Origin of the sequence: Bacillus sp. FSL K6-0042, assembly GCF_038006685.1 — a bacterium.
Taxonomy (GTDB): Bacteria; Bacillota; Bacilli; order Bacillales; family Bacillaceae_G; genus Bacillus_A; species Bacillus_A pseudomycoides.
Window position 1 is genome coordinate 1 of record NZ_JBBOVS010000006.1, and the last position, 49149, is coordinate 49149.

Genomic DNA, 49149 nt, shown 5'->3' on the forward strand with positions numbered 1-49149 from the left:
CTGGATACTTATCGACTGTCACGACACGAGGCTCAGAAATATGAAAAGACTGCAAAGCTTTCTTGAAGAAACGCTTTGCAGCCTTGTGGTTTCTTGCTTTGCTTAGGTAAAAATCGATGGTATTTCCTTTCGAATCGACAGCACGATACAGGTACATCCATTGATTTTTTACTTTGATATATGTTTCATCGACTCTCCAAGAGTCATTGGTTTGCTTGAGATGACGACGGATTCTTTTGTCTAATTCAGGACCATACTGATGAACCCAACGCATAATCGTTGTATGAGCAACGGATAAGCCCCGTTCCGCCATCATTTCCACCAAATCACGAAAGCTCAAGTTGTACCGTAGGTACCATCTTACTGTTTGCAAAATAATATCATGATGATAATGCTTCCACTTGAATAAATTTCGCTTTTCCATACTGATCACGCACCTTTTTTAGAGTAATAGTATCAGTATGTCCAAGATTTAGAGATTACTTGCAATTATCTTGAAGTTTTCGCACCAGAACCGTTTTATATTTATAATTACATAAGAAGCTTCTCTCGTTTGAACCAAGCTACATCCAAAAGTCATTTTCATTTATATTTTTTCCTAGTTTTTTCAGTCCTTTTGTAATTTGAGTGATTGTAGAAAACTTAGGTATGTATGTTTTATCATTACATACTTTAGAAATTGTTCCCCTACTAAGCTTAGCTGCCTTCTCCAAATCACCTTGTGTTATTCCTTGTTTGTCTAACCAACTACCGAATTTACTACGTTTTTTTCCTAGTCCAAACACTTTAACCACCTCAGACATAGCTTGCCCTTTTCGTCATTTTTATAAACGCACGAAAAAAAATGACATAATGGCCAAACAGTCTAAAATACCTTTTACCATACCAAACAAATTACGAATCTCACCTCTACTTAATCAGCCACTTCATACTTCGTTTCATATATTCCGAATAAAATTCGCTAACAGAATAATGCTTTAGACATTGGAAGATTTCTATTTTCAACGATTCATGGCTATTTTTATCTCTTCTAATCTTCAGGGACTATTCTTGCAGAATACCAAAAGAAGGATGGTGTGAGTTTGTGATATTTGAGCTAGTAAGTTCAGCTGCAGTTGGCGGAGTAATTTTTCTATCAAAAATGCATCAAAAAGGAGCAACAAACGATGCCTCCAAGATACAAAGGATTTGCGCTAATTGCGGTTTAAAAGTGAAGGAAGGAAAAGATACCAGAACTATACAGCTGCTTCGCAAGACGAGAAATGATTGGGGAGTTGAGTATGCGTATAGGATCCCTCTTGGTCTTAGTTTTTCTGATTTTGAACAAAAAATGCAGCATTTAGAAGACGGATTGAATCACAAGAGCAAAGTTTACGATTTCAAGCTATCGGACTTCAAATCTCTTCGTCTGCGGAAAAACATTTTAAAACAAATACAAAATATCGTAAACAAGAAAAAACTCGTTAGAAAGGAAATAGAGCTGTCTTACGATGGTTTGCTAAAAATAAGAGTTTACGAGAAAGGTATTCCTGATTTTGTGAAGTTTGAAGAAGACATGATGAAGCAATGTAGGGGATGGGAAGTACCTATTGGTTATACGAGGGATGGATTGGTAAAACACGACTTTGATCAGCTATCACACATGATCTCGGCTGGTATGACGGATATGGGTAAATCAAATGTATTAAAGCTCATTATTACGGCCCTGGTACGTAACCAATCGGAAAATATAAAGCTATTCCTTATAGATTTGAAGGGTGGTCTATCTTTTAACCGGTACCGATTCCTAAATCAAGTCGAATCAATTGCGAAGAATCCTGGGGAAGCCCTTGAGACTCTAAGGGAATTGCAAACTAAACTGAATGATAGAAACGAATACTTACTAGAAAAAGGATACGAAGATATAAAAGAAGCCGGGGATCCAACAAGGTACTTTGTAATCGTAGATGAGGCAGCCGACATGACGCCATATCAGGAGTGCAAAGACATCATTGTAGATATAGGTCGTCGCGGCAGGGCAGCTGGATTCCGCTTAGTATATGCGACTCAATATCCTACTAACGAAGCTTTACCATCGCAGTTACGGCAGAACATTGGTGCTCGTATTTGCTTCAGATTACAAACAGAAGCAGGGAGCCGCGCTGTACTCGATGAGGGCGGCGCAGAGAGTCTTCCCAACATAAAAGGAAGAGCTATATACCAAACGAACGAGAAGAAGGTTTTACAGACTGTTTATATCGATAACAAAAAGATTGACAACATCATAATGCCACATATCAACATTAGAGCGAGAAAGGAGCATGAAGATGCAAAAGTTAGCTATAAAGGAAGCAAGAACCGAGTCCATACTCTTGAGCTTGAAGAAGTTGGGGTTCTTAAGTAGGAAACAAATCCAGGTACTTCATGATCTTGGCGGTGATAGAAATGCTTCTCGTGTAATGAAGGATCTTGAAGAATATGTATCTAGCTTTAGAGATTCAGAAAAGGTGTATTATCTCAATAAAGAAGGTCGTGAGCGTATTGGAAGTAATAAGGTACTAAAACGTTCTAACCAATTTCGTCACTACATTATGAGGAATGACATCTATATCGCTTACGAATGCCCGAAAACGTGGAAGCAGGAAGTCAAAATGAATGTTAAAGGTATCGTTTCCATAATTACGGATGCACTATTCACGGATAATGGCCGTTATCACATTGTAGAGGTAGATCATGAGCAAAAGATGAGCGCAAACCGTTTCAAAATGCAGAAGTACAGAAAGTTAATGGAATGTAATGTGTTTGAGAAGGCGCCTAAATTTATTTGGTACACAACAACAGAATACCGAAGAAAGCAAATACAGAAGCTTTGCGAGGGATTGGATTGCAACATATTTACGGTTACTGATTTCCATTAAAATTAAGGAGATGGTCTATATGGCAACTGAGACAATGAGCATCAAGGATTTTATGGATGGTAACTATGGAGCGAAGAAAAAGTGGAGCTTGTTCAAAAAGAAAACAAAAAAATATGCACCTGTGGCGGTGCGAGTTGGTAGTGCAATCGGTAGTGCAATCGGTAGTGCTATTATATTCAGCAACATTATAGATATTCCACATGTATTCGCATCAGGAGCAGAAGCAGATGCGCCAAATGTAAATGAAGTATTCAAGGATGTGCAATCAAACGATGGCAACTTTAAAAATTATATAGATGGCCAACTGTACAACAGGATCGTAAATGCATTTGAGCCAGTTATCTTTCTAATTAAAGCAGTATCTTATCCAATCGCATCCGTTGTAGCGCTATGCGGTGGATTATTTATTATGGTTGGTAGCCAAGAACGAGGTTTCTCGTTAATCTCCCGTGCTGGGATTGGATATATCGTAGTACAAATGATACCGTTGTTTATGAGATTATTGGTTGAAATAGCAAAGGCGATTTAATCCCTACATTAGTGGGGCTTTTTTCTTTGCAGGAATTTAAAAATCGTTAGGGAATATTTTTTCTAGGAGGTGTTGTGACGCTATGACGGACGAGATTGTTTATTCTGCTAGTGAAGTATACAAAAGGCTAGGAATATCCGATAGTACGCTCAGAAAGTATATGGAAGTGTTGCAACGAGAGGGATTTACAGTAAAGAAAGATAAGCGTGGCAGACGTGAATACACAGATGGTGACATCCTGGTTATTGAGAGATTAATTGAGATTAGTAAGCATGACGGTATGACGTTGGAAAAGGCAGCAAAGATGATTGCACAACAAATAGAAAAAGTTAATCCGGATTTGATTAAAGAAGAACCTGAGGACACGAACTTAATTCCATTTCACATTCAAGAACAGCTACAGCAACAATACAGCGTTATGGCGCAGGAAATGAATCAAAGTATATTAGCGATGGAAGAACGGTTAAGTGAGCAGGCAAAGCAAAGCAACGAGGAAATTAAAGCGAGTATAGATCAACATAATGAACGAGTGGAAAAACGATTGGAAGCACGAGATGAGACGCTTATGAAAACATTACGTGAGATACAAGAGGCGAAGAAATTAATGCAGGAATATCGTGAAGAAGTCGCTGCTGCAAAAGAGAAGAAAAGGCCGTGGTGGAAGTTTTGGTGAGGACTTTATATAAACTACGTAAAAGTAGAAAAGTATACATTTCTACTTTTCTACTTTGATGAAGGATATATAATAAAAAAAGAAGTATCCCCAATTAGAAACAGGGATACTTCTTTTTTTATTTCGGTCAGTAATTTGAATTTCATTTTCTGCTCAGTAGTCAATTCATTTTCTACATAATGATTTATAAGTAAATCAATTATTTCGTGAGCAAATTTCGTGTTGGTAATTTTCATTAGCGTTTCAAGTTCTTCTTTGGATTGACTAGAAGTTTTAATGCTATCCTGTTGATTTTTAAATTTCTTTTTCTCTGGTGTTTACATTTTCTTTTCTGTGTTCGTATTTAAATCCGAACTGTCAGTAATAGGCGTAACTGTTACTACAAATGAATTATTCTTATTTTTCACAGGCACCACTCCTATTTAAAACTATATTGCTTGTTATTTCTTTTCCAACATTTCGTAAAGGTGTTTGTACATCCCTTTATAACCTTCAGATTGTCGCGTTGTTAGCTTAGTATTTACATAGCTTTCAAGAAGCATGTCAATGATACTGTTAATTGATGCCTTATCCATGCTTTCTTGTTCTTTTATAAATGGTTTAAGAGTATTTAGCTTTAGCAAAACAGCAGGTGAAATTTTAGCTGTTTTAGATGGAACTAAACGCTGATCTTGTTTCTCAGGAACAGGTATTTTCCCTTTATTAATGATAGGAGTCATAACCTTTTTCTTAACAGGCTCATTATTACGGCCGAAATCGTTTGTTCCTTTTATCTGTACACCTTTGTCATTTAAAGTATTTCCGGGTTTTGTGACTATAGGTTGAAATGGTGCTTTAGACATTATGAGCCTCCTCCTTAAGCATTAATAGTAGCAAAATAGTTTTCATGTTCATTAAGTTCGCTAAGAACATCGATGAATAGTTGATGAGCTTTTTCATCCCACATATCAATATTGCCACTAACGTTAACATTTTTATGAATTCCTTCAATATCGTACACTTTTAGACGCTCTTGATATCTCACAATTGTATCTAGAACATTTCCGCCATACATTTCCTGAGCTTGTTGTAATACTTTATTATCCACTCGTTTTCCTTGATGTAACATCATTGGAATAATACCTAAAACTTGTAGGTCTGCATCATATGTTTCTGCTAAGAACTGCATATAAGCGATATATGTTTGAGCGCCTTCTAAAGATAATTCTTGTGTTTGTAGAACGATGATACAATAATCGGCTGCTATCATAGCGTTATCTGAGTAGTCACTGATTGTTGGTGGTACATCAATGTAAATACGATCATATTTATCTTTTAATGGTTCTAGTAATTTTTTTAAATATGTAATTTGTGCAAGTTCATCCTCTGGGAACATATCAAAGAGGATTTTTGATAGTTTTCTAAATGAAGTATTAGATGGAACAATGTCCAAATTCTCAATTACTGGAATAATCTCATTCTCTAAATTTTGATTTAGAAATGCATCCGTAATAGACTTATCAATTTCTTCAATGTCACCTGTTTTAGCAAGGACTCTTGTAGCGTTCCCCTGAGGATCCATATCCACTAAAAGACATTTTTCATTAAATACTGTAGCAACTTCATAAGCCAACATTGTAGCTGTTTTTGTTTTTCCAACTCCACCTTTAAAGTTACCGATTACGTATGTAGTTGCTTGTCTAGTCATTTTCGACATTCCTCCATAAAACTCCGAATAAGTATACCTTTGAGTAAAATGTAACATCTACATTCAATATTCGCAACAGTATACCGTAGAAAAGTTTAAGTTTTTTAAACGGATTTATCGAAAGAGTAGAAAAGTATACTTAAGCGTAAGGTTTTTTAGTATACTTTTCTACTTTTCTACTTAAACGTAGTTTATAGAATGGATGTTTTTACAGATAGAAAAGTATACATTTCTACCTATGCGTAGTTTTAAAGTTTTTTCTTTATACACTGGTATTTAAGGGTTAATTACAATTTTTCAGGAGATTAAGTTTGTAAATACGTGAACAAAAGTATACATTTCTACTTTTGCGTAAGTTAGAGAAGGTATACCAACTTTCAATTACAGGTAGAAAAGTATACATTTCTACTTTTGCGTAGTTCTACATTTCTACTTTTGCGTAGTTTTAAATTGTCATTTCTGTATTTACAAACAAAAAAACTTGCTGTAACGTAAGAAACAACAAGTTTTTCAACAAAAAAAGATTTAATTTGATATTGTACATAAAGAGCTCTTTAGAGCATATTCGATAAATAATTTACAAAAACAAATAAAAAAGAACGGCTGTCTAATAGAGATTTGGTAGATCTCAATCTGACAGAAAAAGTAGAGTTACTGACAATAACTTTACTCCCCGGTGAATACAAGTTGCTGACAACAACTTGTATTCCATTTACACACTGCACCATCAGTCTGTAAATTCTCCGTCCGTTCTAGTTAACTATGTTATTAGAGATATAAAAATATCTGTATTTAGTATAGTTAATTAGTGATGGATTGTAAAGATAGATATCCTTATTTAAGTACGGAAAAATTACGTTTAAATATGGAGAAATTCTGTTTTTATATACTTTTCAGGGAATTTTCAAGGTGAGCAGTGTAATAACTGCTCACCTTTTTTTATTGTCAAAAATCTAGTAGAAAGGAGATCTAACATGGATAAAGCGCAGCAAGCAATTGAATCGATTTTACATAGTGGATTACGCAAATATAAATACAAGAATTCTAGAGCTAGCATCGCCATGTTAGACTCACAGGATACTAGTACGATGAATGACCGATTTGTATTCATTACGCGTACAAAAGAAGATTTAATGCATCCCTATGGAGCTAAAGGAGTTGTATTAACTTCTCAAGAAGCAGTTCTGGATCATATCGGACAAGCTACGCATTGGACACCGAATGTATTCAGAGTAGGTACATATTTGGACAGAAGCAGAAGAATCATTAAAGGTCATGAAGAACGTAATTTAAAACAAATCAACTGTTTCACTGTAGATATCGATACAAAGGACATTACTCCTGGAGAAATCGTACTTGCAGCAATGGACAAGCAATTAGGCATGCCTACAGTTATCTTGGAAAGTGTGAAGGGATACCAGGCTTATTTCGTGCTAGATAACCCATTGTTCATTTCAAATAAGAATGATTTCCGTGGATTACGTAGCGCAAAGAGAATAAGCGAGAACATCAGGAAAGCTTTAAGTGATTTATTACCTGGTGTTGATTTGACATGCAATGATTTCGGATTTTTCCGTATGCCAAACGAGGAGAATGTTGTATGGATGGATGCAGAAAGTACGTGTAATCTAGCTCATTTAATTGAATGGTCTAAAGATCAAGATATCGGCCATCGTAGAAACTTATTTACAGTTCTTTCGAACAAGCCAATGCATACAACTCAAATCACTGAAGGATGGGTGCAAAAGGTACTAGTATGTACACATATTCATGGTCAGAAAGGTCTAATCGGGCGTGACAACGCCGTATTTACGCTTGCTTTAGCATGCTATAGTTCGGGAATGTCTGAAGAGGATACATACGACTTACTAGATCAATTTAATACAAACTTAAACAGCCATTTGAAAAACGCGAGTATTCAAAAGGCTATTCGTAGTGCCTTCTCAGGTAAATACAAAGGAGCAAACAAAGAGTACATTAATCAAATTTTAGAAATCTGGTCAGATGGGGGAGCGACATTTTCAGGTCCAGTGCCATCTCAATATTGGTATAAGCATAAAAAAGCACGTAAAGATCGTGTGCGTAGCCATTGGCATGAGTGGGAACAAGATATCATTGGTTTCTTAAACACGCAGAAAAACACAGAAAAAGGATTTGTATATGTTACTCAAAAGGAATTGTGTGAGGCTCTACAAATCCCGAGAAGCACGTTAAACAGTGTATTAAAGAAATCCCAACAAATCTATATCCATGTAATCGGCAAAGGCAGCCAACGACAAACAGGGCTGTCTACTTTAGCGTTGCTTTTTAACCATGCTATTGGTCGAAATAAAGAGCAGAAAGAACTATACCTTGAATTTATACAGTCGTTTATTCCAAGTGCAGCAGAGCGTTTATATGAGTTGACACAAGAGCAAACCAATGACTTAATCACACTAAATACAGGTTAGTTTGGAGCTTTGTCCATTCTGCCAATACATATTTCTATTATATCTTCTTAGGTGGTTACTTTTCCGAGATTATAACTTATTTTTGGATTAGGTGTTCTCACTTATATATGGTATGTGAAATTATGATGTTTTTGCCCATCTCCGGAAAAGTAGCTTATCCATCCTATTTTAAGATTAAACTATGGAGTATACTCCATGTAAAAAATAATTTTGTACATGGAGAAAAAATGTACGATTTAACAAAAGGACTGAGATATAACATACCATTAGACTTGAAGGTACACTATAGATATGATTTTGTGGGGATTGATTACGGGAATAATTTTATTAATAAACACATTTTTGTATTTCGAACAATTAAAGAAGGCAAAGGAAAAGGTAATATACTAATTGATTTAATTCACAGCTCTAATATTGATGCTATTAGAGCTCATATGCATGGTGATTGTCATTTTCATATATTTGAAGACAGCTTTTCTATAGGGAACGAACCTATTAAGATTACAGAAAATGTTTTTTTAGGGAAAATAGAAAATACATCAAATAACGAATACTATGTATCTTTAAAAGAACAACAATATAGATTGATTAACGGAGTCGGTCCAAAGCACAAACACTTCCCAGTTGTTAAATATCTATTATTTACTGAATATCATGCACCACTTGCGAATTTAAATGCTCTTGAATTAGCTCCAATATTTAAGTTGCAAAAAGAGCATATCTGGCATAACGAAAGGAGCTGGAATTGTAGGAATATTTCTTGGTTAGATATAGATGATTCCTCTGCAATGCGGGAACAAGTTAAAGAAATTATTGAAAAAGGACGAGGAGATTGGAGAGAAGAGGAACGAAAAAAATGGCATCAACTATCAGAACGGAAACGATTACAAGAATATTTTCCGATTGGTTTATAAAGCGAATTAAGCGAACGGAAATAATTTAAAAAATTACCTGCCTGATCTTGAAATTTTTTTTGATTTAGGGGGGGGATTTTACTACATGGGGTAGCGTCCCGAAAATGCGGATTTACAACGTTAAGCTGTTTGCTGAGTTAAAAACGAAAGATTTAACGACGATAAGACTTTTGAGACAAGTCATACGAGACACTAAAAAGCTTTATTTGACGTGAAATCAATTAAGTCTCAATAGATTATATTGAGACAAGGATTTTTACCTTAACGTTGTAAATCCGCAAAATCCTGATGCTACCCCGCTTATAAGTAATATAAAAGTTATCTTAAAATGATAGTTAATAAGTTAAAATAAAGATCTTCAATTTAAAATTAAGTGGTTTAAAACCATAGTCATGTTATAACATTAAAGGGACTCATTGTTTGAATAACACGTTTAACGAAAATTGGTATGCTATTGCCGGCTTTTTGTTTATTCAACTAAAGAACAGTTTAATTAAAGAAAGCGGATCTATAATGTGGGAGGAAAGCCAATACATTTATTGAAAATAAAGGAGTTGTTGAAATTGGACACTCTTCAATTAATTGAAGATTTCATATTACCTTACTATGCTCAAAAAGATATAATGCACAATGTTGAACATATAAAACGTATTTTAAATTTATCTCTAGAAATGGCTACAATATATAAAAATAAAGTAGATGAGGATTTACTTAAATATGGCGCATATTTTCACGGAGTAATATATGAAGAAGAGATAAGAATAAGTATTGAAAAATTTCTTAAGGGTATTGGGTTTAGCGGAGAAAAAATAAAACGAATTCTAGAAGTAGCAGACGGTTCTCAAAAGGATGGAAAACCAGAAAGCCTAGAAGCTAAAATTCTCCACGATGCACATTTACTTGAGGGTGGAGAGACATTTTTAATTGTTAAATCTTTAATCACTGGATCACTTAGGGGACAATCCTTACTAGAAACGATTGAATATCTGGAAACAAATATACTTAATAAACATCATTGTTACTTACCCGAAAATATTGAGAAATACAAAGAAAAGGAAAAGTTCGCTTTTGACTTTCTATACAAACTCAAAACACATATATAATTTTCAATTTGTGAAATTTTGTACTTAAATTATATGAGGGGTTTTATGGAATATTTGGACTCAAAATAAAAATTTTTCATGTTCCTTTTGTTATAAGTCTCAAAAACGGAGGTATTTAAGAGAAACAAAATTCACCTAAAAATGTCGTAAAAATAGCTTTAAATCTATCTCAAAACTTATCTCTAAATCAAAATCTCAAATAGAATTAGTAACAATGAGTTTTGAGAATCCCTTAGCGTATAAAAATGTTAAAATGTGCGTGCTGCCTCTAATACTGCGATTTTTCTTTCAACCACATTTTTTAATGTTTTTTTGATTACATTTGCTTGTGCTGCGGAAAAGAAGAAAGAATAATCCTCTTTACCATTTCTCACAACAGAAAAATCTACACCTAATTTTTTTAATTCCTTTTGATAATCCTTTAATTGTTCCTTAGTTAAGTTTTCATCTAAAGCAATAACACCACCAGTGTTACTATGTTCTTTAATAAGCTCATTGATTTTTTGTTTACCATCTTTTGTGTTTCCATCAAGGATATAATCTTTTGGATCTTGTTCTTTATTTTCAAGTAACTTTGTCAATGCTTCTAAAATCCGTAATAAAGCTTGTTCCGATAATTTAAAGGTTTGTGCTATGACTTCGAGTGCAACCTGTGTATGTTCATCTACATTCGCCATTCAGATACCAACTCCCCTGTAAATTATTTAACATATTACACCATATAATGGGTATAAATGGTATAATTTTAAGGATAAAATATTGAGATTTTAGTAGAGGGCAAGCTACGGGATTACCATGGTAATCCCCAAAAACGTTGTTTTTGACTTGGTAGGAGATTCCTACGACCTTTACAAATATAAATAAGCGATTTTTTACAAAATCACTTATTTATTTGTTGTCGCTGCGCTCGATTAATTTAAAAAATTGGTGGTGAAATTATGGGGTTTATTCATAAAACATATTTACAAATAACTTTAGATGAAAAAGATAAAGAAATGATAAAAAATAAAGCTGTAGAATTGGGATATAAGTCAACTTCAGCGTTTGTTATTGATTCAGCAAAAACACATTTTAAACTTGAAGTTGATATGAAAGCTTATAGGGATTTAACTAAAGAAATAAATTATATTGGTAAGAATATAAATAGCTTAATCAGAAGGATCAATACAGACGGAATTTACACTGATAGCGATATTGATTTTCTTAGAGTTAATCAGAAAAAAATTGTAAATTTAATCAATACCGAATATGACCGATTAATTGATTTGAAAACCAAGTTTAATAGCGATAGCTTGAGTAAAAAACAAAAGGAAAAATTAATACAATCGTTAACTGAAAATCAAATACAGATACCAAAAAAATTAGTATTAGAAGAAGTGTACGAAAAGATAAAAGAGGATTTTGTTTATATCATAGAATGTATAGATAACTCGCCAGAACAGGATAAGGAAGTAACAGAATATGTTTGGCAATATTTATATGGAGATACGCTATATAAGTTAGATGATAATCAATTAATAAAATTGGCCGATAGCATTTTTATTTTTGCGCAGAAACTGAAGTTTAAGTTATCCAAACTCGATAATGTTTTTGAAGATGATGATTGGTTTGAACTGAAAGATATATTAGATGAATATGAAATTTATTAGGTAGGGATTGATTACAATGTCTATTGTAAAAATACAAAAAGTTAATAATTTAAAAGATGTCATTAATTACAGTATGCAACCTCATAAAACAAACGAGGAATTAGTCACATCTTATGAATGTAATATTGAAACGATAGATAGAGATTTTAAAAGTGTTTTAGTTGATTACAACGAAAAAAATAACAGTAATAAAAACATGAGTGCAAGAATGATAATTCAATCGTTTGATAGTGACGATAATTTAACGCCAGAACAAGTTCATCAGTATGGAATAGAATTTGCTGATAATTATCTAAAAGACAATCATCAATATACAGTCATTACACATACAGATACGGATAATTTACACAATCATATTATTTTCAATGATATTGATTTTAATAAACTAAAAATGTTTGATTCAAAGCGTGTAAATACTTTGGATAGATTACGTGAAGAAAATGATAAAATCTCTGAAAAGTATGGTTTGTCGATAATCGAAGAAGGAAGAAAGGGAAGGAAAAAATATTTAGCTTTTAACGAATATGTAGCTAGATCAAAGAAGAAATCCTTCAAAGGAAATTTAGAAGAAACAATTGATAAAAACATATCAAAATCAAATTCGTTTGATGAATTTTTAGGCTTAATGCGAAAAGAAGGATATGAGCATAAACAAGGAAAATATCTATCGTTTATGAATCCGAAGTCAGGAAAGTTTATGCGTACTAAAACAATTGGATTTAATTACCTTGAATCCTCTATTAAGTTTAGAATAGAAAACAAAGGTTATTCACCAATTAAAACAAGTATAATTAACAGACAATGGATAGATAAATCACAAGAGAAATTTAAAAATAATAAGGAACTTCAAAGGTGGGCTACTAAACAAAATATTAATTACTTAAATGAATTAAGCTCTAAGCTATATAAACTAAATGTTTCACTTACGGAACTTGATGAAATTGAAGCAAATAAGGAAGCGTTAATTGACAGCTTTGAAAAGCAACTTTTAGGTATTGATAATGAAATTTTTAGATTCCAGAAAATGAAGGGTTGTTTCCAAAGGTATAAAAAGAGTCATCCTTTAATCGTGGCTTATAAAAAAGCTGAAGATAAAAAAGCATTTAAGCAAGAGCATTATCATGAATTTAAAGAGTATGATGTTGCAAAACGTGATATGAACTATCTCAAAAAGAATTACGGTATTACTGATGAATCTGAATTACATTATAAGTTGTCATTGATGACAAAAGAGCGAAATTTACTTTATGGAAGTTTAGGAAAAGAAAAAGAAGTGGAAGTAAATAGACAAGAACAACAAAGACAGCAGCAACAGCAACAACAGCGTAAAAAAGAAAATGAAAGATAAAAAGTTATAGCGCCTTAAAAAAGTGATGTTGTATAGTTCTTTATGAATGGAATAAATAAATTCAAACGCTGGGAGGTGGAACGTTTTTGTCATACATATGGAATGAGCTCTTAACGGCTCGTGAGGGTTCTGGTGCAAAATTTTAATTTGAAAAGAATTCATCTCTAAAACTTGGACATACTGATACTATTACTCTAGAAAAGGTGTGATCGGTATGGCAAAGGAACATGTATTCAAGTGGAAACATTATCAGCCTGATGTTATCTTATTAACGGTAAGATGGTACCTACGGTACAATCTCAGTTTTCGTGATTTGGTTGAAATGATGGAAGAACGAGGACTTTCCATTTCTCATACAACAATCATGCGCTGGGTTCATCAATATGGACCTGAATTAGATAAGCGAGTTCGGCGTCATCTTAAGCCAATTAATGATTCTTGGAGAGTGGAAGAGACATATGTAAAAGTAAAAGGTCAATGGATGTATCTGTATCGTGCCGTTGATTCAGAAGGAAATACCATTGATTTTTATCTAAGTAAAACAAGAGATCATAGAGCGCAAAGCAATTTTTCAAGAAAGCTTTGCGGTCTTTTCATGTTTCCAATCCCCGTGTTATCACAGTAGACAAAAACCCATCCTATCCTATGGCGATTGAAGAGTTAAAGAACGAAAAAAAGATGCCTGTAGGCATCCAAATAAGGCAAGTCAAATATCTCAATAACATAGTGGAACAAGATCATCGTTTTATTAAAAAGCGAGTTCGTTCAATGTTAGGATTGAAATCCTTTCACACAGCCTCTTGGATGATAAGTGGTATCGAAGCCATGCATATGATGAAAAAGGGACAAGTTCACCAAGGGGTGAAGTCTGCCCAAAATGAAGTTGAGTTCATCCATAAATTGTTTGGATTAGCATCATAATTCATGGATGAAAAGGATATTGAGGTTCTATGTTTCTAATAAATCATATTTGCACCAGAACCTAAATTATAGTGTTTGTACTTGGTTTTGTTGGGGAAAATACCTACTGAGAAAAGGTAGGTGAACTTATTGAAGAAAAAATTATGCATTATTTTCAGCATCTTATTTTTTATCACTACTTCTAATGTTTCCGCAAAACAAGAAACACCCAACCAAGAATTTATTAATAAGTATTATTTCGATGTTGATTTAAAAGGGGTTAAAGATATATATTTCTTTAGAGAATTTCCTTTCTATAATGATAAAGGACAAATTTCACCTTTAGGTAAGGCAGCCTTATCTGTCTTACAGGGTGATATATGGACATGGATTAGGGAACCAAGGATTTATGTTAAAGAAAACATCGCTTATATACATGCAGTCAAGTTAGATGGATTAAACCTGTTATATACGCTAAAAAAAGAAGATAATGCCTGGAAAGTCATTAAAACTGAGAAAAAGAAACTTCCTACGGTCGGTAGTGAAGTTATACTCGAACAGGCATTTCTGAGGGCAATCGGAATAGAGATACTTCAAGCAACAAAAACGTATTATGGTGAATCAAGGCTTTTTGATTCAAAAAGAATTATTGATATTGTTCGAGATGAATTTAATGATAAATACAAAATAACCGTTCAAATTGTAACTTTTGAGGGTGCACATAATCCACCATATGGTTTTGATACAATCACTTTAGAAATTCCTGGCTTTAAAGTGATTAAATATGAACATGTGGATGTTTCCGACATTGGAAAAATACCATTAGAAACACATTGAAGTATTTAAGCTAATGCGGAACTTTAGTTTAAAGAGAAATAAGAGGTAAGCACATATTAGACATGACTAATATGTGCTTACCTCTTATTTTTTGAGGATTTTTAACGTATAGGTCTTGATAACGTACAATTTTCTTTTTTTGATATGGTGACCCCAATCCCGCAGTTTCGGATGGAGATAGCCTTTGCATCTAGTCTAGTAGCGGAAGCTACACTGTGAGAATGCGACTTCTTGTCGCACCATAATGATCGTTATCAGAAGTTATAAATGAAATTTCTAATATCGATTAATCTTTTTTCTTGTAAATATACTTGTAACCTAAAAATCAGATATAAAGATTATACTCTTATCCCTTTTATCACCACATCAACAATCGATTTTGCAAGGTTGTCGTCCAAAGGTGCATGTCCTGTAAGAAGTCGATATATCATAGGCCCATAAATTAAATCAATGATAATTTTAGAGTCTATATCGTTTCGAATCTCGTTGCGATCAAATCCCCGCTGCAACATAACTTGCACAGCATTTTGTCGATTGACAAGGAACCGTTCGCAAAATATGGTAGCTATATGAGGATCGTATTGACTTTCAGCAATGAGTTGAGTAAACACCTTACCCATAGGACTTTTATAAAATCGCATAACTGAAAGTAACTGCTGTAAAAAATCTTCACGTACAGATCCAGTATCAGGTATTTTAACCTCTGCTTCCATTTTCAATAGAAAAGCATCTATTGAAACTACATTCTTGTTTGGCCACCACTTATAAATAGTTGCTTTACTAACCTCAGCACGGGCAGAAATCTCATCAACAGTTGTTTTCCGAAGTCCTTCTTCAAACAAAAGTTCGATAGTAGCTTTCAGAATACGCTCACTTACTTTATTGCTGCGGGGTCTCCCTCGCTTATGCTCAGAATTTGACTGTTTTACCTCGTAATTAACCAATTTGTTCATCCTCTATATTTGTGCTTAATGTGACAGTTTGCCAATTATTTAAATCTGTTTTGACTTGTTCAAGTTTTGTTTTTATTCGCTTTAAGGAATCAGGCCCCAAAACAAGTCTTAGTGGTGGATCATCAGCTGCAACAACCTTCAAGATAGCTGAAGCTGCCTTTTTAGGATCACCAGGCTGATTACCGTTACTTTTATTAGCCGTTTCTCGTGTTTGTCCTGAAGTATTTGTATAATCTTTAATAACTGTATTAACAGAACGCATAGAACTTGCAAGAAAATCAGTACGAAACATTCCTGGTTCGACAATGGTAACGTGAATACCTAAAGGTTTCACTTCTAACGATAACGCTTCCGATAATCCTTCCACTGCAAATTTAGTGGAGTTATAGATTCCCCATCCTATAGAACCTGAAAATCCACCAACTGAAGAGATATTGATAATATGACCGGACCTTTGGGATCGAAGATGAGGTAAGACAGCTTGTGTTACAGCATGCAAACCAAAAACATTAGTAGAAAATACTTGTTTTACTTCCTCCAGTTTCGCTTCTTCCACTGCGCCTAACAGTCCATACCCGGCATTATTGACTAAAATATCGATATGCCCAAATTTTCCAATGGCTTTTTCGACTGATTCTTGGATTTGATAAGAATTCGTTACGTCTAAAGGCAGGATTAATAAATGATTATTATCTTGAAAAGATTGTGCTAAAATTTCTGGTTTACGTGCTGTAGCTACTACCATATCACCCTGTTCAAGTGCTGCCTCAACTAATGCACGTCCAAATCCTTTTGAAGCTCCAGTAATGAACCAGACCCTACTATGTACAATGTTTTCCTTTTCCAATGTACTTACCTCCATTTTTTAGGGATTTTTACTGATAATTATATGGTAAACTAAACGTTTAGTATTGTATACTGTATTTATCAAAAATGCCAGATAAAGGTTTTCACACACCCGTTCTTACGTTGTGGATGAAAACGGAATTCAAATAATTGGTTCTGGTGCAAAAAGATAATAAAAGATAATAAAGCGCATAGATTCCTAACGGAATCGTATCTTATGCTGTAAGTCCAAACAATTGATGGATGAATTCTTTCTGATTTTGGACAGACTGGTCCCGTAAATCAACCTGTTCCTTTTTAATCATATGTATGGCTTCTGCTCCAGAAAGAATGAATGTAGCTGTGGCAAAACATTTGAACCCTAGCATAGAACGAATTCGCTTCTTTATAAAGCGATGATCTTGTTCTACTATGTTATTCAAGTACTTTTGTTGTCTAAGTCGCATACCACCAGGTATACTTTTTTCTTTTTTCAACTGTTCAATTTCTATAGGATAAGTTGGATTTTTATCGACTGTTATAACACGAGGTTTTGAAACATGAAAAGACTGCAAGGCCTTCTTGAAAAAGCGTTTTGCAGCCTTCTGGTCTCTTGTTTTGCTTAGGTAAAAATCAATTGTATTTCCTTTCGAATCAACAGCACGATACAGGTACATCCATTGGCCTTTTACTTTGATATATGTTTCATCGACTCTCCAGGAGTCATTTGTTTGTTTAAGGTGACGTCGGATTCGTTTGTCCAATTCAGACCGTACTGATGAACCCAACGCATAATCGCTGTATGGGAAATGGATAAGCCCCGTTCCTCCATCATTTCCACTAAATCACGAAAACTGAGGCTGTATCGTAGGTACCATCTTACCGTTAACAAAATAATATCAGGCTGATAATGCTTCCATTTGAATACATTTTCCTTTTCCATACCAATCACGCACCTTCTTTAGATTAGTAGTATCAGTATGTCCAAGATTTGTAGATTTATTGCAATTGTCCTGAAATTTTTGCACTAAAACCAAGTTTTTGCACCAGAACCAGAAAATGTATCAGTTAAATTGAATTAACCGATAAATCCTATTTAAAAGGATTATCGGCTTTTTTGTTTTTTATAATATCTAAACTTTTATTTAACCAACAAATGTAATTTTCTTCGCGTGAAATGGCTTTTGTCAGAACAAAGTAGTGACCTAATTCTTCAGTATCTAAATATAGAGGATTCTTCTCCACTCCAAAATGAAAAGAGAACTGTTCTTTTAGAAAAAATAATTTTTCGGTTCTGAGTTTTAATTGGTTATTAAATAACACTGGAATTTCTTCCGTAGGGATATCTTTTAAAAAATATAACCGTAATGCGAAGATATCCTTTTCGGTTTCCACATTTTCATCTAGTTCCAGCAACCAATTCTGAAGTTCTTCTTTTCCTTTTGTTGTAAGTCTGTACATTTTTTTCTCAAGTTTGACTCCTGCCATTTCTATATATTGAGAAATCGAATCTTCGTCTAATAATTTTTTTAACTCAACATAGATTTGGCTATGCTTTGCACTCCAGAACTGTCCAATCGCTTTTTTAAATTCGGATGTAATATCATATCCACTCATATCTTCTTTACTTAATAACCCTAAAATTGCATATTTTAGTATTCTACGGCTCACACCATAACCTCCGTTTATAATATCTTGACATAATTATACCACAGGCGTATATTAAACCTTGTAATATTAAACATGTAATTAATTACATGTTTAATATTGAATAATTTTTAAGGAGTGAACTATTATGAAAGAACTTAACCAATTTTTAGGAAGCCATTTCATTTATACTTATGAAAATGGTTGGGAATATGAATTTTATATAAAAAATGAGGATACTGTTGACTATCGTATTCATAGTGGGATGGTTGGAGGTCGCTGGGTTCGTGACCAAAAAGCTGATATTGTAAAAATCGCTGATGGAGTCTATAAAGTTTCATGGACTGAGCCTACTGGCACTGACGTTTCCCTAAATTTCATGCCAAATGACAAAAGGATACATGGAGTCATCTTCTTCCCTAAATGGGTACATGAACATCCAGAAATTACAGTTTGTTACCAAAATGACTTTATTAATGTAATGGAAGAATCCCGTTTAAAATATGAGACTTATCCTAAATATGTTGTCCCTGAGTTCGCTGATATCACTTTTTTCAAAAATGAAGGAATCAATAATGAAAAAGTTATATCTCAAGATCCTTATGAAGGTATGACTAATGATATCCGTTCAGGAAAATTAACTTTTTAATTTGATATGGTATTTTTGGAAGTCAATCAACTAAAAATTAACCAGAAGACAGTCCTTATAAGGACTGCTTCTGGTTTAATGAATAGATTGATTATTTAAAAAATGCAAGAATATGAAGGAATACACTTAACTAACATATTTCGAAGAAAACTTACATCATTAGATTACAGGTTATGTAAATTATTAAATGTTAATTTATTGACTGTTCAACTCAATCTTAATAAAAAGAGTACTTCAAGGAATTATTGATAATTTAAGTATTTGTATATTGAGGTTTATAAAAATAATTAAATAACAAAGAATTGGGGGTTCATACATTGAGAAAGTTGATTGTTCTTTTAATTAGTCTGACTGTGGTTTGTATGCTAGCAGGATTTGTACCGGTAAATAAACAACAGGAACACATCAGAGAGATAGCTGACACCATTTTTATAAATGGGAAGGTCTATACGGTAGAAACAAACCAACCGTGGGCAGAAGTAGTTGCGATTGCGAAGGGAAAAATCATATATGTTGGTGATACACACGGTGTGAAGAAATATGAGGGAAAGAACACAAAAGTTATTGATTTAAAAGGGAAAATGTTACTTCCAGGTTTTGTCGATAGCCATCTTCATGCTTCGGAAACAGTTAATTCTCTTTATTCTGTTAACTTAATAAGTGGTAGAACAATTGAAGAATATATCCAAATGGTAGAAAAATATGCAAAAGAACATAGTGGCGTAAGCGTTATACATGGTGCTGGCTGGAGTAATACTCTTTTTCCAACAACAGGCCCAACAAAAGAATCTTTAGATGCTGTTGTAAAGGATATTCCTGTTGCTTTAATTTCAGAGGATTATCATTCGATTTGGGTAAATTCTAAAGCACTTGAAATAGCAGGGATTACAAAAGATACGCCAAACCCGGAGGGAGGAGTAATTGAACGTGATGAAAAGGGTGAGCCGTCTGGTACGCTTCGTGATACAGCAACGAATCTTGTATTAGACAAATTACCAAAGTTTAATACTGAACAATATAAAGAAGCTTTAGCAGTTTTCCAGGAGTTGGCGGCAAGTAATGGATACACACAAGTGAATGATGTTGTTGTCCCGCAACAGGATACTGTTATTGAGGCTTTAACAATGCTTGAAAAGGAACAAGCATTATCTGTTCGACATAACCTTTCATTAGCTGTTCAGCCAAGTGAAGGTGAAAGTCGTATTCCGTATTTAAAGGAACAGCGTGCAAAGTTACAAGGTCCACTGGTGAAAATGAATACTGTTAAATTATTTATGGATGGTGTGCTTGAAGGAGGGACAGCCTTTTTGCATGAACCATACAACAATAAAACAAATTATTATGGTGTTCCTGTGTGGGAGAAGAAATCATATGCACATCTGATTCAGACTTTAGATCAAGAAAAGTTTCAAATTCACGTTCATTCTGTAGGGGATGCCGCAACAACAGAAACATTAGATGCCTTTGCATCTGCTCAACAGCAGAACGGAAAACGTGATAGTCGTCATAAGATTACACACTTACAATTAGTTGAAGAAAGTGATTTCAAACGTTTTAAAGACTTGGGAATCATTGGAGTACCGCAACCAACATGGTTTCTCAAGAATGGAGCATACTTTTCACAAGCTGTTGATTTGTTAGGAGAAGAGCGTGCAAATAAACAATATCCTATGCAAAGCTTTATAAAAGAAGGCATAGCGATGGCGTCTGCCAGTGATTACCCAATTACACATGGAAAATATTTTTCCCCATTAGCTGGCATTCAAATGGGAATAACTCGTACAGATTTACAAGATACAAATCCAGAACATACAAATCCAGAACATGTTCTAAATCCAAAAGAAAAAGTAAGCTTAGAGGATATGATTAAGAGTTATACAATAAATGGAGCATATGCAAACTTTTTAGAAAAAGAAACCGGATCTATTAAAGTTGGAAAGAAAGCAGACTTTGTTGTACTAGATAAAAATTTATTTGAAATTCCAGAACAAGATATTCATAAAACAAAACTTTTACTTACTCTTTTGGAAGGGAAAGAAACGTATCGTCATCCAGATTTCCAATAAATCTAAGAGAGAAGTAATTGGGGTATAAATAATAAAAACCTAGGCCACGATTACTTGTTTTTTCAAGAAATAGGTAGCTTAGGTTTTTATTTTAGGGGGTATTTTTTTTTATTAGGTTGATAGCGATGTGGATTCTCCCCTAAACTAATGACCTTTTCTCCTTTTCCATAGTTTCGAATTAGGTCGGGATCTCTAAAAATCGTGTACGTTCCAAACAATCTCACCGCGCTCGTCCCACGTACTGTGATGTCGATTAAATCCTATTTTTTCCAGAACTCGAAGGGACGCAACATTCCAAGCGCCCACAGTCGACCAAAGTCTGTGACGCCCGGTAGCAATCGCAGCGTCCAGCACAACGGATGCTGCCTCGGTCGCATATCCTTTACCATGAACACTGCGGAACAACTCGTATGCGATCTCAGGCTCTTCAAGGGTGGAACGGCCGATAATCAAGCCACAGTATCCGATGAAATCGCCTTCGTCTCGCCTACGGATAGTGAGAAGAGAAATGCCATTTTCAGCCGCTTTCTTGCGCATCTCAATAAGATAGCTACGAACGGAGTCAAGGGTTGGCATGTCCACACCACGTTCGCCAATTAATTTTCTCAACCAGGCTGAATCGGATTCCTCCCACATACTCAGGTCAAGTCGTTCAGTTTTCAGATGGAACGCCATAGGTTTAAATAAAGCTGTCATAGTGGAAACCTCCTAATTATGTCACTGCACTCATAATAGCTTCGCAGCTCATCACCACATCAGGTTGGAAACCTGGTTGATTCGCGAATCTATTTTCCAAATCTCGAGAGAGTTTATAGCTACTGTATACAAAAAATTAGCTTTATTTTATGCATAAGCAATTTCCCTACAAAATAGACCTTTTTATCAAACTCTTTTACTAATTATCAATCTTTATTATAAATTATCAAACTTTATTTTAAATCTACATTGCCGTCAAGTTAAGCTCATGCAACATCGATTATAGGAAAGGGTATTTCTTTTTTATAACGCCCCCTAACAAAAAAAATTATACAGTTCACCTCGGGAGGTCAATTCTCTCGTTTTGGGGTATTTGCTTTTCTTAGCTTGATGGTGATGGGGTAGCACCACACATCCATCAACTTAAGGATTTAGACTATTCTTGAAGTTAAAAGCACGTTACTATTCTCTTATGTTAATGAGAAAGGGTGACATGCTTTTTATGAATATGCATCAAAAACAAGAGTTGTCTTTATTTGCCGAAGAGTTATATCGCTATATGTCTCCTGCTACACTTAATCAATTAGCTATAGAAGCAGGCGGAATGAAACGAAAACGTAAGTGCCATGGGCACCATTTTTTATCTTTGTGTGTATGGTTAAATCAACAAATCGCTACTACCTCTCTTACTCAACTTTGTAGTCAATTAGAAACTTCAACAGGAATTTTATTAAGTCCTGAGGGACTTAATCGGCGATTTAACTCGGCTTCTGTAGCCTTCTTTCGAACTGTATTTACTACACTTCTACAAGCTAAAATTGGGGGATTATCTAAGATTTCTCATGCTCTTTCTACTTACTTTGAGCGTATTCTTATCCTTGATTCTACAACATTTCAAGTGCCGGATCGATTTGCATCTACTTATCCTGGTGCCGGAGGATGTAGTCATAAAGCTGGTGTAAAAATTCAACTGGAGTATGACTTGTTGAGTGGAGAATTTTCTGATGTGAAAATTGAACCAGGAAAACGAAGTGATCAAGCGTATGGTGCGACTCGAACAGGTATGGCACAAAAGAATGAACTATATATTCGTGACTTAGGATATTTTCGTTTACAAGACTTTAAGTCTATTCAAGATAAGCAAGGATATTATTTATCACGTCTTAAGTTACCAACTAAGATATATAGAAAGGAATTCGAAACAGTCATATTTAAAACAAAACCCGCTCAACTGAGGCCGGTATATATACAAATTCATTTGGAAGACATTATGAACCAATTACAACCTGGCCAAGTGTATGAATTACATGATGTATATGTAGGGAGCAAAGACAAACTACCTACTCGCATTGTGGTTTATAAATGTACGGAGGAGCAAAAACAAAAACGCCTACGTGATCGAGCTATTCGTGAAAAGAAAAAAGGAATTACATATACAGAGCGTACGAAACTTTTACAAGGAATTACGGTATATATGACAAACATTCCTACGGAATGGGTACCAAAAGAGAAAATCTATGATTTATATTCACTACGTTGGCAAATTGAACTGTTATTTAAAATATGGAAATCCTGGTTTCAAATTCATCGTTGTAAATCTATTAAACAAGAGCGATTAGAATGTCATCTTTATGGACAACTCATTAGTATCCTATTATGTTCTTCTACAATGTTTAAGATGAGAGAACTCCTATTACGTAAGAAACAGAAAGAGCTAAGTGAATATAAAGCGATGTACATAATTAAAGATTATTTTTCACTTTTTCACCAAGCATTACACAAAAACACCCAAGAGCTATCAAAGGTTCTCCTTCGTCTGTTTAACCTCCTACAGCGCAACGGACGAAAATCTCATCGATACGAGAAAAAGACAGTCTTTGACATTTTGGGTGTTGTGTATGAGTATACCACTTCTACTCATCAGGTAGCATAGTAAAAAAATTCAAACCCGTCAGGGTTTATTTGATATGCCTACTTTTATAACATCTATAAACGATAATAAAATATTACGTGAAAAGACCCCATTTTGTATAAAAATATACCTTAAGTTGATGGATGTGGGGTAGCACCACATCACCATCAAGCTAAGATTTTGAAGTACCTCCTAAACGAAAATTTTGTGTCTTTTATAGCAACGAAGTTCATTTTTTTCGTTTTGGGGGTAACCTGTTCTGTTAAGTTGATGGATGTGTGGCGGTACCCCTTCATGAAGTTATAAAATTAGGACCGTACATATTAGACATATCTAAAATGTACGGTCCTTTTGTTTACTAGTGGTTCACTTATCTAACCTAAAGATAAGTATGTGGTCCTTTTACAATTTGAATTTCTTTTTAAGCTTCTTATATTTTCTATATGAACGTCTAACAATGTTTAACATGAAATACGGTATTTTAACAGGGAAAGGCAATTTATAAATGAAAGGCAAGTAAAATGTAAAATATGCCTTTTCTAGGTCTCTCCACTTACTATCTTCTTTTGTTTTTAAGAAATCAGATACATCGACTACATATCCCCTTCCGTTTTCCATCATCACATTTTTCCCGTGAACATCACAAGGAGTTAATCCTTGTTCCCTTGCATACTCTAAAGCTTCATTGATATCAAGGATTACCTGCTTAGGAATTTTAATCCCCTTATGAATAGCATCGTATAAGGTAATTTCTTTTAAACGTTTCAATACTATGAAATTTTCTCCTTTATATATAAGCTTCGAATAAGAAGGATGATTTCCGATTCTTCGGTATACTTCTGACTCTTTTTCAATTCCTTCTCCTTCTCGCGCGTAAACTTTCACTACCCAATCTTTGTATTCTTTGTGCATAAATACTGCGGCATAATTACCTGTCCCTAAACACTTCCAAAGTCTAGGAATATCTTTAACTACTACAGGCTCGAATTCATCCTCACTTCTTATGCTTACCTCTTTTAATAATTTGTCCTTTATCAATCCCACAAAACTATTTATACTCATCATTTCCACTCCGGTTTTGTTAAAAGGGGTCCCATCCACATTTTAAAATGAATATGTCAAAACATATACAATTTAATTTTCCTCATACTGTTTGGCAAGTTTATAAAATGAGGAACGTTTGATGCCATACTTTTTCATAGCTCCTACGGCTGTAATTGAACCGGATTTCCATTCTTTGTAAGCATCCATAAATTCTTCTGTTATTTCGACAGGCGGACGTCCTAAACGTTTACCTTGCTTCCTAGCAAGAGCAATTCCTTCAGCTTGACGTTGTTTAATATCAATGCGCTCTTTTTCTGCAAAGGCAGATAATATTGTCAGTGTTGCTTTTTGAATTGCGCTCTGAATAACATCATTTGTACTTTCTCCAGTGTAATTGACGTTAATGTATGGTTCCTTTATAAATTGTAAATTTACTTTATGTTTTTCGTAATATCTAAATTCTTCTAATGTATCATTCATGTTTCTTCCAAGTCTTGTCAAAGAGTCAAACACAATGGTATCTCCTGTACGAACAAGACGTTTTAGCATTTGATAATTCTCTCGCTCCATATTTTTTCCAGATTCTTTATCTATGAAAATATCTCGTTCTTCTATCCCTAAATCCTTCATATTCTGAATTTGCCGTTCTTCGTTTTGATCTTTACTCGAAACTCGTACATATCCAAATATTTTATATTTCATATGCTACACCTCATTGATAATTATAACAACTATGTCTGTAAAGGTATATAGAATAAACAGATATCTGTAAAGTTTAAAATAGACATTTATAGACGTGAGTTTTTATATGATTCTATGTATCTGTAAAGGTATACTTTTACAGACGAGTTAAAGGGCTCACTTAAGACTACATACAAGAAATCTAAAACGTACATTTTTAGGGAAGTTTCCAGCAAAAAAACAGCGAAAATTGATTAATATCCGATCATTCAGAAAATACTTATTTTTGAGAGGTGATAGCTACAATGATTATATAGAGAAGTATGATATATTTGAAAAAGCGCCCTGTTTACAGGGCGCTTCACTTTTACCTAATGACTAATATTAGCACTTGGGTATAATGTTGTTCCTCCAACTGAAACTTTAATTTCATTTGTTAATGGAACATTTTGTTCATTAATAATTGTTCTCCACCATTCCCATGCAAGACCTGTACATTCTCTTGCTACGACTTTTACATTTTTTGAATTCGGCGGAAGTGGTATGACTGTATTGAAATGAGCAGTTCTGTCTCTGCCGTTTCCTTCCCAAGTTTTATGGGTTAGTACTTCTTTACCATTTTTATCATATGAGAATTCATCCCAAGATACATCAAATTGAGCAACATATCCACCAGTATGATCAAGCGTCATTTTAGCACTAGAATATTCTGTAGTTGTAGTCTCAATATAATCTGTATTGTTATGAACAGCAGCAGTTGCGTTATCTTTTAAGAAAGTGCTTGTATATGAAATTGGGTATGCTGGATTTTTAGAACTTAATTCTGCATTATCTTTAATGATATTTCGGATTTCATTAAAATCTTTTGTAACAACCTTGTTATGCTCTTTTGCATCTCCGCCTAATACTACAGCGGTAAAGGTACTGTCTTCAAAAATATCTTTGTACTGTCCACTCGCTTCAACGCTTTGATTCTTAATTAAGGCTTTAAAAGCAGCTTGTACATCTTTACTCTTAGATGATGTTTCTAATTTCACATAAACTGTTCTACCATAAGCAACATTTGATACCATAACAGGCGGAGCCGCCTTACTTACCCCTTTACGAGTTAACTCGTCAAACGTAACACTATTATCAAAAAGGTCTGATGGATTGTTAGGTAGTTCTGCACTTACGGTATAAAAGATTTGCTTATATGCCGCAACCATCACTTTTTTCTCTCCATTTGCAACAGCATTAAAGTCAATGTTCAGTGCATTGTCAAGATATTTAGCGTTAACATTAAGAGCACTTGCTATTTGAGATTTACTATACACCATAGATTCTGTATACTGCATTCTTGCAGGTAACGTATGTGTTTTTGAATACTTTTGATTCCAAGTAGATACTAATTCATCTACTGCACCAGACACATTACCATATGTAGGATTTTTGACAGTAATTGTATTGTCTTTTCTCATGCCAGGTAAGTCTATACTAATATTCAAAGGTTTTCTCTGAGCTACTAACAAACTAGGTTGATTATCTGCAAAAGCTTTATTTGCAAGTTGTACTGCTCCTGGATATGTACGATTAGCCACAGAATCAATAATCGAAATATCGACTGGTGAAGTTGTAAGTGATTTTTTCTCACGTTCAACTACTACAAATTTACCATTTGAATTTGTACTTTCTTTTGGAACAAAACTCTCTACTTTATCACCATTTACTGCTAAAACCTCTTGATTATTATACTTAAGATTTGCTATACCAGTATCAATGTTACTAGCTTTTTTTGTTGCACCAGCTGAATTACCTGTTTTTGTTTCCGCAAAGGAAATAGATGAATAACTAATAGTGCTTAAACTAACTAATAAACATGCTAATAATTTGATTCCTTTAACACTTTTTTTAATTTTCAAAAAATTCATTCCCTTCTTTTTTTCGTATTAAGGTATGATAATTGTTTATAAATAATTGCTGAACAATGAACTTACATTACTGCTTTTAAAAGCTCTTGTACGAATGGAAGTAATCCACCGATAAATTTTAAAACTGCCATTGCGATTGCCATATGATTTCCTCCTCTCATCTGGACCTTAATTCATCTTCGCTATACAGATCATTTGTATAAATAATTGTGCTGAATAACGAACTTACATTACTGCTTTTAAAAGTTCTTGTACGAGTGGAAAGATCCCACCGATAAATTTTAAAACTGCCGTTGCGATTGCCATATGATTTCACCTCCTCTCATCTGGACCTTGATTCATCTTCGCTATACAGATCATTTGTATAAATAATTGCTGAATAACGAACTTACATTACTGCTTTTAAAAGCTCTTGTACGAATGGAAGTAATCCACCGATAAATTTTAAAACTGCCATTGCGATTGCCATATGATTTCCTCCTCTCATCTGGACCTTAATTCATCTTCGCTATACAGATCATTTGTATAAATAATTGTGCTGAATAACGAACTTACATTACTGCTTTTAAAAGTTCTTGTACGAGTGGAAAGATCCCACCGATAAATTTTAAAACTGCCGTTGCGATTGCCATATGATTTCACCTCCTCTCATCTGGACCTTGATTCATCTTCGCTATACAGATCATTTGTATAAATAATTGCTGAATAACGAACTTACATTACTGCTTTTAAAAGCTCTTGTACGAATGGAAGTAATCCACCGATAAATTTTAAAACTGCCATTGCGATTGCCATATGATTTCCTCCTCTCATCTGGACCTTAATTCATCTTCGCTATACAGATCATTTGTATAAATAATTGTGCTGAATAACGAACTTACATTACTGCTTTTAAAAGTTCTTGTACGAGTGGAAAGATCCCACCGATAAATTTTAAAACTGCCGTTGCGATTGCCATATGATTTCACCTCCTCTCATCTGGACCTTGATTCATCTTCGCTATACAGATCATTTGTATAAATAATTGCTGAATAACGAACTTACATTACTGCTTTTAAAAGTTCCTGTACGAGTGGAAGGATCCCACCGATAAATTTTAAAGCTGCCATTGCGATTGCCATATGATTTCACCTCCTTTTGTTGTTGCTACGATGTGATTTATATTATAGTAAGTGCTTATGTTTTATCAATACATCCTCATATGCAATATTGCATATGAGGATGTAGCAGGTTCCCTTTCTTTGTATTGTTAATAAGGGGTACGGCAACGATTCTTTACTTTTGGAGCCACTCAAGAAAAATGTACTTTATAATCCTATTATTAATGCAACTGTAGCTCTTCTTTTTTTGTTTTTCATGATATTTACCTCGTATAATTTCTAAAAATACTAAGCGCTTTTAAAAAGTAGTATACTGTCTATTGCTGTCGAAAAAAGAGAAAACGAAAAAATTTGTAACATCATGAAAAATTGCATAATTTAATGTCGATAATCAGTTATTCTAGAAAAAATTTCTGTTTATAATGAATTTTTCTTTTAGGGTGTTTTTGCCTATCCCCTCGAAAAGGGGGAATAAGAAAAACGTATTGTGAAAAATCCTTATCAATAAAGATTTTGGGGTGCTTTTTAAAATATGCATTTCAAAATATATACAATTGCATTGACATGTTTCAAACATTATTAAGTTGTATTTTTGAAATGAAATAGTCTAGATTTTCAGCATTGTCATAAAGTGTACTTTTTGAAATAACATATAAATTTATAATGAATCAATCTTATTCCCCCTTTTCGGTGATTTGGGAAAAATTACCTCACTAGTACAAAAATCTGTATAGAATTCTGTATAAAAAAGCCCTGCATATAAGCAAGGCTTTTTCTATTTCCAAAATTGCCACCACTTTTTTTGTTGGGTGGCTGCAAGCAATTTTTTAGTCTCCTGGTTTTCACGGATCATAGCCATTAGGTTTTGATCACGTTCATCAATTTTTTGAAAATCCTGTTGTTGTTTTTGCTGTTCAGTTAACCATTCCTTTAAATTTTCTTCATGTTTTTTAAGCAGTTCAGATACTCTTTCAGCAACAATTCTATCCAATTCCTGAATAGCTACAACTACTTCTCCTACTTGGATCTGTTCAGGTTGTTGTTTAGTTATTTGGATAGGTTCAATGTCTATATATTCAGGTAATCCTTCTTTACTGAGGAGCTTAATAATTTGTTTTGTTTGGAGGTTTCTTTTATTTCTCATTTTAGCTATAAATTGAAAAACAGGTATACATTCTTGATGAATTAAATACTTGTTCTTTTCACCTTGTTGGAAATTTAAAAAACTACCGTAGGTTTGACAGTTTCGTTTTATAGTCATAGCTGATACTTTTATTTCCTTGGCTACTTCTTCAGCTGATAACCAGTCTTTTTGTTGCACTGTTCAGATCACCATCCTTCTAAACATCTAAACATCTGAACATCTGAACAGAAAAACAAGGGTTTCCTTGTTTTTCTGTTCAGATGGATATTTAGATAATATACAAATAGTTTAACACCTGAACATCTAAACGCAATATATAAAAGAATTACTAGAAAGTAAAATAGAAGGATAGATCTTAAGTCATGCACAGAATGTTAGTATCATGGGGACTATGGGAATATCTAACTTCTTATAATAGGACATTATGTAAACTCTCTACGAATACAATATTCATTATAAGATATAAAAGCAAAAACAAAAAAAGGGAGAATCTAGTAGTGAAAAAAAACTTTGAAAACGCACATCGTTTCTGTTCTCATAATAGAAATGCTTTAGAAACAGATACTATATGGGGTAGCATCAGGATTTTGCGGATTTACAACGTCAAGGTAGAAATCCCTGTATCAATAGGGTTTACTCTATTGACACTTAACTGATTTTGCTTCAAATAAGGTTTGCGACTGTCTCGTATGACTTGTCTTAAAATCCTTATCGTTGTTAAGTTATTCATTTTTAATACTATAAACAACTTAACGTTGTAAATCCGCATTTTCGGGATGCTACCCCTTAATGGCGGTGGGCGGGCTTTAAAACCCTAAACCTGAAAAAGCTAAAAGTTCCGCAAGGAACAGGTAGTATTTTTTGTTTTTTACTGCTCCACTTCGTTACTGCAGTAAAAAACAATCCTTGCCAAACTTTTTTCGGCTCGATTCGCTTTTTTCGCCAAGCCGAAGGACAAAAAGAAAAGCAATTGTTCTCGACTTGGACTAGCAATTATACGAGCCGAACCGCTTAGATCATTCGTTCAAAAATAGTTCTTACTCAAAATTTTGATACGTTTAGTACGTGGGGTTTCGTCCCCACACGACGAGCCAGCACTCCAAACAAAAAGCAAGGAAACCCCTAAATTCGGTTAATTTGTTTTTTATTATAAATACGGTATGTAGAATTTTACATTTATTCTTATGAAAAATAAAATAAAATACCTACAGATTTAACCAAAATCACTTATAACGCTCTATCTTCTTCTTTATAAGCGCTTAGCTTTATTTAATATAATTGCATTAATTTGCCCCCTATCTCGTCATACAAACGAATCTGAACACCCGCTTTTTTCCTAAACGCAAAATTTGAGTGATTATTTTATTCAACTTTAGATTTTGGCTCTCCAAATCATTTAAACATTGCTTTTCTTGGTTCTGGTGCAAAAACTTCAGGGGAATTGCAAATAATCTCTAAATCTTGGACATACTGATACTATTACTCTAAAAAAGGTGTGTGATCGGTATGAAAAAGGAAAATTTCTTCAAATGGAAGCACTATCAACCTGATATTATCTTATTAACGGTAAGATGGTACCTACGGTACAACCTAAGTTTTCGTGATTTGGTGGAAATGATGGAGGAACGAGGTTTGTCTATTGCTCACACCACCATTATGCGTTGGGTGCATCAATATGGACCTGAATTAGATGAAAGAGTACGACGTCATCTTAAGACAACAAATGATTCCTGGAGAGTCGATGAAACGTATGTGAAAGTAAAAGGTCAATGGATGTATTTATATCGCGCAGTCGATTCAGAAGGAAATACCATTGATTTTTATCTCAGTGAATCAAGAGATAAACAAGCAGCCAAGCGCTTTTTCAAGAAAGCCTTGGCTGCTTCTCATATTTGTAAACCTCGCGTTATAACAGTAGACAAGAACCCAGCCTATCCTGTAGCAATTCAAGAATTAAAAGAAGAGAAACGTATGCCTGATGGCATACAAATAAGGCAAGTTAAATATCTCAATAATATAGTGGAACAGGATCACCGTTTCATTAAGAAACGTGTGCGTTCTATGTTAGGATTCAAGTCATATGAAACAGCCACTTCTATATTGAGTGGCGTTGAAACCATGCATATGATGAAAAAAGGACAACTTCACCCACAGGTGAAGTCTGCCCAAAATGAAGTTAGGTTCATACATAAATTGTTTGGAATTGCATCATAATCTGCCATTGAACAGTCTATGTAGGTTTCTATGTCTCTATCAAATGATTTTTGCACCAGAACCATTTGGATTGTCATCGATTGCATTACTAGCTAGATCACACACTTGCTTTCATTATTTTCTTGGACCATACGCGGCAATTGGTTTAACAGGTTTCGCATCCGTCGCTTCCCATATAGGGGCAGTTAATGTTGGATAGTTCAATGCTTCCACTTTTTTTCTCGTTTCTTGTGATGCTTTCAGTCCCCATTGATCAAAAAATGGAAGTACATTTTGTTTCGCTACTTTCGATGTATTGAAAATAAATGCTTGTATTTCATCTTCATCAGTTTCTGGAAGTTTATCCTTTGGTAACTCTCGATATAGTTTGTGAAGGTTCGGATAAAAATCTTCCCCATATGCTAAATGAAGTTGCCAAAACATAACAAGTTTCACAAACAAGTCATCAATATTTTTATACTCTTTATCTGTTTGTTTTAAGTATTTAGAGGCTCTATCGTAATCCCCCTCTTTTTCTAAACGTGTTGGTTGATTCGGGAATAATTGTTTTTGTGCAGCTAAAGAATATATATTAACAGTGACTTCAGTCATTCCATTCGAAGCCCACGTCCAAGGGTATTGTTGCCTTGTGTGTCCTGCTTCATGCATTTGTCCCCATCCAAATTCATTTACATTTAAAGCACTTTTAATTGCGTCATAAGCAGTAGTAAATACGACTCCATCCCGACCTGCATACATGTACATGCCCGGTGGGTTGTTAGGGTTCTCTACAAAAGCCCAAAGACGGCGAGTTGAACGATGTAACGGATTAGAACTTGTTTCAGAAAGTCCCGATATTTTATCTTGCGCTCGAATCATTTCATCGTATTTTTCTAATAGGGGAACAGGATCTTGATCCACAATATATTTCTTGGCACTATCACGAGTAACAGTAAGTACTGCTTTCTTTGACTTTAATTGAACAGCATGCGCATCTGGATACTTGTCCATCATAGCAATCCAGTCCTCTTTCGTATGCTTCCCTAATTCAAAGAATGGAACAGGGCACCCGCCTTGTGTTACTTTCACCTTAACAGTTCCTTTCCCTTCAGAGTTATCAAACCCTAATAAACCACCGTTTGGAGAGGAGATGGTGTTAGAACCAGGAGAAAGACGAAATGCTTTTCCCCCTTCTTTATCATATTCATTTGTCCCAATAGTTGCTCCAAGCTTTTCTAATCCTGATAGTCCCGATACTTCAATTGTGACTTGCTCATTCGGTTTTACATAAATTCCTGTTGGCACATAGTTTCGTTGCTCACTTCTTCTTTCTCTTGCTGCTTCACCCATATAATGTCCTGTACTTGGAAGTTCAAACTTTCTCTCTTCATATTGTGCCTGGGTTTGTGTAGTTTCAGCATAAATGTTCAAATTATTTACAGTCATAGATGTAAATAATGTCGTTGTCAAAACAGCAGATGTCATAAGTACTTTCATTGGTTTTTGTAATCTATGATTCTTTCTTCTACTCATATAAATCAGTCCTTTCATTTAAATCCATTCTAACGTTCATACGAAACGTCGATTTCCTCACTAGCCCTTTGTATCCTTTTATTACGTTAATACAATAAAAATTCTTCTTACTATGGCTACTTCTTAAATTTACTTATCCCCCCTCTCTTATTTCATACAAGTCAAAATTATACCTATATATAATTTTGAAAGGGAGCATCTGACCGCGTATAGAAACGGTCATGACTTTTCCCACCACATCAATATGAGAAAGCAAGTGCAGATCATGTTGTATTCTGCATAGTAGGTATGTCGAAGAATTGAAATGGATATATATGGCTGTTACTTCCATTAAAACATTATAGACTTTGAGTATAAACCTCTAATCTAGCATATAGTAATTCTAAGTTAATACCATTACCTAATACGCAAATATGTAAAATTTCATATTTTATATTCAGTATATGGGTCTCGCCACATCACTATCAAGCTAAGGTTATGAAGTACCCCGTAAATGAAAATCTTTATCTATCTACAATTATTTATAACAATTTAGCTCATTTTTTTAGTTTTGGGTAACAACGAATTTCTTAAGTTGATGGGCATGTGGCGGGACCCCATGATCTATTTTATTTTATCTGTTTGTGGATTTTCAATTGTCTTTTATGGGAGTTTTTCTACCTTTGTTTGTTATTCTGTATAACTCACATTTGTAATACGATCCGTTGCCGCAACTGTCATTCGTAACTGTTTGTTACCTTGCTTGTAAATGTAAATTGACGTTCCATCTATTCCAGACTGTACATCTACTGGTAATGGTAGCAATGAATCATATTTCATAAAGTTCGTTCCGATCACTAATTGATTAGCTACATCCTGGGATAATTGTCTGTTGTTCACTTCTTCCAATTGTTCTTTTTGTTGTTGCTCTATCTTTTGTTCATTTTCCCATTCTTGTTTTACGTGGTCACAAGTTATCTGTGCTTCTGGACTACCACAATATTTCGGTTCGGATTCTTGTTTCGCCGCTTCTTCCTTCGCTTTCACCTGAGCCGTTTTGTTGTCTTCGGTTGTCTGCGCCTCTTGTGTAGTTTCAACGGCTGGCGTTTTTACTTCCTCCACTTGATCTTTTTCCTGTTGTTCTGCTTGCTTTTCGTCTTTCGACATAACGACTTTGTTAGATTGATCCGTTGTTTTATTACCACACTCTTTTTCCATCTTACCTAGATAATGGTATTTCATAGTTTCATCAGTACCGACCGTGACCCAGTGCTCATATTTTTCTTTAGCTTCGATACATTCCGGGCTCTCAGCGTCTTTTTTTACTGATCCGCCTATAAACGGTATATCTACTTTAAGTCCAGACATGACAGCGGCCCCAGTCCCAAGTAAAAATCCAGCTACTAAAATTCCGGCCGTGCATATGATTACTTTTCCGAACATTTTCACGCTTGTTTTCCTCTCTAATGTTGTTACTTAACCTTTTCAATTATCTACCATATTTCAACCTCCTGCAAATTTGTTGAACGCTATCCGCCAAAACTGGCGAATGCCTATTACGCTCAATTTTGCACCTATTTTGGGTACGGAAACGATTCTGGGTATGATGGTTCGTGGTAAACAGCAACTCGTTTACAAACAAGCAGTTTCAACCATTACTACATAATACATATGAGAATGATTCGAGCATTTCTTAACATTTTCTCAACATTACATTATACATATATATGATATTATGATAATAAGTAATTCTCTTTATCTTACTTCTATATATTTGTTGTTTCCTGTTGCAGAATCCTTATCATAAGGATTCTATTTTTTGTTCCAAAAGGTATGAAAATAATTTTAGGTTTATACCGAAAACAAAACACACCTTTTGGTACACATTAGCTATAAGAATTTAATGATTAATTTTACAAATTATAAAAAGTCATGAACTTAGTTTTACTTTCTATTATATACAAATAGTTAGGGGGCAATATCATAGGATAAAGATTGTTCCAAATATTCACCCGGAACTTTCTGATAAGTTAAAAAATCTAACAACAAAACGTTTAAAATATGCTAAAATACAATTACATTTGAAAAAGAGTAGTGGGTTCAAGTTGTTATTTACATGAACTCCAAAGAAAAAAGCCAAATTCTGTATAGATTTGGCTTTTTTCTTTTTACGCATTTGTAGCTAAAAATAGCATGGTCTTTAAATCCTTGTTAGGGGCAAGAATTTAAAGAAGAGTTTAGCTTAATTATGATTTTACATAAATTGCATATTATAGTAAATTGATATTATTTGTACTAAATATTGTAAAAATACAGGAATTTAATCCTTATATTATTTATGCGCAAAGTCATAATTAGTGAGTTTTACAAATGAACCGTCCTAAAAAGCGAGCGAGCGTTTACAAAGGTATACCATTACAGATATATAGAAAACTATAAAAACCACGTCTATAAATGTCTACTTCCTGATTTACAGATGTCTGTTTACTTTCCACTCGCAAGATTATGAAAAAAATATAATTCTAACAATAACCTTGTTCATAACTTAAAAGTTTTGAATACAGCTTCGGGATGTGATAAAATCAATACATTGACCTACATCAAAACTTATGGTCAAAAGTGAACGTGGAAAAGGTGATATTTTGGTTAAATATGGATATGGTAGGGTGAGCACATTAAACCAGGATTTGGAATCTCAAATTCAAATGTTAGAAAAAGAAGGTTGCGAGAAAATTTATTCTGAAAAATTTACAGGTACAAAATTTGATCGGCCAAAATTTCAAGAACTACTTTCTGTACTAGAAAATGGCGACACACTTGTTGTAACAAAATTAGATCGTTTTGCACGTTCGGCTGAAAATGCAATCCAAACGATTAAAATGTTATTTGAGAAAGGGGTTAAGGTTCATGTCATTAATATGGGAGTAGTGGAAGATACGCCAACTGGTAGATTGATGTTTAATATCATGAGTGCATTCGCTGAATTTGAAAGAGATATGATTGTAGAACGTACACAAGAAGGAAAAGCGATTGCTAAGTTGAATCCTAATTTTAAAGAGGGACGACCGAAGAAATATAATAAAGAGCAAATAGAACATGCTCTTGGTTTGTTAAAAACTGAATCTTATAGGAAAGTGGAAAGAATGACAGGAATTAGTGTAAGTACCTTGCAACGTGAAAAAAGAAATCGTTTAAAAACTGAGTGAATAAAAAATGGATGGTACTATTATAAATGTTCATTTTGAAGAACTGAAGAAAAAGGCATAGGTGAGTTAGAAGAAACAGAGTATGTTATTAAATAAAACCATATTTCTTATATATATTCAAAAAACACGATACCCTCAGGTGCATTTTAAGGCATTTAATTATAATTTTGTGTATTAAGCCCTTTTAAAATTGCAAATTTCGTTCAACTAAAAAAGTCGATTATCCTTTAGCGTACGAAATTCGCGAAATGTTGGTGCTACCCCATCGCCATCAACTTAAGGAGAATGAGATACCCAAAAACGAAAAAATTAGCATTTCCAGGTGAAAATGTACAATTTTTTGTTTTGGGGAACAATTAATTTCTTAAATTGATAGGCATGGGGTAAATCAACGTTAACAGATCAAATTTTGATCAAACAGTTTTATAAACCAACAAATCTACTTTCATCCATATTCTTCTCATATATTTGCACCAGAACCCAAGATAATAAAATAAGCAAAAATTTTTCATCTATTAACAAAATATTCAGTTATTGTTTTTTTATTCCTATAAATGTATATTCGCCTTGAATTTAGTTTCAAATATACATAAATTTCATTATTTCTGTATGTTTATTATTTTTTAACTATTAACAATTTAATGCCTTTTCAATTAAATCGTTTGCCTCTCCTGTATAAGAAATATATACTTTGAAGTGTAAGGGTTAATACCTTATAAAAATATAAAGGAGGTTTTTTTATGAAAAAAACAAAAAAGTTGGCGAACATTGCTTTAGCTGTAGCTATCGGTTTAGGAGGATTAGGAGTCTTTGCACCAACAGATGCAAGTGCGGCTGAGATCTCTCCTTCTACAACAAATGTTCCTACTAATCTATCTACTGAATTACCTAGTAATTTTGTAGAGTCTAAGTTGCCAAAAGAAGCGAAAGCTAGTGCAAATTTAAATGTAAGTATAGATGTATTAGGTATCGCTAATATGATTAAGGATGCCATCAATGCTCAAACTAATCGTTCAGGATTTGTAAAAGGCGTAATGGAATCAACATTTTATGCTGCTGGTCAACGCTATAATGTTATGGTTTTTAATTTAAACCAAAACTATGATGATCGCTTTAACGGTGTTAAATTCTTCGGAACAACAGTATATGATGGAATCACTTTTGGAATTTGGGTATTTGAAGATGGGGAATTTACAAATCAAGGTGATGGTGGATGGATTAACTGGGCATTTAGAGGTTGGTTCGATCGTAATGGTAACCATGTTAAATTTCATCGTGCATAAAAATAAACCACAAAATCAGCCAATTTTGCGGTTCATTAAATAAAAAGTGTTATTAAACCTAGAAGAGTATACTCTAAACTCAACTCCTAGTAAAAATAGTATAGATGATATTTATTAAAAAGAAAAGCACTCCGAGGAGTGTTTTTCTTTTTTTGATTAAAAATATATGCTCACACCAATGATTTGCACATCAATTCATCTTTGATATACAGAACATTTGTGTAAGCAAACTTTAAGGGGTCACCATACATGTCCATCAACTTAAGAAAAGTAAACACCTCATCACCATCAACCTACAGAATCAAAATTCCCCCAAAACCAAAAAAATGAGCTCAATTCTCATGGACACCTATAAAAAGATAAAATTTTCGTTTTGAGGGCACTTCAATAGGAAACTACAAGACAAAGTATAATAAAAATCACCCGTTGAAATTGGAAATTTTTTCAGATGTGGCGGGTTATTCTTTGAATCGTTTCCGTACCCCTGACTGTTATGAACAAAAAAGTGTAATTGTCACGTCTAATTTGGAATTTGGTCAGTGGAATCGTGTATTTGGAGATAACCGCTTAACTTCTGCATTGGTGGATCGTTTGGTTCACCATGCTCATATCATTGCATTTACAGGAGAAAGTTATCGTTTAAGAAATGCCCTTTCTTTTGCGACTTCAGAAATTAATATGTAAAAAGAGAATTGCAAGCCTCTGCATTTTTCGCTGCAATTCTCTGTACTTTCTGCTTGCAAAAAACATTATATAAGGTTATTTTTTACGAGTTAATAGGTAATGATATAGGGATATTTTGAATGTACATTTAGGTTGTTCCTTTCAAGATATTTATCATTTTATATACGCCCTTTATTAGAATACTGCTTATACTTTTTTTGAGATTCTTTCGTAATACGTGCGTTAAGTAAAATTGCTAACAACAAAAACACTCCATATTTTACCCCTGTAGCTCCTATGATAATCACACTACTAAAAACAAGTACAATTAATAGGAGAAACGAAACGAAATAAATACGGTCATAGTTCTTTGACATCTTCTCGTATTTTATGCGTTCTTTCCTTGCATCCATCTAAATTCCTCCTTTAAATTATCCATTTCACCATAAAATAAATCTCGCCCTTAAAAAGGAAACAATATATCGTTTCAAATAATTAGTTTGTTTTTTTATCAACTAATGTATATAACATAAAAAGAAATACTACCAATATTAAGCATTCCACCATGATAATACCGACCCTCTCCTTCCTTTTAATCCCATCACATCAGATGAAATTTATGTTTATCCTATTATTAGCCGCAGCAAACAAAAAGGATCCTCCCTTCTTTTAAAGGCTGATCCTTTTCTACGTGTATTCAACTATTTTTAGCTATTCTTGATTAATTAGAATAACAGCTGGTCCATCTACACGAATGCCACCAACTTCGATTTTTTCATAAGACTCAACTGTAATAGAAATGACCCCTTCCCGCTTCTTTAATTCATTACTTAATTCTTTTGTTAACATTTTTTTCATGTGTGCACTCCTTCTTACTGCTTCATTTACTATTATTATGTAAATAAGATTAAAAATGGTTTCCTGGTCTGGAAACCATTTTTTGTAGTTGACCATATGGTGTTACCAGTTCGTTTATCAATTTTACGTAAAGAAGATAAACAATTACTATTCACTGTCTCAGTAGATGTAAGGAACTCTTAAAGAGATAGCGGTAAGATTGATTGTTTTTTCTTCTAGAAATAATGACTTAGATAATATATTACCTAAAACAATGAAAGCCCTACCTCTCTTTCATCCTTACGGATCCTTGTCCGTGCCAGTGTGAATCAGGATTGCAAAAATCAAGTGACTATTTAATCGAGTTATTTGATGAAACTTTGAACGTTCGTAAAAGAAATTTAAAAATAAAAATGGATAAGATTGAAGTAATAACAAAAGAGGTTCCTACTCTAAAAGTGAGTTGAAGAAGTTGAATGTCTTTGAAATGATTTACTTTTAATAATCATCATATTCCCGAAAAATTCAGGATATTTTCGGGGGATGTAATACATTATCTATAATGAATCTTAACAGAAACTTTTTATTTGATTTTCAGTGATCCCTTTAATTAATCCTAGTTCACTAATCAAAAATTCATGTGCGTTATCCAACATTTTTTTTTCGCTTGTATTCAGTGCCTTTTCTTTCTTCATACGCATTAAATCACGTACAACTTCAGCACCTTCTTGTATTTCACCCGTTTTTATTTTGTCCGTGTTCACTTTATACCTTTGTTTCCACGGCAGTAATTTATCTGATTCTCCATGCTGAAAAATGTGTATAATGTGTTTTAATGCAAGTATATCAGTAACTGGGCGTATACTCGAACTCAATATTTTACCCATAGGAATCATGACTTGCATATTACTGATTGACATTTTTATGACATAATACTGTTGTTTTTTCCCTGAGAATTCTTTTTCTTCTATGGCTTCAATTATACCTGCTCCGTGCATTGGATAAACAATGTTATCGCCAATTTGAAACATATAATCCACCTCCATATATGGTAACCTTCTTAACCTTAACATATATATGATTTTTTATCAAATATTTTATAATACCATAAATTTATTTTTAGAGTCAACTACTTTTTCGAAAAAATTAAATTAAGTAAAAATGGTACCAAAATAATAGGGAGCGTGTCGGATTTCCAATAAAGGGAAGGGGGAATTTCCCCGCGTATATTCTGAAACCTCTACTCATTAACGTAGGTCCGTTTTCCCTTGAAAACGACCAAATCGATCCCGTATTTTTTTCAATCTTGTGTGGTACTCCAAAATCTCAATTCTTGCTTTTTCAGCTAAAGGTGCAATTGGTCTTAAATCTTTTAATCCCCAATAATCAACCACTACATCAAGTACTTGATCAAAATATTGTAGTGGTCCATAGTTAGTTTCTTTTGCAATTACAGCCATTCTATTTTCAAAATCAGGCATGACGGCACCTGGCATTTTAAAATTCTTAATCACATTGGCAATATGATAGCAATAATTAGGTTCCAATTCTAAATGTGTTCGAATCACGTCTCGATAAAACGCATAATGAAGAGTTTCATCTTTTGCAAGACGGCGTAATAATGTAGCAAGATCTGGATCATGCTTACTTGCAACCTTAGCAACATTATTGTAAAACACCATCGTTGCAAGTTCTTGTAGCGTCGTATACGTCATTGCTTCGATTGGTGTGTGAAAATCGGGCTCAAATCCACCCTCAACGACTGACTTTCTTAATTCATGTAATCGTTTGGGATTCACACTTCGAGTGAGTAGTAAATATGTCTCCAATAAATTCGAATGTTGATCCTCTTCTGAAGTCCAAGTATGAATAAAGTCTGTAATAACAGAAAGGGACCCTTTAAAAGTCGCAGATAAATACGTTGTAAACCATGGTAAATTCACTTCTGTTAATAAAGCTGTTTCAATGGCCGTAATTACACCAGAAGGAAGAGTAACTTGACTTTCATCCCAAGGAACTCTTTTAAAGTCCATTCCCTTATCCCATGGTAAAAACTCATGATAACCCCAGTCTATCTTCTGCGCTCTTATTTTATGTTGTTCATACAGTTCTTTTAAACGTGGTTCTAATCGGAAATCTAAATCATTTGTTAGCATATATAAGTACCCCCTTTTCTTATCATAGATATTCATTTTATTTTTATCCTTAAAAATTTTCTGCAAATAAATATTACTTTCCTTTTTTTAAGTCAAACATAATAAATTTTTAACAAACCTCTTTAAGAACGCTTTATTTCTATATGATTTTTTTCATATCAAAAGTGAAACCGTTACATATATTGTTCTTTTTTACAAAAAGGGTTCTGAGGCATACGATATATTGCTTAGCCTAAATAAAAAAACTATCCTCAGCAAATAGAGGATAACATTCATGGATGAAGATACTCGTCATATTGTAAATCTTGGTGATTATAAAAAGGTGCATACCCATAAAGAATCATTTTATAATAAAGATTGATAAACAATTAATCTTTCATGCGTTTTTGCTACTTTCTAATTTTCTTATTGGTAGCAAAAACTTAAAAGGTTAATGGTATTTTATACACACTAACAACTTATTTAGATGTAAGATCCAAAATGTTAGATTAAGCGATTGAAAAATATATACAGTTGATGAGATAGCCTTAAACGACAATTCCCAACAAGATCACTGTACATTGGCTATGATAGGTTAGACCGTATTTTGGAAAACAGTATACAGCACAAAGGGAAGAGGCGATAAACATGCAGTCAACGGAATCTCATATGAAGGAAAAACAACGTAGAGAAAAAATAGAAATAATATTTAGTCACAGGGTAAAAGGAGAAAGTTATTTTCACGGTTCCTCCTATCAATGGAAAAACATTGTATACCAAAATTATAATAGGATACAACAAAAAGAGTTGAAAATTGAACAACTTATTTTCAAAATGGAAAAAGAAGGGGTTCGTTTTGCGCAGCACCGTTCACTAATACAATATCCCGTCATTGATTTTGTAAAATATATAGCTAAGGTTTACAAGGAAACCCTCGAAATACAATAGCAAAGATTATATGTTCAAAATAAATAATCATATTCAAAGGAAACCTTTATAAAATGTTTATTTTCGAAACCTTGTTAACAAAAAGCTCAAAAATTCATTTCAATATTCTTTTTATTCACAATGATCTTTATTTTTGTTATAATAACAACCATAACGTATTCTAATCGTTTGTATATCTTCAGATTTTGTAGATTTTATTACACAAAAAGACAACTCCTAATTAGAGTTGTCTTTTATTTTTTCTCGATATATATAATACTGTTCTGATGCAAAAACTCCAAGATTCTTACAAGCAGAGAAAAAGTAGGATTTCTCATAGGAAAGATGCTACTTTGTTTCCTCATATTCCTTCATTATTTTATAAAACGTATTTTTCTTTAGCTCTAACATTTCCATAAACATAATAGCTGTTATTTCTCCACTTTTCCATTTTGAATGAGTTTCTTCTATTATATTTATTTGTTGTTTGCTTAAGGTCGAAAGGTTCACCTGAGGACGGCCTAAATGTTTTCCTTGAGATTTAGCTACAGCAATCCCTTCCGCTTGTCGCTGATGAATTTTTTTACGCTCTTGATCCGCAACATAGGATAGCAAAGATAAAAATTGATCTTCCATTAATCGTCCCATATCACCCATCTCACGAAACTTTCGACTATCAAACAGTGTTTCATTTTCTAAAACTACGATATCAGCTTGTGATTCTCTTGTTATATACTTCCATTCTGAAATTACCTCATCATAATTGCGGCCCATACGATCTAAGGCATCTATGTAAACAATATCACCTGTACTCAATATTTTTCGTAATAATTGATATTGAGGACGATCAAAATGTCGTCCACTTGCTTTATCGACAAAAATGCGTCGAGCTTCCACTCCTCGTTCCATCATCTTATGTAACTGACGTTGTTCATTTTGATCTTTTGTACTTACACGTATATATCCATAAATATTTGCCACGTTTTGTATTCTCCTTGCATTTGTTACCACAATTATACCATTTTTGTTTATAAAGGTATTCATTAAAAATAAACGTTTATAAAATAATTTGAATCACCTTTGTAAACTTGATATTTCAACGTTTCATAGATATGGCCCCTCAGTTTGTAAAGGTATACCTTTGTAAACGCTCGTTCACTTTTTAGGACGGTTCATTTGTAAAACTCACTAATTATGACTTTGCGCATAAATAATATAAGGATTAAATTCCTGAATTTTTACAATATTTAGTACAAATAATATCAATTTACTATAATATGTAATTTATGTAAAATCATAATTAAGCTAAACTCTTCTTTAAATTCTTGCCCCTAACAAGGATTTAAAGACCATGCTATTTTTAGCTACAAATGCATAAAAAGAAAAAAGCCAAATCTATACAGAATTTGGCTTTTTTCTTTGGAGTTCATGTAAATAACAACTTGAACCCACTACTCTTTTTCAAATGTAATTGTATTTTATCATATTTTAAACGTTTTGTTGTTAGATTTTTTAACTTATCAGAAAGTTTCGGGTGAATATTTGGAACAATCTTTAGCCTATGATATTGCCCCGTAACTACTTGTATATAATAGAAGGTAAAACTAAGTTCATGACTTTTTATAATTTGTAAAAATAATCATTAAATTCTTATAGCTAATGTGTACCAAAAGGTATGTTTTGTTTTCGGTATATACCTAAAATTATTTTCATACCTTTTGATACTGCACAAACAAATTAATAATAAATTTCCCAATATGGATATTATCACTATTTTTATCTATACTATTCAAAATTAACAGTTAATGTAATATGATAAAAAAGTGATGGTTATCACCCTTTCTCTGTCTCCTTATGCCATAGATAAGACCAAATCTGGTCTTATCTTTTTTATTTATGGGTTCTTGCTACATATCCATTAACTTTAAAAAATCTTTTGTTATGAGATATTTGTTGTCATTGGCTTGATGGCGGTTTGGCGATACCTCTTAAAACGAGGAATGAGTGTAAAAATACACAAAAACCCCGAGTCATGGACTCTTTTTAAGTGTCCATGACTCGGGGGACAGTTCATAATTCCTTTTGGGATTCTTTTTTTAAAATTCACTCACACAAATGATCTGCACATCAATTCATCTTTGATATACAGATCATTTGTATGATAATTTTTATAAATAATTGCGGAATAATGAACTTACATAAATGCTTTTAAAAACTCTTGTACGGCTGGAATTAATCCACCTAAAAATTTTAAAATTGCCATTGCGATTGTCATAATAATTCCTCCTCTTTAAATTTCTGAATATTAAGAATTATATAAATTCATTATATTACAGATTTAAGAATATAACAATATCTTTTTTTATTCTCTCTAAGATTTCGGAATATGCTCATAACAACATTTTTCAAGCCGCATTTATTTATGAGAATTAAGTTCACTTTTTTCGTTTTGGGGTGGATTTGTTTTCTTAAGTTGATGGGCATGAGGTAGTACCACATCAATCACCATCAACCTAAAGAATCAAAATTCCCCTATAACGAAAATCCTATTCATTATTGACTACTGATAATAGGACGTTATGTTAACCGAGCATGTATATGGTATACATTGTTTCTTGTTCAATTAACTGGCAGTTTAGTTATATAAATAATTGGATATTCATGGTAAGATGGAGGTGAATGAGAGAAGAATTTATGGAGGTTACTCTATGGACTACAATCTTTTTAGAACTTTACCAGAAATACCAAATCCTAAGTACATTGTATTTAGTGATTTTGATGAAACGTACTTTCCTCACCAATTAACCGCCGAACGAAAAAGTCAAATACAAGCATTAGAACAGACTATCGTAGAAAAAAGTAGGGTTTCTGGTTTACTTTTTGGTTTGGTAACGGGTAGTAACATTGAGGCTGTTCTTGAAAAAATGAAGAGGGGTGGATTTCAGTATCTTCCTCATTTTATTGCAAGTGATTTGGGAACAGAAATTCATTATTTCAACAGGTTAAAACAAGGTGAAATTGATAAAGAATGGCTTAGCAGGTTTGATAATGGCAATTACCATCCTGATAAAATAAAAGAGATAGTTGATTTGTTAGCTTCTAAAAATATTGCTTTAGATAGCCAATCACAGATGGGTGCATCAAAATACAAAAGCAATTACTACTATTTCTGCAAGAATGAAAAGGACGATCAATTAAACCTTAACCATATTAGACAAGTTGCTAGTGATTTTAAAATTAGTATAAACATCAATCAATGTAATCCTTTGGCTGGAGACCCAGAGAATGCATATGATATTGATTTTATCCCTTTAGGGACTGGAAAAGACGAGATTGTGAGATATATATTAGCAAAATTTAAGATAGACCGACAAAATGCAATTGCCTTCGGTGATAGTGGTAATGACTTAAAAATGTTACAGGCTGTAAAATTCGGTTATTTACTTGAGAACGCTACAAGTGAAGCAAAAAATGGACATGGACGTTTAACCATAGGTTCTTATTCAGAAGGGATACTTAACACCATTAAAGAACTAGTTATGTAGTAGTGATTGGAACCATTTTTTATAAGTTTTTAAATTAAATGGTCTTTGTTTGTGAAACAAACGGGTGCTAATGTTAAATAAACAAGATACATTGACTTCCGCTTTCGAATTTTACGTCAACTAGCTTCTTTTGTGGAGGCTAGTTTTTTTGCTTAGCGTGGTTTTTTTCCGAAATGCTGGCGGTATCCCATGCTCATCAACCTAACAGAACAGGTTACCCCAAAAACGAAAAAAATGAACTTTGTTGCTATAAAAAACATAAAATTTTGGTTTAGGGGGTACCGTCAGAAAAATGAGCTTAACGTTGTAGATCCGCATTTTCCTGACGGTACCCCTTAAAGAAGTTTTGCATTTCTGGATTGTTTGGGAAAGTTTGATCAGCCGAGCAACATAAAGATATACAAGAAATAAAAAATTGGGGTTAAACCGATGATGATATGTCCTATGAGGTTAATTCTCCAATGAATGTTTCTGATTTTGTTCTTTCCTAAAAGAAAAGTTATAACTAACACTGAAATAAGTGGGCAGAAAAAAGAAATACTGTCCCAAGGGCTGATTCTTTCAAAAATAATACGATTCAATAATGGCATTAACAAAATGAAATTAATGATTAGTAGAAGATACCCTAGTGAAATTCTCATTTTTTACCAACCTTTACACTTTTTATCTTAACTTTAACATTTGTCTGACAATAAAAAAAGGAGCTTCTTTCTTGTCAGAGATATGAGCTTAACGTTGTAAATCCGCATTTTCCTGACGGTACCCCTAAGAGGAAATCATTTATATTGTAAGTGCTTTCCTTTGTAATGATAATGGGTTGGATGGAAAGTGTGGCTGATACTATAGATAAAGTGCAATTTCTGTTTTGACAAGTTAGTGTTTAATATTAATTACATAAATATAGAGGAAAAGAATCCTTTTAGATAATTTAAAGGGATTCTTTTCTTTATTTAGATATAAAATGTATCAAGTACATTATCTTTTTCCTCTTTATTGATGCCAATGTATTTAAGTGTAATCTGTGGTGTACTGTGATTAAGTATTTCTTGCAACATGGCTACATCTTTTGTTTGTTTATAGAACCAATAGCCGAAGGTTTTGCGCATGGTGTGGGTACCAATGGATTCTACACCAGCAAAATCTCCGGCTTTTTGTAATTGTCGATAGGCCTGGATTTTACTAATGGGTTGCTCTCCTTTACGAGAAGGGAATAACCAGGTATTTTCTATTGTTTGGGCGTATTGATATACTTCGGCAAAAATAGAAGTAAGATTAACAATCCGTTCTTTTTTGGTTTTTCCCTCTTTTATTTTTAATTCTTTTCTACGTTTTCGTTTTAATTTTAAAATCATATGAGTTTCTAATTGAAGTAGATCACTTACTCGTAGACCTGTATTGATCCCGATCATGAATAAGATGTAGTCTCTTTCTGAGCAGTGACGTTTAAGAGCCCATTTCATATCTTCAATTTGTTCTTTACTTCGGATGGGTTGGACATCAATGAGATGTGGTTTTTTATCCATGGGTTTCTGTACCTCTTTATTTATAGTGTTTTGAATGTATACTTTTCTTGCTAATTTTGATGATATCAGGGGAATGGGGATAAAGTCAATATTTACGGGAAAACGAATGTAAACAAATATTTAAAAGTTTACTTTCGTATTTATAATAAATAAAAAGCACTTTTTAATGTTTTAAAAGTGCTTTAACTTGATGTTGATGTGACAGAACCTCAAGTATGTAGAAATTTAAAAAAGTCCCTTCATAATGCTAAAGGGACTTTGCTCACACAAATGATCTGCACATCAATTCATTCTTGATATACAGATCATTTGTATGATATTTTTTTACATATAATTGCAATTGCTGACTAATGAACTTACATTACTGCTTTTAAAAGCTCTCCTACTAATGGGATGATTCCACCTAAGAATGATAAAACTGCCATTGCGATTGTCATATTATTTCCTCCTCTTTTTTTGTATTAAGATGTGATGAATCTTTATGCTTTCATTATAGTAAACGCTTACAATTATATGGATATATTTTTATATATAATTTTATATATGGAGGGTAAGGTCACGAAATATCACATTTTCGCATTAAGACATGTATTGGAAATTAATTGTTCCCTAAAACAAAAAAATGAACTGAATTCTTATAGATAACTGTGGTGAGATAAAATTTTTGTTTTGGGGTACTTCAAAATATTAGGTTGATGGGCATGTATGGTGACCCCATATAGATGATTTCGTTCTGTACAGTTCTGACGACTTAGTGCAGGCTATAAATCTTTACATGCTTGAAGATATGTACATATTCATTATTGAATTTCTTAATATTAAAATGTATTATAAAAATGCGCAACTTCTAATGCAAGTAAATAGGACTATGAATTTTGAACAAATAAAATATTTTGAAGTAATATAGTTGCCGAAAAATGAGGTGGAATTAATCGAAACAGTACATATTAAATGGTATGGATCGTATAGTTTTAATGATTTTTATAATAGAGAAGAAGCTTTTAAGAAAGGAATATTTGCAATCTTTAGAGTATGTGCTGGAAAAGAAACATTTCTCTATATAGGAAAAACCCAAGGACACTTTATACAAAAGATAAGGGAACTTCATAAAGAGTGGCTGTTTGATGCAAGCGAAATAAAGATTAGATTAGGAATAATAGAATTCCCTAATGGTGAAAGTTATTCTGAAAAGAAGATAGAAGAGGTTAAATCCCTTTTGATTTTACGGCATACCCCATCAGAAAACACCACACCTTCAGTATACTATAGAGGACGGTTTAATTTGAAAATTATAAATAAGGGAAGAAGGGGCTTAATTGTTAAAAAGCTTTCCCCAGAAGATCTAGTATGGATATAAGTTGAATGGTTCTGGTGCAAATACTTAGGAAAGATATAAAGAGGCGAAAAGTTTCCTAGTGGAATCTAGTCTTAAGCAGCAATTCCAAATAGTTGATGGATGAACTTCACTTGATTTTGGACAGACTTGTCCAGTAAAACAAGTTGCCCTTTTTTACCATATGCATAGCTTCTATTCCAGAAATAATGGATATAGCTGTGCGAAAGGATTTCAATCCTAACACCGAACGAACTCGCTTTTTAATAAACCGATGATCTTGTTCCACTATGTTATTGAGATATTTCACTTGCCTTAGTTGGATGCCTAATGGCATCTTTTTTTCTTTTCTCAATTCTTCAACTGCTATAGGATAAG

Annotated in this window: 40 protein-coding genes and 6 pseudogenes; 22 read left to right on the plus strand and 24 right to left on the minus strand. The window is 33.5% G+C overall.

The genetic code is table 11. From position 1 onward, the window contains the following. Both MHH45_RS27555 and MHH45_RS27560 read right to left on the minus strand, forming a co-directional pair. Positions 1-424: IS6 family transposase (locus MHH45_RS27555; RefSeq protein ID WP_340863741.1), on the minus strand; the 424-nt coding region annotated here is incomplete at its 3' end. Positions 425-563: 139 nt separating this feature from the next. After that, positions 564-803 (minus strand): helix-turn-helix domain-containing protein, encoded by a 240-nt coding sequence (locus tag MHH45_RS27560; protein ID WP_016131627.1) that lies wholly within the window; start codon positions 801-803, stop codon positions 564-566. A gap of 281 nt (positions 804-1084) precedes the next feature. Between MHH45_RS27560 and MHH45_RS27565 the strand changes: the two genes are divergently transcribed. From MHH45_RS27565 to MHH45_RS27580, 4 genes are all read left to right on the plus strand, one after another. Continuing rightward, the gene (locus tag MHH45_RS27565; protein WP_016131626.1) at positions 1085-2383 is read left to right on the plus strand and encodes an FtsK/SpoIIIE domain-containing protein; all 1299 of its coding nucleotides are present in this window, start codon (positions 1085-1087) and stop codon (positions 2381-2383) included. Next, positions 2352-2897: a replication-relaxation family protein gene (locus tag MHH45_RS27570; protein ID WP_249922741.1), complete on the plus strand. Its 546-nt coding sequence runs from the start codon at positions 2352-2354 to the stop codon at positions 2895-2897. The genes MHH45_RS27565 and MHH45_RS27570 overlap by 32 nt, the downstream gene beginning before the upstream one ends. A 19-nt stretch (positions 2898-2916) precedes the next feature. Beyond that, positions 2917-3426: a hypothetical protein gene (locus MHH45_RS27575; RefSeq protein WP_088094623.1), complete on the plus strand. Its 510-nt coding sequence runs from the start codon at positions 2917-2919 to the stop codon at positions 3424-3426. Positions 3427-3508: 82 nt separating this feature from the next. After that, entirely contained in the window at positions 3509-4099 is a 591-nt protein-coding gene (locus MHH45_RS27580; RefSeq protein WP_016131623.1) for a DUF3967 domain-containing protein, read from the plus strand. Positions 4100-4218: 119 nt separating this feature from the next. Here MHH45_RS27580 and MHH45_RS27585 read toward each other — a convergent pair. From MHH45_RS27585 to MHH45_RS27595, 3 genes and pseudogenes are all read right to left on the minus strand, one after another. Further along, a pseudogene (locus tag MHH45_RS27585) lies at positions 4219-4464 on the minus strand (hypothetical protein); the annotation flags it as partial. Between the two features lie 75 nt (positions 4465-4539). Then, the gene (locus MHH45_RS27590) at positions 4540-4941 is read right to left on the minus strand and encodes a hypothetical protein (RefSeq protein WP_016131622.1); all 402 of its coding nucleotides are present in this window, start codon (positions 4939-4941) and stop codon (positions 4540-4542) included. 14 nt (positions 4942-4955) lie between these two features. Then, on the minus strand, positions 4956-5786 hold the full coding sequence (locus MHH45_RS27595) for a ParA family protein (protein ID WP_016131621.1): 831 nt from the start codon (positions 5784-5786) through the stop codon (positions 4956-4958). Between the two features lie 974 nt (positions 5787-6760). On the opposite strand from MHH45_RS27595, the gene MHH45_RS27600 reads away from it, so the two are divergent. From MHH45_RS27600 to MHH45_RS27610, 3 genes are all read left to right on the plus strand, one after another. Continuing rightward, complete coding sequence (locus MHH45_RS27600) at positions 6761-8236, plus strand: primase C-terminal domain-containing protein (RefSeq protein WP_016131620.1); 1476 nt, start codon at positions 6761-6763, stop codon at positions 8234-8236. Positions 8237-8343: 107 nt separating this feature from the next. Continuing rightward, the gene (locus tag MHH45_RS27605; RefSeq protein WP_249922742.1) at positions 8344-9150 is read left to right on the plus strand and encodes a hypothetical protein; all 807 of its coding nucleotides are present in this window, start codon (positions 8344-8346) and stop codon (positions 9148-9150) included. Positions 9151-9665: 515 nt separating this feature from the next. After that, entirely contained in the window at positions 9666-10253 is a 588-nt protein-coding gene (locus MHH45_RS27610) for a hypothetical protein (protein ID WP_229161803.1), read from the plus strand. 248 nt (positions 10254-10501) lie between these two features. Here the strand turns inward: MHH45_RS27610 and MHH45_RS27615 are convergent, their stop codons facing one another. After that, positions 10502-10930 carry a DUF3801 domain-containing protein gene (locus MHH45_RS27615; protein ID WP_016131617.1) on the minus strand — a complete coding sequence of 143 codons (429 nt, stop codon included), beginning with the start codon at positions 10928-10930 and terminating at the stop codon, positions 10502-10504. A 261-nt stretch (positions 10931-11191) separates the two neighbouring features. Here MHH45_RS27615 and MHH45_RS27620 point away from each other — a divergent pair, with 261 nt between their 5' ends. From MHH45_RS27620 to MHH45_RS27635, 4 genes and pseudogenes are all read left to right on the plus strand, one after another. Further along, positions 11192-11902: a hypothetical protein gene (locus tag MHH45_RS27620; RefSeq protein ID WP_016131616.1), complete on the plus strand. Its 711-nt coding sequence runs from the start codon at positions 11192-11194 to the stop codon at positions 11900-11902. A 16-nt stretch (positions 11903-11918) separates the two neighbouring features. After that, positions 11919-13250: a relaxase/mobilization nuclease domain-containing protein gene (locus MHH45_RS27625; RefSeq protein WP_016131615.1), complete on the plus strand. Its 1332-nt coding sequence runs from the start codon at positions 11919-11921 to the stop codon at positions 13248-13250. Positions 13251-13464: 214 nt separating this feature from the next. Next, positions 13465-14171 (plus strand): annotated as a pseudogene (locus MHH45_RS27630) (IS6 family transposase). A 120-nt stretch (positions 14172-14291) separates the two neighbouring features. Then, the gene (locus tag MHH45_RS27635) at positions 14292-14987 is read left to right on the plus strand and encodes a DUF3888 domain-containing protein (RefSeq protein ID WP_016131677.1); all 696 of its coding nucleotides are present in this window, start codon (positions 14292-14294) and stop codon (positions 14985-14987) included. 338 nt (positions 14988-15325) lie between these two features. On the opposite strand, the gene MHH45_RS27640 is transcribed toward MHH45_RS27635, so the two are convergent. The 4 genes and pseudogenes from MHH45_RS27640 to MHH45_RS27655 form a co-directional block, all read right to left on the minus strand. After that, complete coding sequence (locus MHH45_RS27640; protein ID WP_016131676.1) at positions 15326-15931, minus strand: TetR/AcrR family transcriptional regulator; 606 nt, start codon at positions 15929-15931, stop codon at positions 15326-15328. Next, positions 15924-16787: an oxidoreductase gene (locus MHH45_RS27645; RefSeq protein WP_016131675.1), complete on the minus strand. Its 864-nt coding sequence runs from the start codon at positions 16785-16787 to the stop codon at positions 15924-15926. The genes MHH45_RS27640 and MHH45_RS27645 overlap by 8 nt, the downstream gene beginning before the upstream one ends. Before the next feature lie 214 nt (positions 16788-17001). Continuing rightward, a pseudogene (locus tag MHH45_RS27650) lies at positions 17002-17708 on the minus strand (IS6 family transposase). 149 nt (positions 17709-17857) lie between these two features. Continuing rightward, entirely contained in the window at positions 17858-18436 is a 579-nt protein-coding gene (locus MHH45_RS27655; protein WP_016131672.1) for a PadR family transcriptional regulator, read from the minus strand. A gap of 124 nt (positions 18437-18560) precedes the next feature. On the opposite strand from MHH45_RS27655, the gene MHH45_RS27660 reads away from it, so the two are divergent. Together MHH45_RS27660 and MHH45_RS27665 are read left to right on the plus strand one after the other, a co-directional pair. Beyond that, positions 18561-19061 (plus strand): phenolic acid decarboxylase, encoded by a 501-nt coding sequence (locus MHH45_RS27660; protein WP_016131671.1) that lies wholly within the window; start codon positions 18561-18563, stop codon positions 19059-19061. A 362-nt stretch (positions 19062-19423) separates the two neighbouring features. Next, positions 19424-21127, plus strand: coding sequence for an amidohydrolase (locus MHH45_RS27665; RefSeq protein WP_170927975.1), 1704 nt, complete (start codon positions 19424-19426; stop codon positions 21125-21127). Positions 21128-21319: 192 nt separating this feature from the next. On the opposite strand, the gene MHH45_RS27670 is transcribed toward MHH45_RS27665, so the two are convergent. Continuing rightward, a complete protein-coding gene (locus tag MHH45_RS27670) occupies positions 21320-21823 on the minus strand; it encodes a GNAT family N-acetyltransferase (RefSeq protein WP_077295644.1) in 504 nt (167 codons plus the stop codon). Between the two features lie 502 nt (positions 21824-22325). On the opposite strand from MHH45_RS27670, the gene MHH45_RS27675 reads away from it, so the two are divergent. Further along, positions 22326-23756, plus strand: a complete 1431-nt coding sequence (locus MHH45_RS27675; protein ID WP_051124587.1) for an IS4 family transposase — start codon at positions 22326-22328, stop codon at positions 23754-23756. A gap of 381 nt (positions 23757-24137) precedes the next feature. On the opposite strand, the gene MHH45_RS27680 is transcribed toward MHH45_RS27675, so the two are convergent. The 4 genes from MHH45_RS27680 to MHH45_RS27695 form a co-directional block, all read right to left on the minus strand. After that, positions 24138-24797 carry a serine/threonine protein kinase gene (locus MHH45_RS27680; RefSeq protein ID WP_340863750.1) on the minus strand — a complete coding sequence of 220 codons (660 nt, stop codon included), beginning with the start codon at positions 24795-24797 and terminating at the stop codon, positions 24138-24140. A 72-nt stretch (positions 24798-24869) separates the two neighbouring features. Next, positions 24870-25481 carry a recombinase family protein gene (locus tag MHH45_RS27685; RefSeq protein ID WP_016131761.1) on the minus strand — a complete coding sequence of 204 codons (612 nt, stop codon included), beginning with the start codon at positions 25479-25481 and terminating at the stop codon, positions 24870-24872. A 350-nt stretch (positions 25482-25831) separates the two neighbouring features. Then, the gene (locus MHH45_RS27690; RefSeq protein WP_340863752.1) at positions 25832-27370 is read right to left on the minus strand and encodes a thiol-activated cytolysin family protein; all 1539 of its coding nucleotides are present in this window, start codon (positions 27368-27370) and stop codon (positions 25832-25834) included. 1875 nt (positions 27371-29245) lie between these two features. Beyond that, on the minus strand, positions 29246-29791 hold the full coding sequence (locus tag MHH45_RS27695) for a DUF3967 domain-containing protein (protein WP_088094661.1): 546 nt from the start codon (positions 29789-29791) through the stop codon (positions 29246-29248). 1329 nt (positions 29792-31120) lie between these two features. Here MHH45_RS27695 and MHH45_RS27700 point away from each other — a divergent pair. Continuing rightward, positions 31121-31828 carry an IS6 family transposase gene (locus tag MHH45_RS27700; RefSeq protein ID WP_088094660.1) on the plus strand — a complete coding sequence of 236 codons (708 nt, stop codon included), beginning with the start codon at positions 31121-31123 and terminating at the stop codon, positions 31826-31828. Between the two features lie 114 nt (positions 31829-31942). On the opposite strand, the gene MHH45_RS27705 is transcribed toward MHH45_RS27700, so the two are convergent. Beyond that, on the minus strand, positions 31943-33340 hold the full coding sequence (locus MHH45_RS27705; protein WP_077295691.1) for a M60 family metallopeptidase: 1398 nt from the start codon (positions 33338-33340) through the stop codon (positions 31943-31945). A 669-nt stretch (positions 33341-34009) separates the two neighbouring features. Then, a complete protein-coding gene (locus tag MHH45_RS27710) occupies positions 34010-34762 on the minus strand; it encodes a hypothetical protein (RefSeq protein WP_249922746.1) in 753 nt (250 codons plus the stop codon). Positions 34763-34910: 148 nt separating this feature from the next. Here MHH45_RS27710 and MHH45_RS28170 point away from each other — a divergent pair. The 4 genes and pseudogenes from MHH45_RS28170 to MHH45_RS27725 all read left to right on the plus strand — a co-directional run. Continuing rightward, a pseudogene (locus tag MHH45_RS28170) lies at positions 34911-34985 on the plus strand (RNA chaperone Hfq); the annotation flags it as partial. Positions 34986-35928: 943 nt separating this feature from the next. After that, positions 35929-36525 carry a recombinase family protein gene (locus MHH45_RS27715; RefSeq protein ID WP_170927978.1) on the plus strand — a complete coding sequence of 199 codons (597 nt, stop codon included), beginning with the start codon at positions 35929-35931 and terminating at the stop codon, positions 36523-36525. Positions 36526-37265: 740 nt separating this feature from the next. Then, on the plus strand, positions 37266-37808 hold the full coding sequence (locus MHH45_RS27720) for a stress protein (protein ID WP_077295681.1): 543 nt from the start codon (positions 37266-37268) through the stop codon (positions 37806-37808). 486 nt (positions 37809-38294) lie between these two features. Continuing rightward, positions 38295-38492: pseudogene (locus MHH45_RS27725) on the plus strand (ATP-binding protein); the annotation flags it as partial. A 158-nt stretch (positions 38493-38650) separates the two neighbouring features. Here the strand turns inward: MHH45_RS27725 and MHH45_RS27730 are convergent. The 4 genes from MHH45_RS27730 to MHH45_RS27745 form a co-directional block, all read right to left on the minus strand. Then, positions 38651-38884 (minus strand): hypothetical protein, encoded by a 234-nt coding sequence (locus MHH45_RS27730; RefSeq protein WP_077295679.1) that lies wholly within the window; start codon positions 38882-38884, stop codon positions 38651-38653. Between the two features lie 298 nt (positions 38885-39182). Continuing rightward, entirely contained in the window at positions 39183-39329 is a 147-nt protein-coding gene (locus MHH45_RS27735) for a BC1881 family protein (RefSeq protein ID WP_000738551.1), read from the minus strand. A gap of 548 nt (positions 39330-39877) precedes the next feature. Next, positions 39878-40339 (minus strand): CarD family transcriptional regulator, encoded by a 462-nt coding sequence (locus MHH45_RS27740; RefSeq protein WP_016079014.1) that lies wholly within the window; start codon positions 40337-40339, stop codon positions 39878-39880. A gap of 216 nt (positions 40340-40555) precedes the next feature. Beyond that, on the minus strand, positions 40556-41464 hold the full coding sequence (locus tag MHH45_RS27745) for an acyl-ACP desaturase (protein ID WP_077295677.1): 909 nt from the start codon (positions 41462-41464) through the stop codon (positions 40556-40558). 627 nt (positions 41465-42091) lie between these two features. On the opposite strand from MHH45_RS27745, the gene MHH45_RS27750 reads away from it, so the two are divergent. Next, the gene (locus MHH45_RS27750) at positions 42092-42391 is read left to right on the plus strand and encodes a hypothetical protein (protein WP_016131689.1); all 300 of its coding nucleotides are present in this window, start codon (positions 42092-42094) and stop codon (positions 42389-42391) included. 327 nt (positions 42392-42718) lie between these two features. On the opposite strand, the gene MHH45_RS27755 is transcribed toward MHH45_RS27750, so the two are convergent. Further along, positions 42719-43351 (minus strand): recombinase family protein, encoded by a 633-nt coding sequence (locus MHH45_RS27755; RefSeq protein ID WP_077295675.1) that lies wholly within the window; start codon positions 43349-43351, stop codon positions 42719-42721. A 1727-nt stretch (positions 43352-45078) separates the two neighbouring features. Between MHH45_RS27755 and MHH45_RS27760 the strand changes: the two genes are divergently transcribed. After that, positions 45079-45915, plus strand: coding sequence for an HAD-IIB family hydrolase (locus tag MHH45_RS27760; protein ID WP_077295673.1), 837 nt, complete (start codon positions 45079-45081; stop codon positions 45913-45915). A gap of 950 nt (positions 45916-46865) precedes the next feature. Here MHH45_RS27760 and MHH45_RS27765 read toward each other — a convergent pair. Beyond that, a complete protein-coding gene (locus tag MHH45_RS27765) occupies positions 46866-47438 on the minus strand; it encodes a tyrosine-type recombinase/integrase (RefSeq protein ID WP_088094727.1) in 573 nt (190 codons plus the stop codon). 922 nt (positions 47439-48360) lie between these two features. Here MHH45_RS27765 and MHH45_RS27770 point away from each other — a divergent pair. Next, positions 48361-48795, plus strand: coding sequence for a hypothetical protein (locus MHH45_RS27770; RefSeq protein ID WP_016131629.1), 435 nt, complete (start codon positions 48361-48363; stop codon positions 48793-48795). A 71-nt stretch (positions 48796-48866) separates the two neighbouring features. On the opposite strand, the pseudogene MHH45_RS27775 reads toward MHH45_RS27770, so the two are convergent. Further along, positions 48867-49149: pseudogene (locus MHH45_RS27775) on the minus strand (DDE-type integrase/transposase/recombinase); the annotation flags it as partial.

What these genes read in the sequence shown, in the direction of transcription:
- MHH45_RS27560 (WP_016131627.1), bottom strand. Translation starts at nt 803, where the DNA reads ATGTCTGAGGTGGTTAAAGTGTTTGGACTAGGAAAAAAACGTAGTAAA.
- MHH45_RS27575 (WP_088094623.1), top strand. Translation starts at nt 2,917, where the DNA reads ATGGCAACTGAGACAATGAGCATCAAGGATTTTATGGATGGTAACTAT.
- MHH45_RS27580 (WP_016131623.1), top strand. Translation starts at nt 3,509, where the DNA reads ATGACGGACGAGATTGTTTATTCTGCTAGTGAAGTATACAAAAGGCTA.
- MHH45_RS27590 (WP_016131622.1), bottom strand. Translation starts at nt 4,941, where the DNA reads ATGTCTAAAGCACCATTTCAACCTATAGTCACAAAACCCGGAAATACT.
- MHH45_RS27595 (WP_016131621.1), bottom strand. Translation starts at nt 5,786, where the DNA reads ATGACTAGACAAGCAACTACATACGTAATCGGTAACTTTAAAGGTGGA.
- MHH45_RS27600 (WP_016131620.1), top strand. Translation starts at nt 6,761, where the DNA reads ATGGATAAAGCGCAGCAAGCAATTGAATCGATTTTACATAGTGGATTA.
- MHH45_RS27605 (WP_249922742.1), top strand. Translation starts at nt 8,344, where the DNA reads ATGGTATGTGAAATTATGATGTTTTTGCCCATCTCCGGAAAAGTAGCT.
- MHH45_RS27615 (WP_016131617.1), bottom strand. Translation starts at nt 10,930, where the DNA reads ATGGCGAATGTAGATGAACATACACAGGTTGCACTCGAAGTCATAGCA.
- MHH45_RS27620 (WP_016131616.1), top strand. Translation starts at nt 11,192, where the DNA reads ATGGGGTTTATTCATAAAACATATTTACAAATAACTTTAGATGAAAAA.
- MHH45_RS27625 (WP_016131615.1), top strand. Translation starts at nt 11,919, where the DNA reads ATGTCTATTGTAAAAATACAAAAAGTTAATAATTTAAAAGATGTCATT.
- MHH45_RS27660 (WP_016131671.1), top strand. Translation starts at nt 18,561, where the DNA reads ATGAAAGAACTTAACCAATTTTTAGGAAGCCATTTCATTTATACTTAT.
- MHH45_RS27665 (WP_170927975.1), top strand. Translation starts at nt 19,424, where the DNA reads ATGCTAGCAGGATTTGTACCGGTAAATAAACAACAGGAACACATCAGA.
- MHH45_RS27670 (WP_077295644.1), bottom strand. Translation starts at nt 21,823, where the DNA reads ATGACAGCTTTATTTAAACCTATGGCGTTCCATCTGAAAACTGAACGA.
- MHH45_RS27675 (WP_051124587.1), top strand. Translation starts at nt 22,326, where the DNA reads ATGAATATGCATCAAAAACAAGAGTTGTCTTTATTTGCCGAAGAGTTA.
- MHH45_RS27680 (WP_340863750.1), bottom strand. Translation starts at nt 24,797, where the DNA reads ATGAGTATAAATAGTTTTGTGGGATTGATAAAGGACAAATTATTAAAA.
- MHH45_RS27685 (WP_016131761.1), bottom strand. Translation starts at nt 25,481, where the DNA reads ATGAAATATAAAATATTTGGATATGTACGAGTTTCGAGTAAAGATCAA.
- MHH45_RS27690 (WP_340863752.1), bottom strand. Translation starts at nt 27,370, where the DNA reads ATGAATTTTTTGAAAATTAAAAAAAGTGTTAAAGGAATCAAATTATTA.
- MHH45_RS27700 (WP_088094660.1), top strand. Translation starts at nt 31,121, where the DNA reads ATGAAAAAGGAAAATTTCTTCAAATGGAAGCACTATCAACCTGATATT.
- MHH45_RS27705 (WP_077295691.1), bottom strand. Translation starts at nt 33,340, where the DNA reads ATGAGTAGAAGAAAGAATCATAGATTACAAAAACCAATGAAAGTACTT.
- MHH45_RS27710 (WP_249922746.1), bottom strand. Translation starts at nt 34,762, where the DNA reads ATGTTCGGAAAAGTAATCATATGCACGGCCGGAATTTTAGTAGCTGGA.
- MHH45_RS27715 (WP_170927978.1), top strand. Translation starts at nt 35,929, where the DNA reads ATGGTCAAAAGTGAACGTGGAAAAGGTGATATTTTGGTTAAATATGGA.
- MHH45_RS27720 (WP_077295681.1), top strand. Translation starts at nt 37,266, where the DNA reads ATGAAAAAAACAAAAAAGTTGGCGAACATTGCTTTAGCTGTAGCTATC.
- MHH45_RS27730 (WP_077295679.1), bottom strand. Translation starts at nt 38,884, where the DNA reads ATGGATGCAAGGAAAGAACGCATAAAATACGAGAAGATGTCAAAGAAC.
- MHH45_RS27735 (WP_000738551.1), bottom strand. Translation starts at nt 39,329, where the DNA reads ATGAAAAAAATGTTAACAAAAGAATTAAGTAATGAATTAAAGAAGCGG.
- MHH45_RS27740 (WP_016079014.1), bottom strand. Translation starts at nt 40,339, where the DNA reads ATGTTTCAAATTGGCGATAACATTGTTTATCCAATGCACGGAGCAGGT.
- MHH45_RS27745 (WP_077295677.1), bottom strand. Translation starts at nt 41,464, where the DNA reads ATGCTAACAAATGATTTAGATTTCCGATTAGAACCACGTTTAAAAGAA.
- MHH45_RS27750 (WP_016131689.1), top strand. Translation starts at nt 42,092, where the DNA reads ATGCAGTCAACGGAATCTCATATGAAGGAAAAACAACGTAGAGAAAAA.
- MHH45_RS27760 (WP_077295673.1), top strand. Translation starts at nt 45,079, where the DNA reads ATGGACTACAATCTTTTTAGAACTTTACCAGAAATACCAAATCCTAAG.
- MHH45_RS27765 (WP_088094727.1), bottom strand. Translation starts at nt 47,438, where the DNA reads ATGGATAAAAAACCACATCTCATTGATGTCCAACCCATCCGAAGTAAA.